The organism is Ruegeria sp. AN6, from assembly GCF_056540425.1.
Genome location: NZ_JBQFWR010000008.1, coordinates 1 through 56,681 on the forward strand (window position 1 = coordinate 1; position 56,681 = coordinate 56,681).

Below are 56,681 nucleotides of genomic sequence, written 5' to 3' on the forward strand. Positions count from 1 at the left end.
AATAGATTACTCATGTTATACCCCTGAAACTCAGGGGCTTGAATCATGCAGCCGAGATGACGGCAACCAAATTAATGGGTCCAGAACCTAGCGAACTTGAGTTCACTCACCCAGATGCACTTGCATTAATCACAGCATTGAAAGCAGCCATTCATCCAACCCGCAGCGAATGACCGCTTCGAGCCCAAATTGGTCTTTCGATTTTCACAGCCGCGTAGTTGCCGCAGTTCGTGGCAACTCAGATTTTAGATGCCGTGGCACCGCGGAGAAAACCTGCGCCGCGAACTCATGGAACGTTGGGCGATAGGGACGCGATAGTTTTTCGGCAGCGCGATCAGCTTCGGTCAGCGGGGATAGGTGATCGGGCAAATGCTTGAGCAGGGCGGTATCAAAAGGGGCATTCATCGTCTTTCTCCTTGTTCCTGTTGCCACTGTGACAGGGGTAAAAGATCTTCGCTTGAAGGCAGCCCTTAGAAATCCCTGTGAATTCATTTGGATTTGTCTAGAATTTCAAAGATCAGCTTGGATCAAAGGTTTGTCTCATTGTTTTACCGTTTTGGAGATTGCGAACTCGACACTGCCAGCCGCCGACTGAAATGCGCCGGTCTGGAAGTTGCCATCGAACCGCAAGTTTTCGATTTGCTGCGGCTTCTGGCGGAGAACCCTTCAAGATTAGTGACCAAAGATGAGATCATTGACGCCGTCTGGGGCGGACGCGTCGTTTCCGAAAGTGCCGTCAGCGCCCGGATCGCTGCAGCACGCCGTGCGATTGGAGACAACGGAAAGCAGCAGAAGGTAATTCGGACACATCACGGGCGAGGTCTGGAAATGGTTGCTGTTGTTACAGGCGGCGACGCCACCGACCGCCCAAATTTGGAAAAACCAATGGCTCCCAAGGTGCGATACACGATCTCAAAGCGCGGGCACTCTTTGGCCTATCTTGTTTCCGGTTCCGGACCACCGCTGTTTCAACTTGATGGTCCGCCGCTTAGCAAGGAGAAGGCGTGGCACATACCGATCTTGCGAGATGGCTATGATGCCTATCGAGAGGGTCGTACGCTCATTCAAATGGACTGGGCCGGAACGGGTCTGTCGGAGGCGTTGGATGAAGCGCTTAGCATCGAAGAGAATGTCGAGGATATGGTCGCCGTTGCCGATGCCGCCGGGTTAGACCGATTTGCTCTCATGAGCGAATCTGGTGCGTGTTTGCCAGCCGTCCTATTCGCTGCAACGCATCCTGAGAGGCTCACACACCTTGTCATGGTTGGCGGGTATGCAGAGGGCCGCGGGATTCGTGAGGCGCAAGGCCAGCCCGAGGTCTTGAAGGCTATGATGGAGGCAGGTTGGGACCAGCATGAAGGCGGGATCGCCACTGCCTTTCTCACGGCCTATTTTCCCGAGGGTCCGGCCGAAGGCGTGCGGCAAATGGTGGGACTAATGCAGGAAAGCGCCTCTCAGAAATTCATGCTCGATCACCGCGACCGGTCCAACAATGCATCAATCATCGATGTATTGAAGAATGTCGAATGCCCGACTCTGATCATTCAAGGTCGTAACGATTCAATACATCCCTTGGTGCAGGCGAAGAAACTTGCTGCAGGCATTCCCGGCTCGGAGCTGTTGGTGTTGGAAAGCGCGAACCACCTGCCTGTCCCTGGCCACCCAACATTCGATGTGTTTATCCAGGCGCTCCGGGGTTTTCTCGATGCCTGACAGATAAGGCGCGCGGCTGGAGGCAATGGCTCCTTCGTCCGCACAGCAGTCGTTCATTCCAGGCAAAACGAAAGTCCGCTTTCTTTCTTCAGCCAGAATGTGAAGTCGGTGAACTTGAGTTCACTTCACCTGGTTGAGCTGAACTAGTTTTGCGGCAAGTCGTTCGCTAGGCGAGCTCTGCACTCGTCTTCGTGGACAGAATGCGATAGACTGAGGCTCGCCCAATCCCAAGTCTTTTGGATATCTCCGTGGCTCCTGTGCCCGCTCCGTGCAGTTCCAAAACTTCCTTAGACCGAGCCATGGCAGTTGGCTTCCGTCCTTTGTATTTCCCGGCGGCCTTCGCCTTGGCGATGCCCTCTCGTTGCCGCTCCAACATAATCTCACGTTCGAACTCGGCGATACCGCCCAAGACTGTCAGCATCAGCTTACCAGTAGGTGTGCTCGTATCGATGCCCATACCCAGGATACGGAGTGTTGCACCCTTGGTTGTCAGCTTATCCAGTATCTCCAAGAGGTGCGGCACTGATCGCGCTAGCCGGTCCAGCCGCGTAACGATCAGCGTGTCGCCTTCGCGCACGTAATCTAACGCTTCAGCGAGCCTTTCGCGCGCTCTTACATCGACAGATGATACCTGCTCCTCAAACAACTTTTCGCAACCAGCCGTCTCAAGTTCGTCACGTTGCGCCTCCAGACCGGCTTTTTGTTCTAGTGTCGAAGTTCGGGCATAGCCGATAAGCATTTTGGCGCTCCTGTCTCACACGGTTCTTAAACAATATGAGGCATTGTGTCTCAAAAATCAACACCTAGTCTAATGAGACATCCATTCCACAGATCGTCCCTGTCTCACTATGGCAGGCCCTATTGGAAAATCTACTGATCGAAAACAAAGCAGACGTTCGAGCAAAACGCAGCGAATGACTTCTTCGAGCCCATTGTGTGAATTTGGTTTCCTTGCTGCGCGCGCTCGCAGCACGGAAATGGCCGCAGTTGCTGCGCCTTCGATGCTGCACGGCAGCTAGGATAGCCGCCATTCGTTCGTGGCGCAGCGAAGTTTTGCACTGCGATTTACGGGTCGTGAGACAAAGCGGAAATCCGGGACATGCAACCAAAGCTTCGCACTATACGAGTCGTGAGGGCGGCGAAACGCACAAATGCGGTATCCGGGAACTTTTTGGGGCAGCTCACTCAATTCTGGCGACGCCGATAGTGGACCGCCGCTACGTGCGTGAAAAAGGTAGCGTTCGCTTTCTCTGAGCGACAGCCCAAACAATCGGGAGTCCTTTCATGAGGGGTCAATGTCGTTGCCACTTTCGCGGTACTGTCTTTCGAGTAGAGTGATAGCGATATTTAGATCAGAGGGGCTCCATGGATCACCAAGAACAGGAACTGACCGCAGCCAAGAAGACAGTCTTGTCGCACCAGCGGCACATAGACACTGCACCGAACCTCGCACTAGCTGACGCGCTTTCGATTGAAACCAGTGCGAATTGCAAGTTTCAGTTCACGGCTCCGTTTCGTGAATGCGTCGGTGCCGAGGAGGCCGGCAAGAATTTTTGGGGACCATTGCGAAATTCGTTTTCGCCACTTCAACGCAGACCGGATATCTTCTTTGCAGGCTACAACCGCTTGAACGATGAACCTGGCGTTTGGGTCGCTTCTATGGGGCACTTTCTGGGTCTGTTCGATCGACCGTTTCTCGGAATGCGTCCGACCCGACAGTCAACAATGCTCAGATACGCCGAATTCAATCTGGTCGTGGACGGCAAGATAACGGAAACGACGTTGTTCCTGGATGCATTGAACCTGATGGCGCAGGTGCGGGCCGAGGCGTTGCCGCCGTCGACCGCCGCTACGATGGTCACGCCAGGACCGCGAACCCATGACGGATTGCTTTTTGACAACCAACCCGTGCACGAAGGCGAAAAGACCTTGAAGTTGTTTCTCAGGATGATCGACCGCTTGCTGGCGGAAGACGTTCACACAACGAACACGGATCTGTCGTTGGATTGGAATGAAGACATGATCTGGTGGGGGCCAGGCGGCATCGGTGCGCCCTACACCCAGGAACGCTATCTTGAGCAGCATTGCGTTCCCTTCGAAGAAGGCCTGAAATGGGGTGATTTCTTCGGGCACCGAACCGAGTTTGCCGAAGGTCACTATGGCGGGTTCTTCGGCTGGCCGACGTTCGATGTCACTTCACTTGGCGGATACATCGGGCTTGCCCCCAAGTCCGAAAAGAAAGTATCCATGCGGGTTGTTGATCTATACCGTCGGGAAGGTAAAAAACTCGCGGAAAATTGGAACTTCATCGACCATCTGCACTTTCTTGAACAACTCGGTGTTGATCTGGTGGCGCGGCAGCGGGTGTTGACCGGCCTGGATTGAGACTTTGAGATTTCCAAAGAATCAAGTATATTGCGCTCGCATACGTATGCGGTTTTGGCATCGTCGTCGCACAAAACTGCGCAAAAGCTGACCCGAAGAGGTCGATAACAGGGAGGAAAACATGTCCATCTTCACACGTCTCGCCGTCGCCTCGACTGCGCTTGGTTTTACCGCTGGAGCTGCTTTTGCCGAATGCCCGGTCACCAGCGGCAGCGTCAGAATTCTCGCCAATGACTTCCCGGCATTGCACGCTGTTGTTGACAACGCAGAAGCCTGCGTCGGTGAAGGGGCAGAGTTCGCAAAAAACCACTCAACCAAGCACAATGAAATTCAGGTTGCGGCGCTGACGGCCAATCCCGCAGAATACACGACAAAGATTGTCGCGAATTCCTCGATCGTTCCGTTGCTGAACGAAGGTCTGATCCGTCCTTTGGATGATCTGGTTGCCAAACACGGTCAAAACCTCCAGCCCAACCAGCTCATCCGCATTGACGGCAAGATCATGGCCGTTGCCTTCATGGCCAACGCCCAGCATTTGGTCGTGCGTCAGGATATTCTGGATCAAGTCGGCAAAGAGACCCCAACGAGTTATGAGGAAGTTCTCGATGTTGCCGAAGCGATCCGCGCTGCGGGCATCATGGAATACCCTTTCGCAATGCTGACCAAGTCGGACTGGAATCTCGGTGAAGAGGTCGTGAACATGTACCTTGGCCACGGTGGCGAATTCTTCAAGCCAGGTACGGCTGAGGTCTCCATCAACAACGAAGCAGGCGTCGCGACGCTGAACATGCTTAAGGCTCTGATGGAATATTCCAATCCTGACTTCCTGACCTACAACACCGGCGCAGTCGTGCCGCTTTGGGAATCGGGCGAGTTGGCAATGGCTGTCGTCTGGGGATCGTCAGTGGGTGGATTGCTCGACGACGAGGGTTCAACACCTGAAATCGTTGCGGCAACCAAACCCGCAGGCGCAATGACCGTTGCGGGCGGTTCGACGCCAGCATCCTCGCTCTGGTGGGACGGCTTCACCATCGCCGCAAACATTAGCGATGAGGATGCCGAAGCAACGTTCATCGCTATGGTCAATGGCATCTCCGATGACATGGTCATGGCGAACAACGACAAGGCCGTTTGGTTGATGGATAGCTACAAGCCAGGCGTCGCTGCAGAGGGCGTCGCGGCAGTCGCGGGTGCCGGTGCCGAGCCATACCCGATGCTGCCCTACATGGGGCTTCTGCATTCTGCGTTCTTCCAGGAAGTTCCTGATTTCCTGCAGGGCAATGAATCGGCCGAGCAGACGCTTGCGGATATCGAAGCCGCCTATACAGACGCGGCCAAAGAAGAAGGCTTCCTGCAGTAACTGACCAGGGTTGGTGCGGCGCCATATCGGTGCCGCACCCCATATTGCTCAAAGGTCAACTATGCCCCACGGAACATTTGCGCGCTTCATCTGGCCATCTTTTCTGGCCATGATCCTGTTCATCGCATTACCGATCTTTTCGGTCGCGATTCAGTCGTTCTTTGTAGAACACGAACAGGTCATGCGCGAAGTCGAGAACTGCGGGCCGTTCAAGTGCACGACAGTTCTGCAGGTTGATCTGGAAGCGACCAATGCGCTCAAAGCGGAGGCACCACTGGGTCGCTTCAATGGTTTGGGCACCTATTCCAACCGGGGACACCTGGCCTTTGCCGAGGTTGGTGAAATCTGGGACACCACCGAGAGCTTTGGGGACTTTATCGTCGGGGTTTACAATTTACCCTTTTATAAAGCTATCTTTTTCACGTTGGCCTACACTTTCGTGGTCACACCATTTGTCATCATCTTTGGGCTGTTGATTGCGCTCGGCGTGAACCGGCTCCCCAAAATCACCAGAGGGCCGACAATCTTTGCGTCACTGCTGCCGATGATTGTCACGCCGCTGATCGGCGGGTTGATCCTGTTCTGGATGGTCGATGCAGACGGCATCCTCGGGGCCACACTGCAGATCATCTTTGATGACCCCAACCTCAGCCTCAAGGCTTCGGCGCCTCTGACATGGATCATGCTGATGGTCTACGGCATATGGCACTCGACACCGTTCGCCTTTGTCGTCTTCTATGCAGGCCTGCAAACTGTCCCGACAGATACCATCGAGGCAGCAAAGATCGACGGCGCAAGTCGCTTTCAACAGGTTCGCTACGTGATCGTTCCCTACATGATGCCGCTGCTGGTGTTCATTACTCTTATGCAGTTGATGGATAACTTCCGGGTGCTTGAGCCCATCGTGTCGTTTTCGGCCGAAGCAAAGGCCCGGTCGCTCAGCTGGATCATCTACAACGATCTTTCGGGTCAGGATAAGCTGTTTGGCTCGGCTGCGGCGACGTCCATGCTGACCATTCTGGGCATCGCAATTCTGCTGATACCGGTGCTGATCAAGACCTGGCGCGACTTTAACCGGAGGGCCGTCTGATGGCATCAGCCGCCAACAGATCACCGCGCCTGCTGACTTGGTTTGCGACCTCGATGATCATCTTCTGGCTGATGATCGCGATTGGCCCGTTCATCTGGACGGTCTGGGGTTCTTTCAAGGTACAGGGTGACTTCTTTTCCAAAGCCGATTGGCGCAACGCGATCTACGGCGTCTACACCCAAGCCGAGACAGGCGGCACATTTACCGGCAACGGCTATTACGGGGCATGGATCCAAGAGGAATTCTGGCGGAACGTTCTGAATACAACCATTGTTGTGGTTTGTACCGTCATCATTTCGCTGACGCTTGGGACGTTGGGCGGATATGCGCTGGCGCGTTCAGGCTATCGCTATGCCTTCTGGCTGTTGATAGCGGCTCTCGTATTTCGTGCCATGCCCCATATCACGCTGGTTTCGGGGTATTTGCTGCCGTTCTTCGAATGGAACCTTTGGGGGCGGCTGTCGACAACCATCGTGGTGCTGGTGGCGATCAACCAGCCGTTCACTTTGTGGATGCTGCATTCATTCTTCCTGAACATCCCCAAGGATCTGGACGAAAGCGCCATGGTCGATGGCTGCACCCGTTTTCAGGCATTCCGCCACGTGATCATTCCAGTCATGTGGCCAGGAGTGATCACAACCGGGCTGTTTTCCTTCCTCTTGGCCTACAACGACTTTGCGATCACCTCGATGTTGCTGAGCTCTGAAAACCAGACCATGGTGCCCAAGATTGCCAGCTTCCTGACCCAGATCCGCGAACAGGGCAATGTGATGTTTGCCGTTTCTGCCGTTGTCAGTGCAATGGTGCCTTTGTTCTTCCTTGTGCTGTTCTTCCAGCGCCAGATCGTCAGCGGGCTGACTGCGGGCGCGGTGAAAGGGTGACGCGATGGACCGTCTGACACTCGCCTCCGCACCTCTGATTTTCACATGGTATCTGGGAGATCGTCTTCAAACCTAGGGTGTGTCGCGTCGTTAATGCAACCCCGCAACCCAACCATCACCTCTAGATTAAGGAAGATCCATGTCAGCAGACCTGCAATCCGCCAAGTCGCTTGTTCAAGCGTACACGACCGCCCGTGATAAATCCGCCTCCGGGGCCGAAACCACTGCTGTTTGCGCACAGTACCTGTCCCCCGATCACACCTATCGCGGCATGCGCCCGTTTTACGAGATCGAAGGGCCCGAACCGCTGGCTGAAACCATCTGGACACCGCTTAAAAATGCCATGTCCACCATCCAGCGGCGTACCGATATCTTCTTTGCCAGCCACGCCGACCTTGACGCGGATGCTGGCACCTGGGTCGTCGAAATGGGCAATTTCCTGTGCGACTTTACCAAGGATTGGCTTGGCATTCCCGCGATTGGAAAAACCGTCTATCTGCCCTTCGCCACCATGTCCCGGGTCAGGGACGGAGCCGTTGTCGAAACGGTCGAGTTTCTCGATATCCTCGCTGTCCTGACCCAAACGGGGCGGAACCCGTTTGCGCAGCATCAAACCGGTGGCATGATGATGTCGCCGGGGCCGATGACCCACGATGGACTGCTGAACGACCCTCAACCCAGTGACCTGACCCAAGAAACCTATGATCTGACCCACGCCATGCTGACCGATCTGGCACTGAGCTATACGTCGCCTGGCGATCATCTGGTCCGGTTCTGGAACGCGGACATGACCTGGTTTGGTCCGACCGGCATCGGGGCCAGCCTTTCAATCCCTGGCTACCAGCGTGGACACACCCTGCCATTCGAAGCAAAGCAAGACGTGGTGAAAATCCACGATTGGGAACTGGCGCTGGCCGAAGGCAACTTTGCCGCCTTCATGTGGTGGCCCTGCCTGACCCTTCGCAACACCGGCGACTACCTCGGCGCGCCCGCCAATGATGTTGCCGCCGAGATGCGCGTCGTGGACCTCTACCGCCGCGACGGCGACAAGCTTGCCGAGAACTGGATATTCATCGACATCCTGCATTTCCTTGCCGAACAGGGCGTCGATCTTCTGGCCAATACTGGAGAGACCGTATGACCCAATTCATGCCTGATCGCTCGAAATCGCATCATCCGGCCGCCGCCCTGTCGCGGGGTCACATGCCCACGTCGTTCGACATATCTCTAAAGAACTACACCAAGGGCGGGGCGCACCGCATCCCGCCCTATCTCGGGCCGTCGCAATCGCTTGCCGGGTTCGATCCCGAGTACCGCAACATCGTCGACTATATCGTCCGCATCACCTATCGCATCTGGGAAACCGAGGCCCGTGAAGTCGAATACATCGAAGCGTGTTACTCCGACGATAGCCTTGTCTATGACGACTATGGTCTGCAGCACGGCAACGCCAAGATCGTCGGCGACACGCACCACACGACCGGCGCATTCCCCGACATAGTCCTTAACGCGGAAGAGGTGATCTGGGCTGGCGACGATAGCGTCGGGTTTCACACCTCGCATCTGACGCGCATCAAGGGCAAGAACACCGGGACGAGCAAATACGGCGACCCGACCGAAGCTGAGGTCGACGTCATGGTCATTGCCAACTGTGTGGCACTTGGCAACGACATTTTCCTGGAGCACGTGCTTTACAACACATCCGCCATGCTCAAGCAGTTGGGCCTTGATCTTTGGGAAGAGGCGGACAGGCTTGCCGCAGACCCATTCCCCGGCTGGCCGAGGAGCGCCGAAACATGGGCCGACCTGCGCGCAGGCGTGCGCCCCGAGCGTCCCTTGAGCCTTGGCGAACCTGTTGAGGGCTTTGATCCAGATGCGTTCTCGCGGGCGATCCACAACAATATCTGGAACGGCGACGGCTCGGTCTTGGACGAAAGCTATGCCGCCGATCTGCCCTTCGAGGGCGCCACGGATCGAAAGTTCTCGGGGCGAGATGCCTATCGTGACCATGTCGGCGAACTGCGCGCCGCCTTTCCCGACATGAAGCACCAGGTCGACGAAGTCTACTGGATGGGCAACGATGCCGACGGCTTTCTGATCTCCACCCGCTGGAGCGCCGACGCCGCGCACACGGGCGGCGGGCTTTACCGCGACGCCTCCGGGCAGAGGTGCCAGATATGGGGGATTACGCAGCAGCGCGTCAAAGACGGGATCGTCGAGCAGGAATGGCAGCTTTTCAATGAGTTGGACCTGATGATCCAAATCGCAAAGGCGCGCCGGGATGGCTGACTATCAGGACGCCAAGGCGCTAGTCCGTACCGCGAACACCGCCATCGACGCCGCAGATGGCGACGCGGTCGCCTCGGCGATGGAGCCTTACTACGCGTCCGACGTTCTGTGGCGCGGGATGCATCCGTTTCACGAACAGGCCGGCATTGCGGCGGTCGCTGACACCTATTGGCGGCCGCTCAAGGACGCCATGGGCCCTTTGCAGCGCCGCCCGGACATCTTCTTGGCCGGGTCGAACGAAATAGATGGCTTCTCGTCCACTTGGGTGGTCGAGATGGGGCACCTCATGGGCACCTGGGACCGCCCCTGGATCAGCCTTGCCCCGTCGCGCAAGCTGGCGTTTCTGCGGTACTGCGAATTTCACCGCGTCGATGATGGCCTGATCACCGAAACTGCCTGCTATGTCGATATCCTGAACCTCTTGGCGCAATCGGGACGTCATCCAAGCGCGGGCACAACCGGATCGGTCCTGTTGACGCCTGGACCTGCGACGCATGATGGCCTTTTGTACGATGCGCATTCGGAAACCGAAGGCCGGGCGAGTGTCGGTCTGATCTCCGACATGGTCACTGACTTGCGCGCGAACAAAGTTGGCTCGCCCGATGACCACATGACCCGTTTTTGGACGCCCAATATGTGCTGGTTTGGCCCCGGCGGCATCGGCGCCAGCGCATGCTTCGATGGCTATCGGCGCGGCCACTCAGGACCGTTCGAGGACCACTTGGAATACGCCCGCCACACAGAACATGTCGCGCGCCTGGGCGAGGGCAACTACGGCGGGTTCTTCGGCTATCCCAGCCTATCCCTACGGTCGAAGGGTGGGTTTCTTGGTCTACCGCCTGGCGAAGTCGAAGCCGACATGCGGATCGTGGATCTCTACCGCCGCGATGGCGAAAAACTGGCTGAGAACTGGATTTTCATCGACATCCCACATTTCATGGCCATGCAAGGAGTGGACATTCTGGCAGAGCTTGGGCGCGAAAGCTGATCAGGTTCTATTTGCCACGGTAGCGCGCTCGACCAGTTCTGGCACGATGCTCACGTTACCGGCTGAGTCGTTTCCGGCTATCGCAGCTAGCATCAGCGAGACGGACTGGTCGATCATCCGGTTGATCGGCTGACGCAATGTCGTCAGATCATACTCAGGCAATGCCGCCATTGGAATGTCGTCAAAGCCGACAATCGAAACGTCTTGCGGCACCCTGAGTTTCAACTCGCTGCGAATTACGCCGAGTGCTTCGATCGCCATGTAGTCGTTGGCGACGAATATCGCATCTGGCCGCTTTGACGCTGGTCTGTCCAATAGTTTGAGAGTAGCAGAGCGCGTCGCAGCCAGATCAAAATGCCCGGCAGCATGATCAAACAGGCTGTGTCCCTGATCCGACAGTTCTCGCTCAAATCCCAATTGGCGGTCGCGCCCGGTCGAAGATTCCGCCCAACCGGACAGCAACGCAATCTTCTGGTGTCCAGTTTCAATGAGATAGCGCGCTGCCAAGCGTCCGCCCAGGACATTGTCTGACGACACGCAAGACACACCTTCCTCGGCCTTTATCCGGTTGAACATAACGACAGAGATACCTTGATCCTGGCAAAGCTTGCAAAGCGACGAAGACAGTTCGACCGATGCGGTGATAATCCCGTCAACCTTGTATTCCAGCAATTCGGAAACCGTCTCTTCGACCCCGACTGCGGTTTCCGGCATCATGAAAACCATCGCGTGGTAGCCGTTTTTCTGCAATTCGATACAGAGCTTTTCCAATGCCAGCGCATAGAATTGATTATCCAGATAGCTGAACAACAAGGCGATAATCTTTGAGTTTCCCGTAATCATCGATCGGGCAAGCGCATTGGGCCGGTAACCCAACTCCTTGGCCGCTGCGAAAATTCTCTCCTTCGCTTCCGCCGATACGCCGGACTGAGTGGGTACGCGAGAGAAGGCGCGGCTCACGGCGGATTGCGACACGCCCGCCCGTTTGGCGACGTCGACCGAAGTTACTGAATTCTTCCTGGCCATGTTCCAGATGCCCGCGATTATTGTTCCCTTGCACCCGTGATCAACGGAGAATCCGAGGAGATGTTTTGCGTGGGCCAGAAAACTTTCCGCGATCATATATTTACCGAAAGACCCAGGTCAATTGAAGGACGGGTACCGTGTTTTGAAGCCTTGAGCTGTCTCCACGTCCGCTCATTTCGAGGCGTTCTGAGCGGTAGAGGTTTCATCCTTCGTCTTGACACCGCACAATCTCGAACCAAAGGTGTCCTGCAGGCATGACATTATGCGGCCCCTGCAAATGACCGTATCCACGGCACACGCTGCTGCACTGCCTGCCAAAGCCCTGCCGGCAAGCACCGTTCCTCAACATCCACAATGTCGGCCTACTGCGTTTCGAAGCCGTCGGCGCAGTGCGCCTTTGGACCTCCGAGCCGCCGAACGCGCGCGTAGACGATTCCCTTTTGCTGGCTTCCCAAAACAGGCGTTCAGTCTTGCCTGTACACTCGCCCCGTCAGCGCGGTGCTGATGATTGGGTGTGGAGGGAGGATCGGAGGGCAAATCATGCCAAGAGTCCAACTTCCCGCAGTTACCCCCAAGCGCAAAGCCTGGAACAAAGCGCGCATCATCGGACAGAAACGTCCACTGCTGCCAAAACAGGTATGGGCGATCCGTGCACGGCTCGAACTTGCGGGCAATCTGCGCGACCTGGCTTTGTTCAACGTCGCAATCGACAGCAAACTTCGAGGCTGCGATCTGGTCAAGCTAACCGTGACTGACCTTGTCAAAGACGAACGCGTCCGGGAACGTGTTTCGGTGATCCAGAGCAAAACCAAGCGGCCTGTTCAATTTGAACTGGCGGAAAACACGCGAGAAACCGTTCTGAACTGGGTCAGATCTCCGGAGATGCTTGCCTGCCTTTTCATGTTCCCAAGCCGGTTTCACGACCGACCACACATCTCAACGCGCCAGTACGCACGGCTTGTCCGCGACTGGGTGAAGGCGATTGTTTTGGAGCCGAGTGGATACGGTACACACTCGCTGCGCCGAACAAAGGCGGCCGAGATCTATCGTAAGACCGGCAACCTTCGCGCGGTGCAACTGCTCCTTGGTCACACCACAGTCGACAGCACGGTGCGTTATCTTGGTGTCGAACTGGAAGATGCCCTGAGCATAGCCGAGCGCATCGACATTTAATGAACCCTAGCGAACGGTTCTGCCGTTCGCCATTTCAAAACGGTTGTCCGTCCGTCATGCCGCGTTGGAGCATTCTGACCCCGGAGTGTCTGGTTCTGTGATGTGCACCTACGTCGAGTGTGCTGAGTTTTGCTGCCACTCAGTTATGTGTCGGAGATCCGACAACGAGGCCCGAACTGTCATTTGTTTCCGAATCTGAGATGGGTGCCGCCAAGTGACTATTCAGTCGCGAAGCCATTGTACTTTCAGGCTATCGTCGGGTGGTGCGTCTGCCAGGAACTGCGAGATTTCCTGTAACGGCGCTCTGTGGGAGACGACCTTGTCTGCGCGTGCGCCAAGCCCAGCAATGACCTCCAGCGATCGCGGAATATTGTGGTTGAGCGAGTGTGAACCTGCGAGCGTCAACTGTCTTCGAAAGACCTCGAACGGGGAGATATCGATGTTGGCGGTGGACGGGCAAACGCCGAAGAACAGCCCCTTGCCACCGTTCGTAATGTAGTTGGTCAGTTCGGCGGCGACGGCGGGAACGCCTGTGGCCTCGACGGCCAGGTCGGCCCGATGATGCCAGCCCTTCAAGCTGTCCGATCCACTGGCGACGGCGTCAAAGCCAAAGCTTGCGGCCAGTTCAAGCCGGCTTTCCGAAATGTCGCAGAAGGTCACGTTGGGCATCCCTTCCGCCTGAAGGGCCAGACCCATCAAAAGGCCCATCGGGCCAGCGCCAAAGATCAGCGCCTGTTCCATCCAGGGTGCGTGCACTGCATCGACACCGTTCAGAACGCAGCCCATTGGCTCGGCCAGGGCGGCACGGGAAAAGCTCATGTCGCCGATGGGATGAACGTTCGCCGCTCGGACAAGACTGTGTTCGGCAAATCCGCCATGGGTTGTGACACCATAAGCGCTCAGGTTTTCGCAAAGATGCGCCCAGCCCCGCTGGCACGCGCGGCAGGTGCCACATTCAAAATTGGGATCAACGGCGACACGGTCGCCGACCGACACATGGGCGACATCCGATCCGGTTTTCACAACCACGCCGGCGTATTCGTGGCCGGGGACGACCGGGAAGGCCCCGGTGCCATAGTTGTCTTTGAGCACTTCGTAGTCGGTGTGGCAGATGCCGCTGGCCCTGACCTCGACCACCACATCGCCGGGACCGGGTTCGGGGTCGGGAAGGTCCGTGAATGAGACTTTTTTCTTTCCTGTGAAAACGACTGCTCTCATGACGTTACCCTTTCACATAGGATCGGAGCGCTGCTTCCAGGCCCTCCGAGTAGATCTGTGTCAGCCAGTGGTGGAACCGGCTTTGAAATGTGGAGTTGTCGGCAAGGTCGCCGTAGAGGTCTCTTTGGTTCAGCCAGGCTTGCGGATCTGTTTTGGCGGCCGTCGCCGCGCCTATCAACCTGTCCCAGATCGGGTCGTTCGGTGCAATCTCACTGCCATCCTCGCGGGTGCCTGCACACATCCGGGCCCAGATGGCCTGTGACAATGCAAGACCGTCCATTTTTCCCCTGCGGGGCAACGCATCGCGAAGCGTCGGCAGGATGAACCCGGTCTGGCGGGACGACCCGTCAAAAGCGACCCGCCGCACGGTGTCGACGATCTGCGGATTTGAGAACCGGCGGTCAATCAGGTCAAAATAAGCGTCGGGCGTCATTCCGGGCACCGGGCCAACCTGCGGCGCGATCTCATCAAGCGCCACCTTGCGGAAGTAAGCGCCGATCAGCGGGTGCGCCATGCAGTCCGAGATCGTCTTGACGGACAGCACCTCGCCAGCATTCGCGATCACCTGGTGGCCGCCGTTCAAAATGCGGATCTTCATCGCTTCGTAAGCGTGAACATCATCTGTAAAGGTCACGCCGACCTTGTCCCAATCCGGGCGACCGGCACAAAAATCATCCTCGATCACCCATTGGCGAAAGTTCTCGTGAGTGACGGGCGCGTGGTCTTCGATGCCGAAGCTGCGGGCGAGTTCCAACTCGCCCGGTCCGGTGGCCGGGACGATGCAATCCACCATCGAGTTCGGGAAGCAGCAGTGGGTGTCGATCCAACCCGCAAGATCGGGGTCGGAGAGCCGCGCCAAAGACACGACGGTTTGGCGCAGGATGTCTCCGTTGCCTTGAAGGTTGTCGCAGCTTTGACAGGTGAAAGGGCCAGTGCCGTTTGCGCGCCGGTGCCGAAGTGCTGCAACCATCGCACCGAAGGCGGTTCGTGGTTGGTCGGGGTTTGCGGCGTCGTGCCGAATATCGTCGTGTGCGCCGTCGAACGTCTTGGTGACCGGGTCGAAGTAATACCCGCCTTCTGTCACCGTCAGCGAGACGATGCGGATGGCGGGGTCGGCCATCTGCGCAATCAGGGCAGCGTTGTTTTCTTCGATGGGCACGAAGCCGATCATCGATCCGACAACTTCGGCCGACCGGCCATCGGGGTCCAACTCGATGAGTGTGGTCAGGTAGTCCTGGGCGGCCAATTTCTCGCGCTGCTCGGCATCGCCCGGACGCACACCTGCGCCGATGATCCCCCAATCCAGCGCATCACCGTTTTGCATCAGGCGGTGCAGATACCAGGCCTGATGGGCGCGGTGGAAATTGCCCAGCCCGATATGCACGATCCCCGGTGTCAATCGCGTCCGGTCGTATTCTGGCCGCATGACGTTTTCGGGCAGCCTGGATAGAGTTGCATTGGACAGCTTCACGTCAGCTCATCCACTGGCCGCCATCGACGTTGTAGGTCTGTGACACGACATAGTCCGATGCGGAGGAGGCAAGAAAGACCGCCATCGGCGCCAGATCCTCGGGAACCGCGAAACGGCCCGCTGGAACGCCCGCTTCCACTTCGGCCTTCTTCTGGCCCGGTGCCTTGCCCTCAAGTGTCGCAAACATCTGGTCCACATGGACCCAGTGTTCGCCGTCCACGACACCGGGCGCGATCGCGTTCACGTTGATGCCGTGTTTGATCAGGTTCAGGCCTGCCGATTGGGTCATGGAGATGACCGCGGCCTTGGTCGAGCAATAAACCAGCACCAATTCCTCACCACGCCGACCGGCCTGGCTTGCCATGTTGATGATCTTGCCGCCGTGGCCTTGTCTGATCATCTGGCGGGCGGCGGCCTGCATGGTGAACAAGGTGCCCGCAACATTCACTGCATAAAGCCGGTCATAGCTTTCGCGCGTGATATCGACGGTTTCCGCCGCATCGAACAGGGCCGCGTTATTGACAAGGATGTCCAGTTTCCCGGCCTCTGCCACAACTCCGGCGATGGCGGAGTCGATACTGTCCTGATCTGCAACATCCACCTGCAACGGATAGGCCGCATCGCCGATCTGGCTGGCGGTTTCACGGGCCGCCTCAAAATTGATGTCGGCAATCGCGACGCGAGCGCCCTCGGCGACGTAGGCCTCGGCAAAGCCGCGGCCAATTCCGCGCGCCGCCCCGGTGATCAGCGCGGATTTTCCTTCCAGGCATTTCATGAAATGTGCAGGCCTTTCTTGTCGAACTTGTGAATCATCGCCTCGTTTGGCGTCAGGAAAACCGTGTCGCCATGCCTGACCGCCACGTCGCCATCGGCGCGCACGGTCATCGGGTCACAGCCCGGGATGCCGTGGATGTGGATGAAGGTGTCCGAACCCAGATGCTCGGCCACGCCGACGGTACCCTGCCATTGGCCGTCGCTCATTGAAACGTCGATATGTTCAGGCCTGATCCCGATGGTTTCGGCCCCGTGCTTGGCGGCTTCCTCCCCATGGAGGAAGTTCATCTTCGGGCTGCCAATGAACCCGGCCACAAAAATGTTGCGCGGGTTGTGGTACAGCTCCAATGGGCTGCCGACCTGTTCGATCACGCCGGCCTGCAGAACGACGATCTTGTCGGCCATTGTCATGGCTTCGACCTGATCGTGGGTCACGTAGATCATCGTGGTGTCGAGCTTTTTGTGCAGTTCCGAGATTTCCATCCGCATTCCCACGCGCAAGGCTGCGTCCAGATTGGAAAGCGGTTCGTCGAACAGAAAGGCGGCCGGTTCGCGCACGATGGCCCGTCCGATGGCAACGCGCTGACGCTGGCCGCCGGAAAGCTGACCGGGTTTGCGGTCGAGATAGTCCGTCAGGTTCAGCGCCTTTGCTGCCGAAGCAATGCGCCTGTCCTGCTCGTCATGGCTCATCTTGGCCATGCGCATGGGAAAGGCGATGTTCTTCCTGACCGACATATGCGGATAAAGCGCGTAGGATTGGAACACCATTGCCAATCCCCGTTTCGCGGGCGGCGTCGATGTTGCATCGGTGCCGTCGATCTCGATTGTGCCTGAAGTTGTGTCTTCCAACCCGGCAATCAGGCGCAAGAGCGTCGACTTCCCGCACCCTGACGGGCCGACAAAGACGACGAAATCGCCATCTTCGATTTCCAGATCCAGCGGCGGGATGACTTCCACATCGCCGAATTTTTTCTGAACCTGTTTAAGCTGTATCCGCCCCATTTTTGTGTTTTCCCTATTTCACAGCGCCGAAGGTCAGGCCGCGGACGAGTTGTTTCTGGCTGAACCAGCCCATGATCAGGATCGGCGCAATTGCCATGATCGAGGCGGCGCTCAGCTTGGCATAGAAAAGCCCCTCGGGGCTGGAATAGCTGGCAATGAAAGCCGTCAGGGGGGCTGCGTTCGCGGCCGTAAGGTTGATCGTCCAGAAAGCTTCGTTCCATGCCAGGATGATGTTCAACAGAACGGTCGAGGCCATGCCCGGGATCGCCATGGGCGTCAGCACGTAAAGAACTTCCTCGCGCAGCCCCGCGCCATCCATCCGGGCGGCTTCCAGAATTTCGCCGGGGATTTCCTTGAAATACGTGTAGAGCATCCAGATGATGATCGGCAGGTTGATCAGCATCAGGACGATGGTCAGGCCGAACCGGCTGTCCAGGAGGCCCGTGTCGCGGAAAAGCAGATAGATCGGCACCAGCACACCGACCGGCGGCAGCATCTTTGTCGACAGCATCCACATCAGCACGTTCTTCGTATGCTTGGACGGGACAAACGCCATCGACCAGGCCGCTGGAACCGCGATCAAAAGGCCGAGGAACGTCGAGCCGACGGAAATGATGACCGAATTGGAGAAGTGCTTGAAATAGTCGGAGCGGGCCTGAACCGTGCCGAAGCTCTCCATCGTCCAGCCAGATCCGAACAGGATCTCCAGCGGCGCCCGGATCGCATCCTCTTCGGTCTTGAAGGCCAGGATGAGGATCCAGAGGATCGGGAAGAACATCAGGAAGCCGAGGGTTCCCGCGACGGCGGTGTTTCCAAGCTTGGTTCTGGTCGAAACTGCGCGTGCCATGCTCCCCTCCCTCAGGCGTCCAGGTTCTTGCCGATCATCCGCATCAGGAAGATCGCAACGATATTGGCGAGGATGATGGCGATGACGCCCCCGGCGCTGCCCATGCCCACGTCAAACTGCAACAGCGACGAGACATAGATCAGGTAGGTCAGGTTCGTAGTTGCCGTGCCGGGGCCGCCGTTCGTCGTGACAAGGATCTCGGCGAAGATGGACAGCAGAAAGATCGTCTGGATCAGGATCACCACGGTGATCGCCCGCGCCAGATGCGGCAGCATGATGAACAGGAAGCGGTTCCACCAGTTCGCGCCGTCCATTTCGGCGGCTTCCAACTGTTCCTGATCCAGCGATTGAAGCGCGGTCAGAAGGATCAGCGTCGCAAAGGGCAGCCACATCCAGGACACGATGAAGATGATTGATGCCAGCGGGTATTGGCCGAAAAAGTCAATCGGTTGAAGTCCAAGGCTGGTGGCAAGGTTCCCGAATATCCCGTTCACCGGGTTCATGAACATGTTCTTCCAGACCAGCGCGGACACCGTCGGCATCACGAAGAAGGGCGCGATGACCATGATGCGGATCAGGCCCGTCGCGAACATCGGCTTGTCCAACAAAAGCGCAAAGCAAATGCCGCCGATGGTCGTGATGCACAGAATGCCGCCGACCATCGCAAGCGTGTTCCAGATCGCCGCCTTGAAGCTGGGGTCCGTGACGAACCAGTAGTAGTTCTCCCACCCCGCAAAGGGTGTGGCGCCCGGTTGCAAGAGGTTGTAGCGCAGGAACGAGAAATAGACCGTCATGCAAAGCGGCACGAGCATCCAGCCGAGCAGTAACAGAACGGCGGGCGAGATCATCAATCTGGCGGCGGATCTGGAGGCCTTTGTTGCCATGCTGTGCTCTCCTGAGGGATTTCTGTTTCAGCCCTTTGGGAAAAGCCGTCTCGGCCCTTGCCAAAGCACTGATACGATATGACGACGAAACGGGCCGAGGTCCAAGACCCCGGCCCATTCAGGGAGGATGGTTACTTGATGTAACCGGCTTTGGTCATTTCACGCACCGCGAACTGCTGGCTGTTGGCCAGAGCCTGCTCGACCGTTTGTTGCCCTGCCAGGGCCGCCGCAACCTGCTGACCGACATAGTTGCCGATGCCCTGGAATTCGGGGATCGCGACGAACTGAACACCGGTATATGGTACCGGGTCGCGTGTCGGGTCTGCCGGGTCGACCGAGAAAATTGCGTTCTTGATGGTCTCGGCAAAGGGTGCGGCTTCCAGAAGACGCGGATCGTCGTGGATCGAGGCACGCGTGCCGCTCGGGACGGCGACCCAACCCTTGGTCTCGCCAACCATCTGGAAGTATTCCTTCGAGGTCGCCCACTTCAGGAAGTCCTTGGCGGTGTCCGCCTTGGTCGAACTTGCCGGGATGGCCAGCGCCCAGGACCAGAACCAACCTGTGCCCTTGTCGGTCGCCTGCATCGGCGCCTGGAAGAAGTCGGTCTTGTCGGCAACCGAAGATGTCGCCGGGTTGCGCACGTCATTGGCGGCGGATGTCGCATCGACCCAGGTCGCGCATTTGCCATCCTTGAACAGCGCGCGGTTTTCGTTGTGGCCGTTGGCCGAGGCACCCGGAGGTCCGTACTTGGTCATCAGGTCGACGTAGTAGGTGATCGCCGCGTTCCATTCGGGCGAATCGAGCTGCGGGTTCCAGTCCATGTCGAACCAGCGCGCTCCAAAGGCGTTGGCCAAAGTGCCGACAAACGCCATGTTCTCGCCCCAACCGGCCTTGCCGCGCTGGCATGTGCCATAGATGCCGTTGTCGGGATCGTGTGCGGCGGCGGCCATCTCCATAAACTCGTCATAGGTCGGCTGCCCTTCCGGCACCGCGATGCCCTTGTCGGCAAAAACGTCCGTCCGATAGAAGGTAAAGGACGTCTCGGAATAAAGCGGAACCGCATAGAGGTTGCCGCCTGCCGAAAGGCCGTTGCGCACAAGCTGGAAGATATCTTCCAGATCATAGTCCGCGTCATCGCCGAAATCGTTCAGCGAGGTCAGCCAGCCATTCGCGCCCCAGATCGGCGCTTCATAGGCACCGATGAACATGATGTCGAAAGACCCACCGTTCGTGGCAATGTCCTGGGTCGTGCGCTGGCGCAGAACGTTTTCTTCCAGAACAACCCAGTTGATCGAATTGCCCGTCGCTTCTTCCCACTGTGGGGCAAGCTCCTGCATGACGATCATGTCAGCGTTGTTGACGGTGGCGATTGTGATTTCTTCTGCAAGGGCCGTGGACGCGAAAGCTGCCGCAAACCCAAAGCCGACTGCCGTGTTGAGCAGTGTGCGCTTCAAAGACATGAAGTCCCCCCTTTTTTACACATGTAAATAATTGCGCGAGCGTGGCAGCGAGTCAAGAATTCTTTTACACATGTAAAACAATGCCGATCCGTCAATGCTGGCGCGAGATTCAGGCCGACTCGCGAATCTTGAGCGTGGCCTCCCTGAAGATCGAAACCGGCTTGTCGGTACGCTCGCCCCGGATGCGCTCTGCCAGCACGCGCACGGCATCTTCACCAATTCCGGTGATGTCCTGCGCGGCCGTTGTGATGGCAGGGTACATGTATTGGCTGAGAGGATGATCATCGTGCCCAGCAATTCGAAGGCCCCCTGGGGCGTTTGGGTGGTTGGCAAACAGACCGTGCTTGTTTGCCGCGCGGATCGCCCCGATCGCAATGCGGTCATTGGCGCAAAGGATGGTATCCGACAGATGCTTCTGGCGGCTGAAGGCCTGATCCATCACGCCAAGGCCATAGGCCTCGAATTCCCACGAATCGGGCGCGCCTTCCGTATTCAAAAGCCTTGGCTCAAAGCCAAGTGCGCGCATCGTTTCGGAATAGGCGTTTTCGCGTTCCATCGCGTTGGAGTTGAGTTTTGGCATTCCCAGGAACAATGGAGGAGTCCCTGTGCGGGACAGGTATTCCACAATAGATGCAATGCTTTGTGTGTTATCTGTTCCCACGAAATCGGCGCCTTCAATCCGTTCGGCGGGACGCGAGTCGGTAAAGACGATCGGGAAATCTGCTTGCGCAATCCGCAGCACCTCGGTCGAACTTTCCAAACCCAATGGCGCGATGATCGCCCCATCAGCATTCATCGACCGTAGCCGCGCAAGCGCCTGGATTTCTCCCTCGGCCTCGCCATCCGAGCTTTGCGTGATCACTGTGAAGCCGACAGAGCGGGCGGCGCTTTCTATTGCCTTCAGAAGGCTCGTGAAAAACAGGTCGTTGTAATAAGGAATGATAACGCCCACCAGGCCCGACCGCTTTCTGTTCTGACGAGTGGCAATGAAATTATAGACATAGTCGACCTCGTCCAGCCGCTCCCTGATCTTCTGTGACGTGCTGGCGCGGACAGACGAGGGATCCTGAAAATAACGGGACAATGTCGGGCGCGAAATGCCGATGGCTTCCGACAACTCTTTCATTGTGCCGATCTTTCTCTTACTCTTAGCCATCTGCCGAACGCCTTTCTGTGCCAGCCTGCATCGAGACTCATAATCGAGCAGTGCCTTCAGATCAACTTTGACACATGTAAAGAATAAGTCTACACACTTTCTCCAAACAGGAGAGAACCCGTGTCGGACAACCGGACAATTGCGGCCATAGGCGAGATCCTCGTCGAGTTTGTATCGCATCGGAAGAATTGTGCTCTGGAGCAGATTGCCGACTATTCCGGCCCCTATCCCAGTGGTGCGCCGGCGATCTTTCTGGATCAAGCCGCCCGTATGGGGGCCAGAACCAAAATGATCGGTGGCGTCGGCGATGACGGGTTCGGGCGCAGCGTGCTGCAACGGCTCGAAGCCGACGGCGTCGGAGTCGATGGCATACGTATCTCGCAAGACCACAGTACCGGCGTCGCCTTCGTCTCTTACTATGACAGTGGAGATCGTGATTTCATCTTCCATCTGTCTGGAACCGCGGCCGATACCTTCGAGGTTCCTGCGTTTACCGATCCCGCGGGAACCGTCCTCCATGTTTCGGCCTCCTCGCTCGGCGTTGCCTCGATGCGCGACAAGATACTGAGCGCCGTGCGCATCGTGTTGGACGCAGGCGGCTGGATCACATGCGATCCGAACTCACGCCCGGAACTGATGCGCGATCCCTCGGCCATGGATGCGGTCCGCGAGGTCATGGACCGCAGCTATTGCCTTCTTCCCAGCACAAGTGATCTTCAATTCCTGTACCCCGATCTGGACGAAGACGCCGCCGTCCAGCGACTTCTCGACGCGAAGGCCGAAGTGATTGCAATCAAACGCGGTGCCAAAGGGGCGACGATCGTTGGCCGGGGCGAACGGCACGACTTTCCGGGATATTCCGTGGATGAAATCGATCCGACTGGCGCGGGCGACGGATTCTGCGGAACCTTTGTCGCCCTTCTGGCGCAAGGTGCGTCGCTTTTCGAGGCAGGCCAGCACGCCAATGCCGCCGGTGCCATTGCTGTCACCCGCCGCGGTCCGATGGAAGGCAATTCCACTCCTGCCGAGATTGCCGATTTTCTTGACAGCGCAACACCAACGGAGCGGCGCGCATGAGCCTTGTCCACGACCTGATCGCCAGAAACCGGGGCGGCGAGCCTATTGGCCTTCCCTGTTTTTGCACCGCGAATGAACATGTGCTGCGCGCTGTTCTTTCATATGCTGCCAGAACAGGGGTGCCCACGGTGATCGAGGCGACCTGCAATCAGGTCAATCAGGAGGGCGGCTATGCCGGCATGACGCCGCAGGATTTCATAGCCTGGCTCAGGGGAATGGCGCGTGAGGCCGGCGTGCCCATGGATCAGCTTGTTCTCGGCGGTGATCACCTTGGTCCCAATCCGTGGCGGGCTGAGCCGCTTGATCTAGCCATGGAAAAGGCCCGCGAGTTGGTCAAACTCTATGTCGAAGCTGGTTTCACAAAAATTCACCTGGATGCCAGCATGGCTTGCGGTGGGGAGCCGAACCCCAGCTTCGAACAAATCGCCGAGCGGGCCGCCGACCTATGCGCGGTGGCCGAGGCATACGCACCCGACCCGTGCAAACTGATCTATGTTATCGGAACCGAAGTCCCCGTTCCCGGCGGCGAAAGCGAGGAGCCTGACGTGCTCGACGTCACCTCAGTTGCGCGTTTCGAGAACACCATCCAGACGCACCGCGATGCCTGGACCGCCCGAGGATTGGACGCCGCCTGGTCGCGCATCGTCTCTGTCGTGACGCAACCCGGCGTGGATTTCGGACACACGTCGATCTATCCCTTTCAGCCAGAGAAGGCCAAACCTCTGGCGGATGCCATCCTGTCCCAGGACGGACTGACATTCGAGGCGCATTCGACAGATTACCAATCGACCCAAGCCCTGTCTGATCTGGTCAGAAACCACTTCTTTTTCCTGAAAGTCGGCCCCGAAATGACGTTCCGGTTCCGCGAGGCGGTCTGGGCTCTTGCAGCAATCGAAGACCAGATCGAACCGGATCGCCGTTTGAGCATCCGTGAAGTCTTGCTTGAACGGATGAATGCACAACCGGAGTTCTGGCAGGACTATTACAGCGGCACCAGTCAGGCGTTGGAGACGCTGAAAATCTTCAGCTACAGTGATCGTATTCGCTACTACTGGACCGACAACACTGTCGCTACGGCGCTGACATCCCTGTTGAGCTCATTCGAAAGGCACCCTCTGCCGGAAACGCTTGTGTCTCAGGCGTTCTTGGGGTTGGAGTTTGGTGAAATGCCAACCGATCCTGCGACCCTGATCGAACGCCACATACAACGTTGCGTCGCCCGCTACTTCGAGGCAGCCGGTCAACCATTCCTCTTTTGAAAATAGCCGCCCGGTTTTGCATGTGCTTAACGTGCCAGACAGCTTCCGTTCTGGCGGCGCAAGAGATCGGCAGGTTTGCTCCGCATCTCGCCATTCTGTCCCGGCAGCAGCGAAAGTGTGATTTGGTACAGGCCAAACCGACACACTTGAACGACTGCTTCGGTGAAATGTGCCGCGTCGCAACAACATACTGGCTGCACGCGCGAGAAAATGCTGCGTCAGCGAAGCAGCAAAATCGAATGGCGGCAAAGTCCGCACACCCGTCGTTGGTGTGCATTCGTTCGAACGTCCGCTTTTGCGACCGACCCGCGCCAAAACAAATTGATTAAACCGAACGCTGGCTCCGGCAAGCGAAGTGCAAAACATCATAGGTGGACAGATGGGTGGATAGATTTCCAATAGAAATGTATAAATCTATGATTTTAAGTGACTTTTTATTATTTAGTGGTGCCCGGGGGCGGAATCGAACCACCGACACGAGGATTTTCAATCCACTGCTCTACCCCTGAGCTACCCGGGCACGGGAATGGCGTTTGCCATTGGGTGGAGGCCTTCTATGACTTGCCACAGGCAGTGTCCAGAGGCTTTTTGACATTTTTTCAATGCGGGCGTGGCGTGGGGCTTTCGGTTGGTTCCGAAGTCGTCTCGGCGTCTTCTTCACGTTGCGATGGCACCGCATAGGAGCCGTTCAGCCACTTTGCCAAATCGATATCCGCGCAGCGTTTCGAGCAGAATGGGCGAAAGGCTTGCAGCGTGTTTTCTCCGCAGATGGGGCAGCTCATTTCAGGATCTCCGTCAATGGGATACGACCACGTTTGCGCTGAAGTTCGAAATGTCCCAGGGGTGTCCAACCGGCCAGGATTGTCTCGTCAGGATCGGACTTGAATGCCGACCGTAAGGCAGATTCGAAACCTCTCCGGTCTTTCTTGGGCATCGGTGCGAGGTCCAGCGTGATTTGACCTCCCAGCCCGCGCACGCGCAGGGCGCGCGGCAGGGTTTTGGCGCAGGCGAAGTTAGCCTTGGTCCCAGCAGCCAGAGACGTGTCGGGACCGGTGTTCACATCCACAGTGACCAAGGCGCGGGTCGGTTGGATATAGAGGTGTCCCCCACCGGGCAGCGCTTCGGAAATCCCCTGTGCGGTGTCAAGCGCGTCCAGCACGCCATGGTCTTCGAAACCACCAGATGCGGTCACGACCTCGGCCGGATCCGTCCAATCGCGCCAAGCCAGGATATGTGGGCCATCGCCCTCACTGAGCAATTCGGGTTCTGTGCCTGAGTCACTTAGCACCTGCTCGGCCAGCGCAAGCATGGCCGAGATATCCTCAGCGATCTCACCTGGATCGGCTCCTTGGCAACATGAGCGTAAGATCAGGCCGTGCGGGCTGTCGCCCATGTGTTCATGAGCGATTTCAAGCAGTTGGTCGCGTACATCTTCATCCCGGATACGGCGCGAGATGTTCAAGCCGGGAGCGTCGGGTGTCACGATTGCATAGCGGCTTTTGAACAGGATGCGGTTTGTGACGGGGATGGCTTTGCCGGGCTCGGCATACCCAGTCACCTGCACCAAAAGGAGCGCGCCGGGGACCAACCCTTTGACCTGTCTCAGAAACATCGGGCCATCGGGGGTGGTCAGAAACATGCCGCCCTGACCTTTGACCGGGCGATCCGCACGGGCACGGTAGATCGTGCCGGGTGCCGGGGCATCTGCGGCGATAAGGAAATCGTCGAGGATGCCATCTACCATCAGGGCTGCAGCTTCGTGTCCCTGAATGTGATCCAGAATGATGGTACGGCCCTTCATGATGCCTCGCGATATAGGGGATAGCCGATGCCTTGCAGCAGTGCGGCAGTTTCGGACAAAGGCAGGCCGACGATACCGGTGAACGAGCCTGAAATCCATGGGATGAAAGCACCAGCAGGGCCCTGAATTGCATAGGCTCCGGCCTTGCCCTGCCAGTCATCCGTCGCAAGATAGGCATTGATTTCGGTATTTGACAGCCGCTTCACCTTGACCTGAGAAACCACGTCGCGCTGGAGAATTTTGTCGCCGCGCCGCACCGCGACCGAGGTGATCACCCGATGGCGTCGGCCGGATAGTGCGTGCAGAAATTCGGCAGCCTGTCCTGCATCTTCGGGTTTGCCAAGAATACGGCGGCCCAGTGCGACCGTTGTGTCGGCGCATAGGGTGATATCATCACTATCTGCCTGAACAGCCTGAACTTTTTGCCTTGTGATGCGGCCGCAATAGGGGGCTGGCAGCTCGCCTTTCAGCGGCGTTTCATCGATATCCGGCGCACGGATCGCATCGGGCTGAACGCCAAGCTGCGCCAGCAGGTCCAGCCGCCTTGGGCTGCCCGATCCGAGGATAAACGCCATGTGTCGGGCGTTACTTGAAGCGGTAGTTGATCCGACCCTTGGTCAGATCATAAGGGGTCATTTCGACCTGAACTTTGTCGCCGGCCAGAACACGGATGCGGTTCTTGCGCATCTTGCCTGCCGTATGTGCGATGATCTCATGGCCGTTTTCCAGCTCGACCCGAAACGTCGCATTAGGCAGGAGTTCCTTCACGACACCGGGAAATTCGAGCGTATCTTCCTTGGCCATGTTGTCTCCATCATTACGTTGCACCTGCAGAATCTGCAGTTCGTGCGCTTAAATGAGCCTATTCCGGCCTTATTTCAAGGGCGAAGTCACCTAAAGAGGTGATATTGTGACTGAATCGACTCGGGCATCTTGCTCGGCCCAATGGGTGCGGTTCAACACACGACCGTCCGCACGGACGTTTGCGATTGCGGACCGGTCGACCTCGGCATAGGTCCAGCCGGCTGTATTCAGAGTGCCTTCGGCAAGCACACCCGTCGGCGGGAACCCGATATCGGGCGGGCCAAACACGCCGCCCATACCGGTATTCATGTCTACCGCTTCAGACCATTCATTGCCGCCAACCAATGATGACATTACCGTAACGCATTGATTCTCAAGAGCGCGGGACATGGCGCCAATCCGCACGCGCCAATAACCGGACAGGGCTTCGGTACAGGATGGAACGAGGATCAGATCGGCCTCGCTCAGCGCGCGACCCAAGAGCGGGAACTCACCGTCATAGCAGATGAGAATGCCGATTTTACCCAATGCGGTATCGAACAGTTTCAACGGACCACCTGGGGCGATGTCCCAGACCTCGCGCTCGAACCGTGTCATGATCTGCTTGTCCTGATGGTCGCGGCGACCATCAGGAGCGTAGAGGACTGCGCGGTTCACTGGACGGCCTGATCCGTCGATCACCGGGGCTGACGCACCCAGAATGTATGCATTGTACGTCATCGCCAGGCGGGAATGTATGTCTTGTACATCTTCCATCCGGTCGGAAACGGCGTGGATAGAACGTTCAAGATTACCTGCCACCTTGGGACCATCGAGTGTCGACAACTCCATCGCACCATACTCGGGGAACACGAGAAGATTGGAACCATGACTTACGGCTTCGGAAACCCACGCCTCAACTTTGTCTTCATATTGCGCCCAACTGTCGAGCCAATTCAGGTTGTAAGCAGCAGTTGCGATTTTCATTCATTTTCCCCGTTTTGCAGCGTGTCGGATCTCTGGGCCGCAAATTACGGCGGACCAATACAAGCATTATGTTGCTCGTTACGGATCATCAAACCTCGGGAGCCACGAGGCCAGACCCGGACCGAAGCATTCCCTACTAGATCGTAGAACCGGCCGCCAACATTCCGCGAGCAGGAATATCGATGCTCTGGCTATCTTCGAGTACGCCCGATCTTGGCACCAAGATGGAGTGGACAGTCAGCTTTGGTGGGCATCGAACACATCAATTGTAAAGCAGAGGCAAATTTTGAACCTAAATTCGTTCAACTTTGACCGAGTCTTCGGGATAAAACGCCAGATGGTTCTTAATTTCGGCGATGGTATCGAGTGGATTCTCATAGCTCCACGCCGCGTTTTTAGTGACTGATGATTTGTTCACGATCGAGAAATGCGTGGCCTCCCCCTTGCCTTCGCATTGGGTAACTTTGTTGGTGCGATCCAGAAAAGCCATAGCGATATCCGTGCGCGGAAAATAGATGACCGGGTCTTTATCACCCTCAAGCAATTCCAGCGCAGCTGTGGTTTCACCTAGAATTGCGCCGCCTGAACGCACGCTCCATTTACCCGGCGCTTTGCGAATTGTGATGGTGTCTGTCATTCCTGTTCCTTCCCTTGTCGGTTCGGGGCTTCTCCTCTGCCCAAACTATGTAACATCCCGGTGTCAGACCGGCGCAGTTGCGGCATCCAACCACAGTTGAGCGGCGTCGCCCAGCCTTGGTCTGACTTTTTCTACGACTTCACTGTGATAGGTGTTCAGCCAGGCGCGTTCTTCACGTGTCAGCATGTCGACCAGGATCAGACGCCGGTCGATCGGTACAAATGTCAGCGTCCGCCAGTTCAGCATGGCCCGTTCGTCATCGCCACTGGGCAGGGCGGGGGCATCCTCCACGACGACGAGGTTTTCCAGACGGATGCCAAAGGCGCCCTCGCGATAATATCCCGGCTCGTTCGACAGGATCATTCCCGGCTCAAGCGGGACGTGGCTGACCCGTGACAGGCGCTGAGGACCTTCATGCACACTGAGATAGGTGCCGACCCCATGCCCGACCCCGTGGTTGAAATCCTGCCCGGCCAGCCACAGAGGCAGCCGTGCGACGCATTCGATATCACGCCCGGCCAGACCAACAGGCCAGCGCAGCATCGACATGGCGATCATGCCTTTGAGGACGCGGGTGAAGCATGCTTTTTCCTCATCCCCGACATCGCCGATCGCAATCGTGCGGGTGATATCGGTGGTGCCGTCCAGATATTGCCCACCGCTGTCCAGCACCAGCAGGTGACCGTTTTCCAACCGACTGTCTGTTTCTTCAGTCACCCGGTAATGCATGATGGCACCGTTTGGTCCAGTGCCCGCGATGGTGTCGAACGAGATATCCTGCAGGGCGTTATCGCGGCGGCGGCTTTCTTCCAGCTTGGTGACCACTTGGGTCTCGGTCAGGCTGCCCGGGGTCTGCGCGTCCAGCCAGCAGAGCAGTTCCACCACTGCTGCAGCATCGCGCAGATGTGCCTCGGCGGTGCCAGCGATTTCGGCCGGATTCTTGCGGGCTTTGGGCAAGGCGCAGGGATCGCCGCCGTCTACCAAACGGTTCCCCAACGTATCCGCCACGATTTGCGGAACCGTATTTGGATCAACCTGCACCTTGCCTTCTAGCGCCTCGACTGCCTTCAGGAATGTGTCGGGCTCGTGCTCGGTAACCTTGTCGCCCAAATGATCCTTTATCTCGGACAGCTTGGCGGCGGCCATGAACAGGTCAACGCGACCATCGCCGTGCAGGATGGCGAACCCATGCGCCACCGGATTATACGCGATGTCCGAGCCCCGAATGTTCAGCAGCCACATGATCGAATCCGGGAGGGTGATCACAGCTGCCGCGTGCCCCTCATTCTGCAATTCGGCGGCGAGGCGTTTGATCTTGTCTTCGGCGCTTTCACCCGCAAATTCAATCGGATGCACTCTGACCGGATTCATGGGAGGGGCGGGTTGATCGGCCCAAATCCGATCCACGAGGTTATCGCAGCGCAGCAGCTCAACCCCGCTGCCCTCAAGCTCTTTCTGCGCAGATGAAATCTGGCCTGCCGCGTGAAGCCATGGGTCAAACCCGACCTTTCCGCCATCTGGTAGCTGTTCTTTCAACCACGCGCTTAGGCTGACATCGGGCCACGGGACCGGCGTGTAGTCTTCAGCGACCTGCGCCTTCACCTGCGTGCGATAGCGTCCATCAATGAAGACCCCCGCAATATCCGTGAGTGCCGCGCAAAACCCTGCAGACCCTGTGAATCCGGTGAGCCAGGACAGACGTTCATCCCGAGGGGCCACATATTCCCCTTGATGGGCGTCTGCGCGGGGGACCAGAAAACCTTGCAAACCTTCGCGCGCCAATTCTTCACGCAAAGCGGCCAGTCGTGGTGGACCTTGCTCTGGGCGTGCGGTCACTTCGAAACTCTGGAACATGGGCGGCCTCTTCGGGTGGATTTGGATGCGGTGAAACCTGAGGGCTGCGCCAAAGAATGTCCAGCGCCGGATCAGCTATCCGAGGGCGCTCCAAGAAATTCGATGAGACTTTGCATGTAGATCTCGTAGGCGGGGTTTCCGGGCAGCGGAATCTGATTGGCGGTTTCAAGGATCACGAGCGAGGCGTTTGGAATGCCTGCAGCCAGTTTTCGTGCCTCAGTCAGAGGGTGAACTTCGGTGTGGCGTCCGTGCAGGATCAGGGTTGGGCAAGTGATCTCGGATAGCAAATGCAGGGCGGATGTGCTGTTTCCGATGTCTCGATACAAAAGCTTTTGCTCACGCGAATAAAGCGCCTGCATCTCTTGCACCATGTGCCGAACATCATCGAGCGGACCGTCGGGAAAGTAACTGAGCGTTGAGCCCATTGCGTATCCGCCGCCCGGTGTTTGCCAGCCTTCTGCAATGAGTGTTCGGATGGAATCGGGTTGTTTCGTATTGGCCCGGTGGTCGCGCCCTTCGGCCCAGCCGCCAGCGATCACCAGCTTATCAACTCGATCCGAATGCCGCGCTGCGAAATGCAGGGCTGGGAAGGTTCCCCCAAACTCGCCGATGATCGAGAAACGCTCGAACCCGGCGGCATTGGTCACGGCCAGAATTTCCTGGATCCTGAGGTCAAAGACGGCTTGATGGTCCGAGTTGGAGCTTACTCCGTGATCCTTGTTGTAGCGCAGCAGGCGGAATTGCTTGGCCATATCCATCAACCGGGTGCGTTCAGAAGATAAGCGCCATTCGGCTTCCAGATCATGAATGACCGAGCCGATGCGAAGAACGGGGTGACCACTGCCCGATAGCGAATAGGGGATTGGCCGGTCATCGCTGCCTTGGGCATAACGCAGTTTCTGGGTCTGGCTGTTCTCGTCCGAGTTTGAACCAGCGTCGCTTTTGACCTCGGCTGTCATCTGCAATCCGCGTCGGACGATTGTTCGAATGATCCGTCGTGACTTGCCATCATCACCAACAGCCCGACGGGCCGCTGCAATGCGTGCACTGATCGTTGAATCCGAGACAAACCGGCCGTTCCAGACCCGATCGATGATCTCTTCTCGGACAACCAGTTTACCGGGGCTTTCAGCCAGCAATTCCAGCAGATCAAAGACCTGCGGTTCGACCCGCACGGTCTCGCCGCCCCGCAGCAATACGTGGCGGTCCACATCAAGAACACAGTCTGCAAACTCATATCGCATGGGCTGAATACACTCTGTTTCGGCGCAGGCCTCAAGTTTCAATGATTATCCCAAGGAATTCTCGGGGGTTTCTCAGGATCGCCTTCAAGCGGGCGCGCGGCATAGTGACCACATTGGAAGCAACAGACAGGAGATCAAGATGATGCTTCCCTTTGACACCGCGTTATTGCACCACCCGGCTGCCCGTCATCGGCCAAGCCTATCCCGCCCGCGCGCTGAACCCTCGGGCAGGGCGATAACCATGCCCAATTGGCTGGTCATTCTGGTGCTTCGTTTGACGGCGCAGGGCGGGCGGGCTTAGCTGGCCCGCTTCATCCCCATGACCCGCGCCCGTGCGCGGGGATCGCTGTCGAAGAGCGCTGCCAATTGCTCGGTCATGGCTCCGGCCAGTTGTTCCACATCGGTGATGGTCACGGCGCGGTCATAATACCGCGTCACGTCATGACCGATGCCGATGGCCAGCAATTCGACCATCTTGCGTTTTTCGACCATGGCGATCACGTCGCGCAGGTGCTTTTCAAGATAGTTCGCCGGGTTCACGCTAAGCGTGGAATCATCGACTGGCGCGCCATCGGAAATCACCATCAGGATCTTGCGGGCCTCGCGCCGGGCCAACATCCGGCGATGCGCCCATTCCAGAGCTTCACCGTCGATGTTTTCCTTCAGCAGGCCTTCTTTCATCATCAGCCCCAGATTGGGCCGCGCACGCCGCCATGGGGCATCGGCGCCCTTGTAGATGATATGGCGCAGGTCGTTCAGACGCCCCGGTTGCTGCGGGCGGCCATCGTTCAGCCACGCCTCACGCGCCTGACCGCCTTTCCACGCGCGGGTGGTAAAGCCCAGAATCTCGACCTTGACGTTGCAGCGTTCCAGCGTTCGGGCCAGAACATCCGCGCAGATCGCGGCGATCGAAATCGGACGTCCGCGCATCGAGCCCGAGTTGTCCAAAAGCAGCGTCACTACGGTATCGCGAAACTCGGTGTCTTTCTCGACCTTGAAACTCAACGGTGTGGTCGGGTTCGCCACCACGCGCGCCAGACGGCCTGCGTCCAGAATGCCTTCCTCGCGGTCGAACTCCCAGCTGCGATTCTGCTGCGCTTGCAGGCGGCGTTGCAGTTTGTTGGCGAGACGGCTGACCGCGCCCTTCAATGGCTCCAATTGCTGGTCCAGATAGGCGCGCAGGCGTTCCAGCTCGGCCGGTTCGGCAAGATCTTCGGCTGCTATCTCTTCGTCGTGGGTGTTCAGATAGATCTTGTAGTCCGGATCCGCCTCGGACGCAGGTGGCGGGGCAGGCGGCTCCAGAGGAGCCTCGCCCTCGGGCATTTCAGCCTCATCGCCCATCTCGTCTTCGGCCATCTCGTCCATCGAGACCTGGGCCTGAGACTGGTCTTGCTGCTCTTCCTGAGTTTGCTCAGGCGTCGCGTCGGCGTCCTGTTCGTCCTGATCATCCTGGCCGGTGCTATCGGGATCGGGCTGTTCTTCGGCATCTTCTTCGGCCTGATCTTCCTGCTCATCGTCCAGCTCATCAGGGTCCTCGCCCAGCTGGTCGCCATAGCCCAGATCCTTGATCATCTGGCGGGCAAACTTGGCAAATTCGGCCTGATCCGAAAGCACCTCATCAAGGTTTTCAAGCACGCCGCCGGCCTGTTCCTCGATAAATCCGCGCCACAGGTTCATGACATTCTCAGCCGCAGGCGGCATATCGCGCCCGGTGGCCAGATGCCGGATCAGATAGCCCGCCGCCACAGCCAATGGCGCATCCGCAGGCTGTTTGCACTGATCATAGCCACGCCGGATCGCCTCATGCCCGATCTTGACGTCGATATTCGACGCGGTGCCGGGCATGTCCCGCGCACCCATCGCCTCACACCGAGCGGTCTCCATCGCCTCATAAAGATCCCGTGCCATATCACCCGGAGGGGCATATCGCGCATGGGTCGCATCGTCGTGGTACTTACGCTGCAACGCCAGAGCATCCGCCGTGCCGCGCGCCAGCAGAACCTCTTCCCGCGTCATCCGGCGTGAGACTTGTGGCAGCCGCATGGACTCGCCGGACAGGCCCGAGGGGTCGACCGTGTAACTTACCGACAGTTCGGGGTCATCGGCCATGACCTTAGTGGCTTCGGCCAGCGCCTTTTTAAAAGGATCAGCAGGGTTGTCGTTTGGTTTACTCATCTGTCCGCCCCTGCTTCTTCAAGCGTCATTTCATCACTTGCCAGACGCGCCAGCATATCCACATGCACATCCAGCGCATCAATAACCTTATAGCCAGGCTCTTGCCCATCAAAGGCAAGGTTCAGATCTGTCCCGGCCAAAACGATGGCATCAGCATTCAAATCATCCACCATACGGCGACCTGCGTCCAGAAACAGCGCGCGATCCTGATCGGAGCAAACCCCGGCGACCGCCATGTCCTGATAGGTTTGTCCCAACACTTCGATCTCATCTTCCAACGCAACCGCCCGGGTCTGCCCAAGCTGACCATAAAGTTTGGTCTGCATCACAACACGCGTTCCCAGCAACCCAACAGTGCCAAACCCCTGTGAGGCGAAATACGCATCCAGAGGCTTTACAGCCGAAACAAGGGGCAACGAAGACAATGGCACGGCCTCATCATAGCAGAAATGCCCACCCAGCGACGTGATTGCGGCACAATCCGCACCTGCTGCCTTCAGGCGATCAATGAGCCCTGCGTAGACCTGCGCCTGTGAATCCCGTTCGTCCGCCAGATTGTTGCGGATCAATTCCCGCACATCCGCATGCACGATGGTCAGTTCCATCGGCTTTCCACGCGCCGCCATCGCCGCACTCAGGCGCTGATAATAAACCACCGTTGCAGCAACACCGATCCCGCCAATCAATCCGATATGCATGGCGGCCCCCCTGTCACCCCAGGCTGGCGCTCGCCGCGCTTTCTGGCAGTTCCTCATCAAAACAACGCTGATAGAACTCAGCTACGGTCTGGCGTTCCAGTTCGTCGCATTTGTTCAGGAAAGACAGGCGGAAGGCATAGCCGATGTTGCGGAAAATCTCGGCGTTTTGGGCCCAGTTGATCACGGTCCGCGGGCTCATGACGGTGGACAGATCGCCGTTCATGAAGGCAGTCCGGGTCAGGTCGGCGACGGTGACCATCTGGCTGACGGTCTTGCGGCCTTCGGCAGTGTTGTAACGCGGCGCTTTCGACAGCACGATCATCGTTTCCGCGTCGTGGCTGAGGTAGTTCAGCGTCGAGACCAGCGACCAGCGGTCCATCTGCGCCTGGTTGATCTGCTGTGTACCGTGATAGAGGCCGGTGGTGTCGCCCAAGCCCACGGTGTTTGCGGTCGCAAACAGGCGGAAATTCGGGTTCGGCGTGATGATTTCGTTCTGGTCCAGCAGAGTCAGCTTGCCGTCATGCTCCAGCACGCGCTGGATCACGAACATCACATCCGCACGGCCTGCATCGTATTCGTCGAACACGATGGCAACCGGGTTGCGCAGGGCCCAGGGCAGGATGCCTTCGTGGAACTCGGTGACCTGCTTGCCGTCGCGCAGCTTGATCGCATCCTTACCGATCAGGTCGATCCGGCTGATATGGCTGTCGAGGTTTACACGAACGGCGGGCCAGTTCAGACGCGCGGCGACCTGTTCGATATGGGTCGACTTACCGGTGCCGTGATAGCCCTGAATCATCACCCGGCGGTTATGGGTAAAGCCGGCAAGAATCGCCAATGTGGTTTCGGGGTCGAACTTGTAGGTCGGGTCGATGACCGGCACGCGGTCGCTGCGCTCGGCAAAGCCTTTGACTGCCATATCGCTGTCAATGCCAAACACCTCGCGAACCGAAATGTCCTCGGTGGGTTTTGCGTTGATGTCGATCGATCCGTCAGCCATGCGCCTTGTCCTTATCCTTTGGCCCGTTCACCGGGTTTGAACCCGTGTGTGGTGCAACATATTACGGGCAAGGGCAAGGGAAAGAGGCGGTCGGATCACGTTAGCCGGATGTTTCTTTGAAACTGGCCTTATGGCGGTGCGGGTTCTAGTGAAAATCCCGGCTTGGAAACAGCCGTTTGGCCTGTTCACGCGGATGGCGGGCGCTTGGGCCGTTCTGCCGGGGGCGCGGGGTGTCATCAGCTTGCGGTTGGGTGATGCCGATGGCCTCGTCTAGAGGATGCCCAAGCTCGGACAGTTTGTGCGACATATCGGTGATCTCTTGCGCGATCAGATGCACGACGATCCCCTCGCGCTGCAGATACCCGCGGACCTGCAACAGGCGCCCTCCCATCACGATGCGGCGAAACCGTTCATAGACCTTGGGCCAGACAACCACATTGCTGACGCCGGTTTCATCCTCAAGCGTCAGAAAGATCACGCCCGAGGCGGTTCCCGGCCGTTGGCGTGTGATCACCAGCCCGCACACGCTGTAGCGGCCCAGCGGGATGTCCTGCAGCGTGGCATGGGGCACAAGGCCGGGGATGGACGGGCGCAACAGCTCCATCGGGTGTGAACGTAGGGTCAGGCGAGTCGAGACATAGTCTTCGACCACTTCCTCGCCCAGATGCATGACCGGCAGGTTCACCTGTGGCTCGTTGATGCTTTCGCCATCGATGGGGTCATTGAACAGCGGCAGAGCGGTTCGGCTGCGGATGGCTTTGACATGCCACAGGGCGTCGCGCCGGGTCAGGTCCATGCCGGAAAACGCATCCGCCTCGGCCAGACGCGTCAGAACATCGGGGCGCAGCCCGGCCCGCAGCCACAACGTTTCGGGGTCCGGATAGCCATTACCGCGCGCGGCCACGATCCAATCCGCGTCTTCCTGCTTGAACCCCTTGATCTGGCGAAAACCCAGCCGCAGGGCCAGCGCCCCGTCAGCACGGCGTTCCAGCAGATTGTCCCATTCCGAGGCATTGACGCAGACCGGGCGGATCTCGACCCCATGCTCGCGCGCGTCGCGCACGATCTGGGCGGGGGCATAAAACCCCATGGGCTGCGAGTTCAGCAACGCACAGGCAAAGATCGCCGGGTGGTGGCATTTCATCCAGGCCGAGACATAGGCCAGCATGGCAAAAGCCGCCGCGTGGCTTTCGGGAAAGCCGTAATCGGCAAAGCCTTCGATCTGGCCAAAGCAGCGGTCGGCGACCTCGGGCGTATAGCCATTGTTCAGCATCCCCGCGATGAACTTGTCACGATATGTGCCAATCGTCCCCATGCGCCGGAACGAAGCCAAGGAGCGGCGCAGGTGGTCAGCCTCTTCCGCCGAAAAACCTGCGCCTACCACGGCGATTTGCAGGGCCTGTTCCTGAAACAGCGGTACGCCCAGCGTGCGCCGCGTCACCTCTTCCAAAGCGGGGCCGAAGGGTTCGGATTTTTCCAGCCCATTACGCCGCCGGATATAGGGCTGCACCATGTCGCCCTGAATAGGGCCGGGGCGGACGATGGCAACCTCGATCACCAGATCATAGAACTCGCGCGGCCTCATCCGGGGCAGGAAATTCATCTGTGCCCGGCTTTCGACCTGAAACACGCCCACCGCATCAGCGGCGCACAGCATGTCATAAGTCGCCGTATCCTCTTGCGGGACGGTGGCGATGCTGAGGGTTTCGCTGTTGTGTTGCTGCATCAGGTCAAACGCCTTGCGGATGCAGCTGAGCATCCCCAGCCCCAATATATCCACCTTCAGAATGCCAAGCGCATCGATGTCGTCCTTGTCCCACTCGATCACGGTGCGATCTTCCATCGCGGCGTTTTCAATCGGGCACAGCTCATCCAGCCGCCCTTTGGTGATGACGAACCCGCCCACATGTTGCGACAGGTGGCGCGGAAAGCCGATGATCTCGCCAATCAGGCGAACCGTCTGCATCAGGCGTCGGTCCTTGAGGTCGAGGCCCAGTTCCTGCAGCCTCTCGGCATCAACGCCGCCATTGCTCATCCCCCAGATCTGGCCGGACAGGCCTGCGGTGACGTCCTGAGACAGGCCCATCACCTTGCCCACCTCGCGGATTGCCGCGCGGGATCGGAAATGGATGACCGTGGCACAGAGGCCCGCGCGGTGGCGGCCATATTTCTCGTAAATCCACTGGATTACCTCTTCGCGCCGCTCGTGTTCGAAATCCACGTCGATATCCGGCGGCTCGCCCCGGTATTTCGAGACAAAACGCTCGAACACCATGGCGATCATGTCGGGACTGACATCGGTGATGCCCAGCAGATAACACAGGATCGAATTGGCGGCCGAGCCGCGCCCCTGACACAGAATGCCCTGCGAGCGGGCGAATTGCACAATGTCATGCACGGTCAGGAAATAGGCCGGGAAATCCAGATCGGCGACTAGGGCCAGTTCCTTTTTCATCAGGCTGATGGCCCTCTCAGACGGCCCATCGGGATAGCGTCGTTTCAGCCCCTGGCGGGCCAAACGTTCCAATCGCGCCAGCGGGGTTTCGGTACTGGCGATCTCGTCGGGGTATTCATAAGACAACTCAGTTAAGTCAAAGCTGCAGCGGTCGGCGATTTCCAGCGTGCGGCGCAGCGCGCCGGGGTGGTCCTGAAACAGCCGGGCCATATCCGCATAGCCTTTCAGCCGCCGTTCGGCATTGGGCAGGGCGCGGGTGCCGATCTGGTCAATCGTGATGTGTTCGCGCATGCAGGTCAGCACATCGGCCAGTTGGCGGCGGCTGCCACGGTGCATCAGCACATCGCCTACCGCCACCATGGGGGCCGAGGCCCGCAGCGCCGCCTGCGCACAGGCCGCCAGATAGGCCCGATCACTGCCGTCATAACGCGGCACCGCCCCCAGAAAGACCGCATTGGGGAATTGCCGCCGGACGGTCTGAATGTCGGGGATGGCCTGTTTCAACCCTGCCTGAGGCAGCGCGATCAGGATCATCCCCTGACAGGCCGCCAGCATGTCTTTCAGGTCCAGATGGCATTCCCCTTTCTCGGCCCGTCGCTTGCCCAGCGTCAGCAACCGGGTCAGCCGCTGATAGGCGGCGCGGTCGCGGGGCAGGGCCAGCCAGTGTACCGCGCTGTCGCGCAGAACCAGACGGCAGCCAACGATCAGCTTAGGCAAGGCGGGCACATCCGGTTTATCGATCGGCTGCACATGCCCGATCTCTTGCCGGGACGAGGAATCGAGGCGGTGTTGCGAGCGGATCTGAACCGCGCCTTCCGCCTCGCGCCGCAGCTCTTTCAATGCGCTCCAGCCCCGGACCACCCCGGCCAGAGAGTTCCGGTCGGTGATCGCGATGGCCTTCAGGCCCAGCTCTGCCGCGCGGGTCACCAGCTCTTCTGGGTGTGAGGCTCCGGTCAGGAAGGTGAAATTGGTGGTCACGCCCAGCTCGGCATAGCCGGGGTCCTGCGCGTGTGAGCTGGGCGGGTTCGGTTTGCTCATGCGAATTCCCCATGCACGAACCATCCCGGATTTTGCGGCGTATAATACAGCCACAATCGCCGCCCCTGCCAGGTTTCGACCTGCCAGTAATCGCGCAGGCCCGTGCGCCAGTTCTCATCCTCGAGCCACCATTCGGGGCAGATGCGTTCGGGGCCGGTTGAGCGGCCCGTGGTCAGCGACATCCGCCGCCAGCGAAAGCGGCGCGGCGGGTGCGGGCCCGATCCGGCGATGGGTTCCGGCGGAAACAGCTGCAGGGGGCGCGGACGCAGGGCGACCCACCCGCCTGCAGGGTCGGAATAGGCGGCGGGCGAGATGATAAAGCTGCGTTCGGGGATATGGCTTTGCGCGGGCAGCAGGCGGTGGATTTGTTCCAGCCCGATGCGGGTGCCGATGCGGGTGATCAGGTCGTCCAACTGATCTTTGTCCCGGCTTGCGGCGCGGCTGATCTGGCGCACAGGCAGGGGTTCCACCAGCGTGGCCTCGAGCCGCAGCTGATCGACGCCAAAGCCTGCATCCACCTCGGCCAATCCACGTTCGAACAGGGGGAGGATGCGGTACGGGTCACGCAGAGGGCGGGCTAGGCGCAGCTCGACCTGCTGGTGATCCTGATCCACCCGGCGCAAGGTCATGCACAGCTTGCGCGCGCCCATTTCCTGTGCTTTCAGCTTGTCGCAGAGCCGTTCCAGCAGCCGTTCCGCCCCGGCCATCATGTCGGACAGCAGCCCAATGGGCTCGGGCAGAGTCATGCGCACGCCGTAATGGGGCGGATTGGCCAGCGGTGTGATCTGTTCGGGTTGGTCCCCCAGTGCCTGATCCAGACGCATCAGCACCTCGGGGCCAAACCGGCGCGTCAATGGCGCGCGCGGGGTTTGCGCCAGCTCACCAATCCGACGCAGTCCCAGCCGTTGCAGCGCGACCGAGGTATCCTCATCCAGCCGCAGCGCTGCCACCGGCAAGGTGCGGATCGCTTTCAGCGTATCCTGGGTCGCGACCCCTTCGCCGTAATGCGCCAGGGCCCAGGCCGCGCCGCGTGTTGGGGCCAGACCGATCTGAACCGCCAGCCCGGCGCGGGCCAGACGCCTGCGCATGTCGGTCAGCATCATCTCTTCCCCGCCCGCAAGATGCGCCGATCCTGTGATGTCCAGAACCAACCCATCCTCACCCTCGAGCCCGACCCAGGGGCAATAGCGCGTGGCCCAGCGGCGCAGGGCGTGCAGAAACCGCTGATCCCCCTGCGGGTCGGCAGGATGGCTTTGCAGATCGGGGCAAAAGGCGCGGGCATCGGAATAGGGCATGCCGCTGTGCAGGCCTTGCCGCTGTGCCTGCACATTCAGGCAATACACCCGGTTTGCATTATTCTGTTTCAGCGTCAGAACAAACGGGCCATCCACCGGGCGCAGCCGCAAAGCCCGGTCGCTTGCCAGCCGGGGAAACCAGAGTGAAACGATGCGGCGCTGCATCCCGCCGAACATATAAACCCCCAAATGTTCTACATTTGTTCTTATATGTTCTTGACCCTCAAAGAGTCGAGTCCTTGAGGGCCAGATCGTCAGGGATTCAGAGCCCGGGCGCTTACTTCAACGCCCGCGCCAAAAAGGCCTGCGTGGTCTGGTGCGAGGGGTGGTCGAACACCGCTTCGGGCGGGCCTTCTTCGATGATCCGACCGCTGTCGAGGAAACAGATCTTATCGGCGGCCTCGCGGGCAAAGCCCATTTCATGCGTGGCCATCACCATCGTCATGCCCTGTTTCTTCAGCATCAGCAGAACATCCAGCACCTCGCCCACCAGTTGCGGGTCGAGGGCCGATGTGATCTCATCAAACAGCATGACCTCGGGCTGCATGGCCAAGGCGCGCACGATGGCGACGCGCTGCTGCTGACCGCCCGACAACTGGTCGGGATAATTATGCATCCGGTCGGCCAGTCCGAACCGGGCGAAGAGCGCCTCGACCTCGGGCTGCAATTCGGCGCGCGTCAGCCCGCGCACCCGGCGCGGGGCAAGCATGACATTTTCCAGCGCGGTCATATGCGGAAACAGGTTGAAGCTTTGGAACACAATCCCGATCCGGGCGCGCACCGATTGCGGGTTCAGACCGGGGATCGAGATATCCTCGCCATCCAGAAAGATCGCGCCGTCTTCGATGGGTTCCAGCAGGTTGATGCAGCGCAACAGGGTGGACTTGCCCGACCCGGATGCGCCGATCAGGCAGACCATTTGGCCCTCATCAACGGTCAGGTTGATCCCGTCACAGACCGTGCGGTCGCCAAAGCGTTTCACTACGCCCTGAAGTTCCAGTTTTGGCATCAGCGCCTCTCTCGCATTTGGCGGGCCATCAGGTGATCGGCGTAGCGGGTGGCCGGAATGGTGACGATCAGGAAGATAATCGCGGCCCCCACATAAGGGGTGAAATTCGCCAGCAGTGATTTGAACACCCCGGCCTGACGGAAGATTTCGACCGGACCGATGAAGCTGAGCAGCGAGACGTCCTTTTGCAGAGCAATCAGCATGTTCATCTGTGATGGCACCACGTTGCGGATGGCCTGCGGTAACACCACGTCGCGCATCACTTGCCGCTCTGTCAGGCCTAGCGACAAAGCTGCGGCGCGCTGGCTGTGATGAACGCTGTCGATGCCGGAACGGAAGATTTCGGCCACATAGGCCGAATAGGTCAGGATCAGCGCCAGCGAGCCCCAGATGTAAGGCGAATTCCATGGACGCGGCAGGCCTAGCCCCGGAATACCGAAGCCGATCAGATAGACCGTCAGGATCACTGGCACGCCGCGGAAAATGTCGGTGAACGCCGCGCCAAAGATGCGCAGAGGAAACAGGGCGGGGGATTTGGCATCCCGCGCCAATGCGATCAGCAGCCCAAGCACCGCGATGGCCGGTGCGGACCACAAAAAGATCATCACGTTGATCCGAAACGCCTCAAGCAGTTTCGGGAAGGTTTTGACCAATGTCTCGCCGTTGAAAAAGCTCTGCTGAACCTTCGACCAGCCCGGCGCCAACGGCACCAGAAAGTAAATCGCGGCCACAACTGTGACCGTACTTATCGTGGCGATCACCAACGACCTGCGCCGTTGGTGCGCCTCGTACCGTTCGCGGCGGGTCATCCCCGCCGCCTTGTGATCTGCCATGTTACTTGATCAGAGGGACACCGGTGGTGTCCTGCAGCCATACGGCTTCGATCTCGGCCAATTTGCCGTTTGCTGCGAGTGCTGCCAGCGCCTCGTCCACGCAGGCTTTTAGCGGGTTGCCTTCTTCCATCAGCATGCCGAAATGATCGGGGTTGTCATTTTCATCCGCCGGGAACTGACCGATGACTTTCGAGCCTTCGATCATAACCGCGCTGAGGAACAGGGCGGTGGGCAGGTCGAACAGCGCCGCATCGATCTGGTTGGCCGTCATCGCGGCGTTCACATCCGCATTGTCGCCATAAAGCAGCGGATCGCTGTCGGGCTGGATGATGCTGGCCAGTTTCGGAACCGCCGTGGTGGACCCAACAGCCCCCCATTGCAGACCTTTCAACGCTTCGAGCGTTGGGGCAGTTTCGGTTGAATTGGGGCTGACTAGAACCGCCATCGGGGCGGTGTAGTAAGGGGCAGAGAAATCAACCACCTGATCCCGTTCGGGCGTGATCGAATATTGCTGCATGTTGACGTCGAATTCCTTGGCGCCAGGTTGGATCGCCTCGTCGAAGGACGAGCGGACCCAGACCACATCATCAGCTGCGAACCCCATTTCTTCAGCCACGGCATAAGCAACGGCTGCCTCGAACCCCTCGCCACTTTCGGGCGCGTCATCAAGTACCCAAGGGTAATAGGCAGGGTTGCCTGTTGCGATGGTGAATTTGCCGTCTGTCAGTGTCTTGCCAGCGGCGCATTGGTCCTGCGCATATGCTGCCGTCGAGAGAAACAGAACCGTACTTGCCGCGATCGTGAGTGTCTTGGACATCCGAGTGAATCCTCCTGTTGGATCATTTTGCCGCTACGGTAGTTCTGCCGGTCGGGCCTGTCCAGCAGATGCGTAGCTATTGGGCTTCGACTGGATTCGATTTCTATCTTATTTCAGATGATCGAAAGCCCGCTTACACAGCAGCAACAAATTTCGGGAATGAGTTCCAAAGTGGCTGGTGCTGTGTCGAGGCCGAATGTCCGTTTTGGCAAAACCGGTATCGAAGATATCAGATGTTGATTGCCTCGCGGAGGTAGTTATGGACGAATGATTTTGCCCTCTTACATGCTAAAAGAAGATCGTTCCCCTGGATCAGGCCGCAGGCGATCGCCGTGGCCATCGCGCAGCCTGTGCCGCGCATCGTTGCTACTTCGAGCCTCGGTGCCGTCAGGATATTCTGCTCTGCAAGTGTGTACAGATGATCGACGGAGGTCTCACCCGATGCATGGCCTCCCTTGATCAACACGGCCTGTGCTCCATCGGACAAAAGCCAATCTGCCTGTGCCGCGATCTGGTCGTCGGTCTCCGCCACGGGATATCCTGAGAGCGCTGCCGCTTCGAGTAGGTTCGGGGTGACAAGCTGGGCCTGCGACAGCAGCGTTCTGGGAAACTGACCCAACATGAGCTGACGCCCCGAGCTGGATTTTAGCACCGGGTCCAGGACAATGGGGCACGATTGCCTTTGGATGGCGTTGCCAACCGCATCAGCAATTTCTTCATTGCCAAGCATGCCGATCTTGATGGCAGCAGGAGCGGTTGTGGCCAATGCGGCTTTGATCTGGCTGGCGATCATTTCCGTCGATATGAGCTGGGTATTGAACACCATATCATCTGATTGAGCGGTCACCGCCGTGACAATGGGAAGGACCTGACATCCAAGTTTTTGGGCCACCCAGGCATCTCGGATCAGGCCTGCGCCCCCGCTACTGTCGGTTCCGCCGATTATCATGATCGGCTTCATTTACAGGCCCTCGCAGCCAACAAAGCGAGGTTGGTTTCACCCTGCGCCTGCAAGCCCTTTGCCGCCCGCCAAGCTCGTAATCCGCTTTGGCAGCACAAGACTACCCTTTGCCTTGAAAACGGAAACTGATCGCGCAACTCGGCTTCGGAAATGCGCTCAGCTTCTGGGCGGATTTTCTTAGGTGCTTCGTGATGGCTCCTCAGTTCAATGATCAGGTCAGAACATTGCAACATCGGTTCTGCGATGAAAGGGATTGCAGTTTCGGGTTCTGGGTTACCCAGAAAGCTGAACCCACCAAAATGCATTCCAGAAAGATCTGCTGTTATCATCTGCCCTAATGCTGGCTGTGTACCCAAAAGGACTTTGATCGCGATCTGTGCCTGCAATGCGCCGATGACGCCTACCACGGGCCCCAGCACACCTGCAGTTGCGCAGGTCGCTCCGGTTGCGGGCAATTCAGGGAACACGGCACGTAGAGACGGTGCGCCCCCGCAAAACCCGCCGACATATCCGGTTTGCCCCAGAACGCTTGCTGAGACGAGCGGCGTATCTTCAACCAGACAGGCATCTGACAAGATATATGAGGCCGCGAAACTGTCCGCCGCGTCGATCACTAGATCCGCCTTGGCTGCGATCTCTGGTGCTCTAGTTGGGCCGATCGACTCTACATTTGCTGAAACTTCCACCTGTGGATTGAGCGCGCGCAGAGCATCGCGCGCGGCAAGTGCTTTAGGCTTGCCGATATCCGGCATGCCATAAAGTGGTTGGCGGTGCAGGTTGCTTTCTTCGACCTCATCCGGATCAAAGATCGAGATCTTCCCAATGCCTGCGCCCACCAGGTATTGCAGGACAGGGCAGCCTAACCCGCCAGCCCCGACGACCGCGACATGTGCTTTGCCCAATCTGGTCTGACCGGCCTCGCCGATTTCGGGCAACTGCATCTGGCGGGCATACCTGCTCATGTGTTGCACACCCGCAACCATTCGCGCGTGCGGGCTTCGGGGTCGGCGGACCTTTGAATGTCTGTCACCACGGCGGCACTATCCGCACCGGCGGCAAAAACACCGGACGCACGCTCTGGGGTCAGCCCGCCAATTGCGACTAACGGGACGGTTCCGGCCCTTGTTTTCCATCGGGTCACACGGTCCAATCCCTGCGGCTTCCATTTCATTTTTTTCAGTAGAGTCGAATAGACCGGGCCAAGCGCCACATAGGCTGGATCGGAGGATAAGGCACGGTCAAGTTCGGCTTCGTCATGAGTGGAGAGTCCAATACGCACGCCCGCACGACGAAGGGCCGCAAAATCGGCAGTGTCCATATCCTCCTGCCCTAGGTGGACAAAGTTACAATTGAGATCCAAGGCCACCTGCCAGTAGTCATTCACCACAAGTTGGGCTTGATGGACGGCACAGATGTCGCGGGCTCGGGCGATCTGACGACGAACTTCGGGCTCTGGCGTATCCTTGATGCGCAATTGCACAAGCTTCACGCCCTGAGGCACCAACAGTTCCAACCGCCCCACATGGCCCGTGATCAGATAGAACCGTTCCATCACATCAACTCCGCGAGGCCGAGTACGGGAGTGGAAGGCACGGCCACATCTCTCCGATCAATTGGATCAGAGATAAAACCCGCACGCCCGGCCTCGACCGCCAGGGCCATGGCTCGTGCCATGCCGACGGGATCGCCCGCCTTGGCCACCGCGGTATTGAGCAGGATCGCATCCATACCCAATTCCATGGCCTGTACCGCATCAGAGGGTCGTCCGATTCCGGCATCGACGATCAGAGGAACATCCGGAAAATGCGCACGCATCGTCCGCAGAGCATCAGGCGTGCGCAACCCTTGGCCTGAACCGATGGGCGCTCCCCAAGGCATTAGGACTTCGCATCCCGCTTCCAGCAGCTTCTCACCCACAATCAGGTCATCCGTCATGTATGGGAAAACTTTGAAACCATCGGTCGTCAGAATACGTGCGGCTTCGACCAAGGCGAAGACATCCGGCTGAAGATTATCCGCGTGGCCAATCACCTCCAGCTTGATCCAATCGGTTGCAAAAAGTTCACGAGCCATTTGTCCGGTTGTCACGGCCTCTTGCACCGAATGGCACCCGGCAGTGTTGGGCAGGATGTGGGCACCCGTTGCACGTAGCATGTCCCAGAACCCTGCGCCTGTCCCATCCGCTGTTTCGCGACGCAGGCTGACAGTGACCACCTCGCAACCACTGGCGCGGATCGCTTGGTGCAGAATTGCGGGAGATGGGTATTGCGCAGTGCCTAGAAACATAGGCACCGTAATATCGACATCGTAGATTTTCATGTCAGCCCCCTTGCATCGGGGCCAAAACTTCCAGCCGGTCGCCTATGTTCAACACGGTTACGCTGCGCGCAGACGCCGGTACAAACTGGCCATTTAGCGCCGTCGCGATGGCGGGGCTGATAAAGCCAAGCTCGACAAGCGCAGCGTCCAGCGTTTCGGCAGATACTTCATGCGCTTTGGCATTCACAGTGATGTGCATGTTTCGTCTCCGGAATGAGATGTTGGACCACCCTGGCCGCCATTGCCGGGGCCAGAAGGAAGCCGTGACGATAAAGACCGTTCAGATGCAGAGTGTCGCCAAACTGAACAACGCGAGGAAGGTTGTCAGGAAAGGCCGGGCGTAACCCGCTACCGGTCTCTATGACGCTGGCTTCTGCGAAACCAGGGTGGATGGCAAAGGCCGCAGCAAGTAGTTCGGAAAGCGAACGCAGGGTTACCGGACGCTCGGACGAGCTTTCGATCATTGTGCCGCCGATCATAAAGTGGTTGTCCCCACGCGGGACGAGGTAGAGCGGAATGCGCGGATGCAATAGGCGGATGGTTCGGCTGATCGTGACCTCCGGGCAATGCAGTATCGCCATCTCACCGCGCACTGGGCGCAGATCGGACAGAGCGGCTTGAATACCTGTGCAATCCAGATCGACATGCCCCGGTGCTTTGGTTCCAAGAAGGATCTCAACACCCAGAGCCTGCGCTGCCTCGGCCAGATCCCGCAGGGCGCGTCGCGGATCCAGGTGGGCCTCGGATTCATAAAACAACCCGTGCGAAAACCGGCCTGCTAAAGACGGTTCCAAGGCGCTGATGTCAGCGACGTCCATCTCACGATACCCGAAGGTGCGCCGGGCAAAGCGCGTCAACTCTGCCCTGTCGCGGGCCGGGGCGACCACCAACGTACCATGACGGGTGACGGGTGTGATGTCCGCCCACCAATCAGCCGCCCCCGCACCAAGAGTGATAACTTCTTCCTCGGCATTTTCACGTTCGCACCACGGAGCCAACATGCCACCGGCGAACCGGGAAACGCTCCCATCTCCGATCTCGGTGCGGGCTTCGTACACGCGTACCCGGACCCCCGCCCGCGCAAGCTCCAAGGCTGAGGTGAGGCCGGCGAGACCGGCCCCCGCGATCGTAATCATTCGCTCGGTTCCTCGACGGGCATATAAAGATCGCCCCCCTCGCGGTATTTTGCAGCCATGGCCTCCATCCCCTCTCTTTGCGCTTCGGCACGGATGTCATGGGAAATCCGCATCGAGCAGAACTTAGGCCCGCACATGGAGCAGAAATGCGCTACTTTATGGGCCTGTTTGGGCAAGGTCTGGTCATGAAAATCGCGTGCAGTGTCAGGATCAAGCGACAGGTTGAACTGGTCCTCCCAGCGGAATTCGAACCGCGCCCGGCTTAGCGCATCATCGCGTCGCTGTGCGCCAGGCAGCCCTTTGGCCAGATCGGCAGCATGCGCGGCGATTTTGTATGTGATCACTCCAGTTTTGACGTCATCGCGGTCTGGTAGGCCCAGATGCTCTTTGGGCGTGACGTAGCATAGCATGGCGCAACCGAACCAACCGATCATCGCAGCGCCAATACCGCTCGTGATGTGATCATAACCCGGCGCGATATCGGTGGTAAGCGGCCCAAGCGTATAGAAAGGCGCTTCGTGGCAGCATTCCAACTGCTTATCCATGTTCTCCTTGATCGTGTGCATGGCCACATGGCCCGGCCCTTCGATCATCACCTGGCAGTCTTTGGCCCAGGCAATTTTCGTCAGCTCACCCAAGGTCTCTAGCTCAGCAAATTGCGCCTCATCATTGGCGTCGGCGATCGAGCCAGGGCGCAACCCGTCACCCAAGCTGAAGGCCACATCATACCGACGGCAGATGTCGCAAATCTCTTCGAAGTGTTCATAAAGAAACGACTCCTTGTGGTGATGCAGGCACCACTTGGCCATGATCGAGCCGCCGCGCGAGACAATGCCAGTCACACGGTTGACCGTCATGGGGACCATATGCAGGCGTACACCCGCGTGGATGGTGAAATAGTCCACGCCCTGTTCGGCCTGCTCGATCAGAGTATCGCGAAAGACTTCCCAGGTCAGATCCTCGGCAATACCGTTCACCTTTTCCAGCGCCTGATACATCGGGACAGTCCCGATCGGCACTGGGGAATTGCGAATGATCCATTCGCGGGTGTTATGGATGTTGCGCCCGGTTGAGAGATCCATAACCGTATCGGCACCCCAGCGGATGGCCCAGACCATCTTGTCGACCTCTTCCTCCATGCTGGAGGTCACGGCGGACGTTCCCATATTGGCATTCACCTTTACCAAAAAGTTTCGACCGATGATCATCGGTTCGGTTTCTGGGTGGTTGATATTGGCCGGGATGATCGCACGCCCTGCGGCAATTTCAGAGCGGACAAATTCAGGCGTCACATAGTCGGGGATATTGGCCCCAAAGTCGTTCCCGTCCCGATGGCAAGGTGACGTTTCGCGCAGCTGGTTTTCGCGGATCGCCGCAAACTCCATTTCTGGGGTGACGATCCCGGCCCGTGCATAGGCCAATTGAGTCGGAGCCAACCCATCCTTACCACGCAGCGGTCGTGTCTTGACTGGAAATTCAGGTGTCAGCTTGTCCATGTGAACAAAGCCGTTATCGGCATCAGTGATCTCGCGCCCTTCATATTTTTCGACATCACCGCGCGCCTTGATCCATTCGGCGCGCACTGGTGCCAGACCCTGCCTAATGTCCGTCAGCACTCTCGGATCGGTGTAAGGGCCTGAACTGTCATAGACAGGCAGCGGAGCTTCACCGGCTGTCGGATGAGTCGAAATTTCGCGCATCGGTACGCGGATGTCGGAATGCAACTCGCCAGCGACGTAGATTTTGCGCGATGCGGGCATTTCATCGGTGGTAATTTTTGGGTTTGGTACGTTCACTTTGGCGCTCCTCAAGCTCAGGTCTCAAAAAGACACCAGAAGAGTTTGGGAGGAGGCAAAGGCAAAACGTGCCTTGTGTTCCGGTTGCGCAAGCCAGAATGGGCTGTGCGACCTTAGCTTCCTACGCCAGTGTCAACTGGGTCAGGTTCAAAGGGTCGCATCACCGGGTTCTCACCCAATCAGCCTCTCAGTCCCTTGGGCGGGACTCCCCTGCGTAGGTTTGCGATAGGATGGAACAGCCGGTTTGTAAAGTCTAAGAAACAACCTTTCGCGCAATCGCAGTGAAAGCACACCTTGTCCGGATAGCGGGCAATCAGGCGGGTCGGTCTGACGACAGTTTCAGTTGGGATTGAAGCGCTCAATCAACACTGCCGGAAAACGTATTGGCTAAATCGAGAATAGTGTCGATGCTCTACACCGACCCGAGCGGCCTTTACCCACGGAGATGTCCGAAAAAGAAACCCGCCAAAATTTGGCGGGTTTCGGTGCTCTAGTGGGTAGCTTGTATTGTAGGATCAGCCGAAGACACGCCCCAACGCGCCGTCTACGGCGTCTGTGATCTGGTCGATATCGTCCGCTGTTGCGATCAGCGCTGGCGAGAAGCATAGCGTGTTGTTGCGGCTGGGGATCGAACGGTTGGTAACACCGATGATAACACCCTGCGCCATACAGTCAGCCACGACGGCCTGTGCCTGCTTTTCGTCCACCGGCTCTTTGGAACCGCGATCCGCAACCAGTTCGGCACCCAGGAACAGGCCTTTGCCACGCACGTCGCCGATAACCTTGTGCTTTTCCATCAGTGCCTGCAGGTTGCCCATCATACGATCACCCATGTCGATGCAGTTCTGCAGCAGGTTTTCGTCTTGAATGATGCGCATGTTCTCAACCGCCGCAGCCGGACCGGCGGTGCAGCCGCCAAAGGTCGAGATATCGCGGAAATAGCTCATCGGGTCTGACGCGTCGTCCTTGAACATGTCAAAGACTTCCTCGGTGGTTACCATGCAGGCAATCGCGGCATAACCCGAGGCAACGCCCTTGGCCATGGTCACGAAGTCAGGTTTGATGCCGTATTGCTGGTATCCGAACCAAGTGCCGGTCCGGCCAACGCCGCAGACAACCTCGTCAATGTGCAGCAGCACGTCGTATTTCTTGCAGATTTCCTGCACGCGGGGCCAATAGCCTTCGGGCGCTTCGATGACGCCACCGCCTGCGGTCACCGGCTCAAGGCACAGGGCGCCAACGGTGTCGGGGCCTTCGCGCAGGATGACCTCTTCGATCTGGTTGGCAGCCCATTCACCAAAGTTCTCTCCCGGTGCGCCGTCCAGCTCGTGCTTGCGGTATTCCATGCAATGCGGAACGCGCACAAAATCGGGTGCAAAGGGGCCGTATTGCGCGGTGCGCTCGTCCTGACCGCCTGCTGACATCGTCGCCAAGGTCGAGCCGTGGTAGTCGCGGTCTCGATACAGGATTTTGGTCTTCTTGCCGCCGTACTTCTTGTGCGCGATCTGGCGGATCATTTTGAACGCCTTCTCGTTCGCCTCGGAGCCCGAGTTCGTGTAGTACACGCGGCTCATGCCCGGCATCTTGTCGATCAGCATTTCCGCGAAATTCGAACCGGGGATCGAGCCTGCGGTATTGGCGAAATAGCACAGCTTCATCAGCTGGTCATAAACCGCCTTACAGATGGATTCGCGACCATAGCCGACGTTGACAGTCCAGACCCCGCCAGAGACAGCATCCAGATGCTCCTTGCCCTTCTGGTCCCAAACGCGCATCCCCTTGCCTTCGACAATGATACGGGGGTCATTGGTCTCAAAAGGCTTATGCTGGATCAGGTGATGCCAGATGTGGGCGCGGTCAGCTTCGACAACGCGGGAAAGATCGTTTTCGTTGAACGTGCCGTCCATGACATGTCCTTTCAAAATAGGGCGCACGGGAATCAGAGCATCCCTGTGGGCGCAAAGTGACGTGATACTGCAGATCAACGCGAATGGTGCGCGTGAAGTAGGGCCAGATTAGCCCATAGGATATCTCCAGTGTACCAGAATCGCGTATTAATACGGGTTTGTTCTGGCGTAAACTTTGTGCTCAATACGCCAATCTGTCGAGTTTGGGAGGATCGCCGGATGACAGCCACACCAATTTACCAGCAACATCTGGATAAAACCCCTGCGAATTTCACGCCTCTGTCTCCGCTCAGCTATCTTGAGCGGACGGCGGCAGTGTATCCGGATTACCCATCCGTGGTGTATGGTGAGCGCCGGTATAGCTGGGCTGATACCTATGAGCGCAGCCGACGACTGGCCGGCGCGCTGACTGCGCGTGGCGTGGGCGTGGGAGATTCGGTGTCGATCATCGCGGCCAATATTCCCGAGCTTTATGAGGCGCATTTTGGCGTGCCCATGGCGGGCGCAGTGCTGAACGCGATTAACACGCGGCTCGATGCGCCGATCATCGCCTTTATTCTGAACCATGCCGAAGCCAAGGTTCTGCTGGTTGATCCCGAGTTTTCAGGCGTTGTGAAGCAGGCGTTAGGGCAGGTGGATCATGACATTCTGATGATCGATATCGAAGATGCCAGCTTTGACGGTGGCGAACGGTTGGGCGATTTGACCTATGAGGGGCTGCTGGCCGAGGGCGATCCGGAGTTCGATTGGTCTTTGCCCGCAGATGAATGGGACGCGATCGCGCTGAACTATACCTCGGGCACAACAGGCAACCCCAAGGGTGTGGTCTATCACCACCGCGGCGCGGCGCTGAACGCGACGTCGAACATTTTGACATGGGGGATGCCGCAGCATTCGGTCTATTTGTGGACGCTGCCGATGTTCCACTGCAATGGCTGGTGCTTCCCGTGGACCATGGCGGCAAATGCGGGCACCTCCGTCTGTCTGCGCGCCGTGCGCGAAGAACCCATCTATCGCGCGTTCCGTGAAGAGGGCGTAACCCATTTCTGCGGCGCGCCGATTGTGCTGAACATGCTGGCCAACGCGCCGGATCACCTCAGGGATTTCACGCAGCAGATCAGGGCGATGACCGCTGGTGCTCCGCCGCCTGCAAAGGTGATCGAAGCGATGGAAGGGATGGGGGTCGAGGTTACCCATGTCTATGGTCTGACCGAGACCTATGGCCCGTCTGTCGTCTGCGCCTGGAAGGACGAATGGAACGAGAAGGGCGCAGAAGACCGCGCTGCGCTGAAGGTGCGTCAGGGGGTGAAATATGTCGCCCTGTCCGGCCTGATGGTGGCTGACCCCGAGACGATGGAGCCCGTGCCTTCGGATGGCGAAACCATGGGCGAGATTTTCATGCAGGGTAACATCGTGATGAAGGGCTATCTCAAGAACGCCGAGGCGACGGACAAGGCCTTCAAAGGCGGTTGGTTTGCTTCAGGCGATCTGGGCGTGATGCACCCGGACGGATATATCGCGCTGAAGGATCGGTCCAAGGATATCATCATCTCGGGCGGCGAGAATATCTCATCCGTTGAGGTCGAAGACACGCTTTATAAACACCCGGCTGTGATGGAGGCAGCGGTGGTGGCCCGCCCGGATGAGAAATGGGGTGAAACGCCGTGCGCATTTGTTGAATTGAAACCGCAGGCAGAGGCGAATGAGGCGGATATCATCACTTTCTGCCGGGATCATATGGCCCACTTCAAAGCGCCCAAGACGGTTGTTTTCGGTGCGTTGCCGAAAACGTCGACGGGGAAAATTCAGAAGTTCATCTTGCGCGACCGGGCGCGGGAGCTGGGTTAATCGAAGATCGACAGATCAAGATCCAGCATCTCGCCCATCCAAATGGCGCGATCCCGGTGATCGGCCAAGTGATCGCCGGTTTCTGGATGCGTAAAGATGGTCAGCCCTTGCCGGTTCAGGATCAGCCAGGGAAAGACCTGATCAAAGGCTTCGGCGGGAAAGCCCAGCTGGCAACTCCAACGCGGATGAGGGCCAACGTTGTGCGCATGCATGCGGCCCATCTGCACGCTGGGGAACAGCCGCGCGGCCTCCTCGCAGACCTGCTGCGCCGTTTCATGTGTGTCGGCGTCGAAATAGACATGGGCGTGGTAGCCGGTGATCTCGGGCATGGGGGTCTCCGTCTGACGTTGTACAGAAACATAAGGGCGGCGCGAGGATTTGTGCACCCACACTGCCAAACAGACCCTGTGCACCGGTTCAGAGCGGAGTGTGCAGATCGGGATGGGCTGCGGCAAAGGCGGAATGCTCGGCGCAGACGGTCTCGACTGCTGTCAGGCGTGGCATGTCGGATAGATCAACTTCCCACCGGCGCGCATTATAAAGCTGTGGGATCAGGCAGATATCGGCCAGACCGGGGGTGTCTCCGGTGCAGAACGGGGATTGATCAAAGCCGCTCAGCAGCGATTCAAACGCCAGCAGACCCGGCCGGATGAAGTGGCGCATCCAGTCGCCGGGCATGTCGCCTGTGCCATTGCTAAGCGCGGTGGCATGTTTGGCAACCGACAGGTTGCAGACCGGATGGATATCCACCGCGATGCTGTGCGCCAATGCCCGCGCCGCGGCTCGCTTGGTCGGATCGGTTGGCAGCAGGCCCAGATCGCGGGTTTCATCCAGATAATCGATGATCGCCAGCGATTGGGTTAATCGAACCCCATCGATATCCAGCACCGGGACCAAACCCTGCGGGTTGCGTTCCAAATGATCCGAGGCGCGATGCGCCCCGTTCACCAGATCAACGATGACCGGGCGATAGGTGATCCCGGCTAAATTGAGCGCAATCCGCACCCGGTAACTGGCGGACGAGCGCCAGTAGTCAAACAGAACCACTTCGGACATATGATGGTCAGCCTTTGCTTAGTTCCTTGGCATGCAGCCAGTCGGCATGCTGAGGGGCTCGTTTGGTGCGCGACCATTCTTCGAGCATATCCCATTTCACCGAATCCAGCCGGGCCAGCATGGCCTCTTCCTCGGGGTCGGGGCAAGCCAGTTCAACGCGGTGGCCGTTTGGGTCGAAGAAATAGATCGAGTGAAAGATCGAATGATCCGTGACACCCAGAACTTCGACCCCGTTGGCTTCGAGGTGGTCCTTGAACGCGATCAACTCATCGCGGTCCTTCACCTTGAAGGCGATGTGCTGCACCCAAATCGGCGTGTTGGGATCGCGCCCCATCTCCGGCTTGGTTGGCAGTTCAAAAAACGCCAGCACGTTTCCGTTTCCAGCATCCAGGAACAGGTGCATGTAAGGGTCGGGCTCGTGGGTCGAGGGCACATGGTCTTCGGCAATCGCCAGAATGAAGTCCATGTTCAGCATCTTGCCGTACCATTCCACCGTCTCTTTCGCATCCTTGCAGCGATAGGCGACGTGGTGAATTTGATCGATTTTCATGAGGCTTACTCCTGTTTCAGCGTTGCGGCCTCAAGCGCCTGCTTCAAGATTGCATTGTCGCCAATGTGGTTCGCCAGTACCAGCACGAGGCGTGCGTTGAACGCATCGCTTTCGGATTTCTCAAGCCCTTCATGGGCCGCCACCAAATCGGCATAGAAATCGTCGGCCTGGGTCAGGTTGGGTGAGAGGATCAGATCGGCCATGTCGCTTACTCCTTGCCTGTGGCGCGGCGCACCGCGTGCCGGAATGCGTTTTCTTCGTAAGTGTCGCGGCGGGCGGCCACGTGCTGATCGGGACGGATCAGGTAGACTGCTCCGGTCGCATCGCCCAGATAGCGGCGCTTCAGCGTCAGGGTCGGGTCGTCTTTGACCGAGAGTGCCAGGCGTTTGACGGTGATCCCATCGACCTCGATCTCATCCGGCGCATCGGCGTCGATGGTCAACAGCGTGAACTGTCCAGCCAGTTTAGGCAGCAGAAAGTCATCACCCAAAGGCGCATCGGGACAGGACGCTCCGGGGCGCGTCTGCAATGGTCCGTTCAACGCGTCCGCCGAATTCAGTGGCGAGCCGTCATAGACGCAAGGCACGCTGAGCCGACCTGAATTCACCATCGGTCGGGCAAAATCATAATGTTCACTCAGGTCCAATACCGCATCGCGCAGGATGCGGGACATCTGCGATTTCGGGGTGATGAAATCGGTCGAGCGGGTCGAGTTCAGGATATTCTCGTCCGCGCCGTGAATGCGTTCCTGATCGTAGCTGCCCAGCAGCGACTCTGGCGCTTTGCCGTCAATCACCAGTTTCAGCTTCCAGCACAGGTTGTCGGTGTCCTGAACGCCAGAGTTTGCACCCCGTGCACCAAACGGGCTGACCTGATGCGCGCTGTCGCCTGCAAAGATCACTCGGCCGTGGCGGAATTGCTCCATCCGGCGGCACTGGAAGGTGTAGATGCTGACCCATTCCAGTTCGAAATTGACGTCCTCACCCAGCATGGCCTTGAGGCGCGGGATTACGTTTTCCGGGCGCTTTTCGCGCTCTTTGTCGATATCCCAACCCAGTTGCAGATCAATGCGCCAGACGCCATCGGGTTGCTTGTGCAGCAGCGCCGATTGGCCTTTGTTGAAGGGCGGATCGAACCAGAACCAGCGTTCCGAGGGGAAATCGGCCTCCATGATCACATCGGCGATCAGGAAGTTGTCCTCGAACACGCGGCCCACGAAATCCTTGCCCATCATGGCGCGCATAGGTGAGCCCGCGCCGTCGCAGGCGATCACCCAATCCGCCTCGATGGTGTACGAACCCTCGGGCGTTTCGACCTCAAGCTTGACGTGATCAGGGTGGGTTCCGACTGCTTCAACCTTGTTGCGGCCGCGGATTTTGATCGGAGCGCCCTGAGCCTGCAATTCGCGCACGCGGTCGACCAGAAACTGCTCGAAATAGTATTGCTGCAGGTTGATGAAGGCCGGGCGCTGATCGCCGCTGTCGGGCTGCAGGTCGAACTCATAGACCTGACGTTCGTCGAAGAACACTTTGCCCTTATTCCAAAGAACACCCTTGTCCACCATCGGCTGTCCGCAGCCCAGACGGTCGAGGATTTCCAGCGGGCGTTTGGCAAAGCAAATGGCGCGGCTGCCGAAGCTGACTTTGTCATTGTCGTCCAGCACCAGCACCTCGACGCCTTGCTGGGCCAGATCAATGGCGGCGGCCAGACCCACCGGACCGGCCCCGACAACGATGACCTTGTGGCGCACGGGCGCGGGCGCGGATTGGTCCGGGCTGGCCTCGTAAGCATAAAGTGGAACTTCAAAGATCTTGTTCACTCTCTCTCTCCCATTTCTGGCGCATCGGGCGCACCGCATCTGTTCTCCGGCACAGTTGCGCCGGAGGTCTCGCGTTAGAGTTTCACCGTCAAATCCGGGCCGCCACGATCTGGATCAAATTCGGCCCGGAAATCTTAGCCCTGCAGGGCCTCCCACATCTCCAGATCGCGCTGGGCGGTCCAGATACGGGGTGTGTCGATGCCGCGCGCCTCATCATAGGCGCGGGCCACGTTGAACGGCAGGCAATGTTCGTAGATTGCGTAATCGGCGAATTTGGGGTCGCATTCGGCGCGAACCGCGTCCCATGCTTCTTTCAGGCTGCCACCGCGCGCTGCGACCTTGGCCGCCGGGCGATAGGTGCTTTCTACGAAATCGCGAGTGTTCTCGATTGCCGCATTGACCATGTCCTTACCGACCAATGCGTCGCCGCGTCCCGGAGCGATAGCGTCCACGTCAAACCACTTGATCTCATCCAGCGTATCGCCCCAGTCGCTGAAATGCCCGTCGCCGCAATAGCATGCCGAGTGGTATTCGACGATATCACCGGTGAACATGACATTCTGATCGGGCACATGGATGACGATATCGCCTGCCGTATGGGCGCGGCCCA

The 56,681-nt window shown here is 58.4% G+C and carries 54 protein-coding genes, 1 tRNA gene and 1 riboswitch (1 of these 56 running past the window's edge); of the genes, 13 read left to right on the forward strand and 42 right to left on the reverse strand.

Annotation, left to right across the window (positions count from 1 at the left end; genetic code table 11):
* Window positions 1-204 precede the first annotated feature (204 nt).
* Window positions 205-405, reverse strand: coding sequence for a hypothetical protein (locus ACR0MQ_RS13355; protein WP_480608709.1), 201 nt, complete (start codon window positions 403-405; stop codon window positions 205-207).
* Between the two features lie 138 nt (window positions 406-543).
* Here ACR0MQ_RS13355 and ACR0MQ_RS13360 point away from each other — a divergent pair, with 138 nt between their 5' ends.
* Window positions 544-1,713 carry an alpha/beta hydrolase gene (locus tag ACR0MQ_RS13360; RefSeq protein ID WP_480608711.1) on the forward strand — a complete coding sequence of 390 codons (1,170 nt, stop codon included), beginning with the start codon at window positions 544-546 and terminating at the stop codon, window positions 1,711-1,713.
* A 166-nt stretch (window positions 1,714-1,879) separates the two neighbouring features.
* Here the strand turns inward: ACR0MQ_RS13360 and ACR0MQ_RS13365 are convergent, their stop codons facing one another.
* Window positions 1,880-2,452 (reverse strand): recombinase family protein, encoded by a 573-nt coding sequence (locus tag ACR0MQ_RS13365; RefSeq protein WP_170550621.1) that lies wholly within the window; start codon window positions 2,450-2,452, stop codon window positions 1,880-1,882.
* A 626-nt stretch (window positions 2,453-3,078) separates the two neighbouring features.
* Between ACR0MQ_RS13365 and ACR0MQ_RS13370 the strand changes: the two genes are divergently transcribed.
* The 7 genes from ACR0MQ_RS13370 to ACR0MQ_RS13400 all read left to right on the forward strand — a co-directional run bounded on the left by ACR0MQ_RS13370 (window position 3,079) and on the right by ACR0MQ_RS13400 (window position 10,706).
* Window positions 3,079-4,098, forward strand: a complete 1,020-nt coding sequence (locus ACR0MQ_RS13370) for a nuclear transport factor 2 family protein (RefSeq protein WP_480608714.1) — start codon at window positions 3,079-3,081, stop codon at window positions 4,096-4,098.
* A gap of 121 nt (window positions 4,099-4,219) precedes the next feature.
* The gene (locus ACR0MQ_RS13375; RefSeq protein ID WP_480608716.1) at window positions 4,220-5,458 is read left to right on the forward strand and encodes an ABC transporter substrate-binding protein; all 1,239 of its coding nucleotides are present in this window, start codon (window positions 4,220-4,222) and stop codon (window positions 5,456-5,458) included.
* A gap of 61 nt (window positions 5,459-5,519) precedes the next feature.
* Entirely contained in the window at window positions 5,520-6,548 is a 1,029-nt protein-coding gene (locus tag ACR0MQ_RS13380; RefSeq protein ID WP_480608718.1) for a carbohydrate ABC transporter permease, read from the forward strand.
* Window positions 6,548-7,429: a carbohydrate ABC transporter permease gene (locus ACR0MQ_RS13385; RefSeq protein WP_480608720.1), complete on the forward strand. Its 882-nt coding sequence runs from the start codon at window positions 6,548-6,550 to the stop codon at window positions 7,427-7,429. Before ACR0MQ_RS13380 ends, ACR0MQ_RS13385 begins: the two co-directional genes overlap by 1 nt.
* A gap of 139 nt (window positions 7,430-7,568) precedes the next feature.
* Window positions 7,569-8,570, forward strand: coding sequence for a nuclear transport factor 2 family protein (locus ACR0MQ_RS13390; protein ID WP_480608722.1), 1,002 nt, complete (start codon window positions 7,569-7,571; stop codon window positions 8,568-8,570).
* Complete coding sequence (locus tag ACR0MQ_RS13395) at window positions 8,567-9,718, forward strand: nuclear transport factor 2 family protein (RefSeq protein WP_480608724.1); 1,152 nt, start codon at window positions 8,567-8,569, stop codon at window positions 9,716-9,718. Before ACR0MQ_RS13390 ends, ACR0MQ_RS13395 begins: the two co-directional genes overlap by 4 nt.
* The gene (locus ACR0MQ_RS13400; RefSeq protein ID WP_480608726.1) at window positions 9,711-10,706 is read left to right on the forward strand and encodes a nuclear transport factor 2 family protein; all 996 of its coding nucleotides are present in this window, start codon (window positions 9,711-9,713) and stop codon (window positions 10,704-10,706) included. The genes ACR0MQ_RS13395 and ACR0MQ_RS13400 overlap by 8 nt, the downstream gene beginning before the upstream one ends.
* On the opposite strand, the gene ACR0MQ_RS13405 is transcribed toward ACR0MQ_RS13400, so the two are convergent.
* Window positions 10,707-11,732, reverse strand: coding sequence for a LacI family DNA-binding transcriptional regulator (locus ACR0MQ_RS13405; protein WP_480608728.1), 1,026 nt, complete (start codon window positions 11,730-11,732; stop codon window positions 10,707-10,709).
* 540 nt (window positions 11,733-12,272) lie between these two features.
* Here ACR0MQ_RS13405 and ACR0MQ_RS13410 point away from each other — a divergent pair.
* Window positions 12,273-12,905, forward strand: coding sequence for a tyrosine-type recombinase/integrase (locus ACR0MQ_RS13410; RefSeq protein WP_480608730.1), 633 nt, complete (start codon window positions 12,273-12,275; stop codon window positions 12,903-12,905).
* Window positions 12,906-13,127: 222 nt separating this feature from the next.
* Here the strand turns inward: ACR0MQ_RS13410 and ACR0MQ_RS13415 are convergent, their stop codons facing one another.
* The 8 genes from ACR0MQ_RS13415 to ACR0MQ_RS13450 form a co-directional block, all read right to left on the reverse strand.
* A complete protein-coding gene (locus ACR0MQ_RS13415) occupies window positions 13,128-14,123 on the reverse strand; it encodes a zinc-dependent alcohol dehydrogenase family protein (protein ID WP_480608732.1) in 996 nt (331 codons plus the stop codon).
* 4 nt (window positions 14,124-14,127) lie between these two features.
* On the reverse strand, window positions 14,128-15,549 hold the full coding sequence (locus tag ACR0MQ_RS13420; protein ID WP_480608927.1) for a mannitol dehydrogenase family protein: 1,422 nt from the start codon (window positions 15,547-15,549) through the stop codon (window positions 14,128-14,130).
* 46 nt (window positions 15,550-15,595) lie between these two features.
* A complete protein-coding gene (locus tag ACR0MQ_RS13425; protein ID WP_480608734.1) occupies window positions 15,596-16,369 on the reverse strand; it encodes an L-iditol 2-dehydrogenase in 774 nt (257 codons plus the stop codon).
* Window positions 16,366-17,370 (reverse strand): ABC transporter ATP-binding protein, encoded by a 1,005-nt coding sequence (locus ACR0MQ_RS13430; protein WP_480608736.1) that lies wholly within the window; start codon window positions 17,368-17,370, stop codon window positions 16,366-16,368. The genes ACR0MQ_RS13425 and ACR0MQ_RS13430 overlap by 4 nt, the downstream gene beginning before the upstream one ends.
* Before the next feature lie 13 nt (window positions 17,371-17,383).
* A complete protein-coding gene (locus ACR0MQ_RS13435) occupies window positions 17,384-18,217 on the reverse strand; it encodes a carbohydrate ABC transporter permease (RefSeq protein WP_480608738.1) in 834 nt (277 codons plus the stop codon).
* 11 nt (window positions 18,218-18,228) lie between these two features.
* Window positions 18,229-19,101, reverse strand: a complete 873-nt coding sequence (locus ACR0MQ_RS13440) for a carbohydrate ABC transporter permease (protein WP_480608740.1) — start codon at window positions 19,099-19,101, stop codon at window positions 18,229-18,231.
* A 131-nt stretch (window positions 19,102-19,232) separates the two neighbouring features.
* On the reverse strand, window positions 19,233-20,561 hold the full coding sequence (locus tag ACR0MQ_RS13445; RefSeq protein WP_480608742.1) for an ABC transporter substrate-binding protein: 1,329 nt from the start codon (window positions 20,559-20,561) through the stop codon (window positions 19,233-19,235).
* A 109-nt stretch (window positions 20,562-20,670) separates the two neighbouring features.
* Entirely contained in the window at window positions 20,671-21,717 is a 1,047-nt protein-coding gene (locus tag ACR0MQ_RS13450; RefSeq protein ID WP_480608744.1) for a LacI family DNA-binding transcriptional regulator, read from the reverse strand.
* 120 nt (window positions 21,718-21,837) lie between these two features.
* Here ACR0MQ_RS13450 and ACR0MQ_RS13455 point away from each other — a divergent pair, with 120 nt between their 5' ends.
* The gene (locus ACR0MQ_RS13455; protein WP_480608746.1) at window positions 21,838-22,794 is read left to right on the forward strand and encodes a carbohydrate kinase family protein; all 957 of its coding nucleotides are present in this window, start codon (window positions 21,838-21,840) and stop codon (window positions 22,792-22,794) included.
* Complete coding sequence (locus ACR0MQ_RS13460; protein ID WP_480608748.1) at window positions 22,791-24,053, forward strand: class II D-tagatose-bisphosphate aldolase non-catalytic subunit; 1,263 nt, start codon at window positions 22,791-22,793, stop codon at window positions 24,051-24,053. Before ACR0MQ_RS13455 ends, ACR0MQ_RS13460 begins: the two co-directional genes overlap by 4 nt.
* Before the next feature lie 445 nt (window positions 24,054-24,498).
* Here the strand turns inward: ACR0MQ_RS13460 and ACR0MQ_RS13465 are convergent.
* From ACR0MQ_RS13465 to ACR0MQ_RS13505, 9 genes are all read right to left on the reverse strand, one after another.
* Window positions 24,499-24,573, reverse strand: a tRNA-Phe gene (locus ACR0MQ_RS13465).
* 79 nt (window positions 24,574-24,652) lie between these two features.
* On the reverse strand, window positions 24,653-24,835 hold the full coding sequence (locus ACR0MQ_RS13470) for a DNA gyrase inhibitor YacG (protein ID WP_170475659.1): 183 nt from the start codon (window positions 24,833-24,835) through the stop codon (window positions 24,653-24,655).
* Window positions 24,832-25,854: a ribonuclease E/G gene (locus ACR0MQ_RS13475; RefSeq protein ID WP_480608750.1), complete on the reverse strand. Its 1,023-nt coding sequence runs from the start codon at window positions 25,852-25,854 to the stop codon at window positions 24,832-24,834. The genes ACR0MQ_RS13470 and ACR0MQ_RS13475 overlap by 4 nt, the downstream gene beginning before the upstream one ends.
* Window positions 25,851-26,429, reverse strand: coding sequence for a Maf family protein (locus tag ACR0MQ_RS13480; RefSeq protein ID WP_480608752.1), 579 nt, complete (start codon window positions 26,427-26,429; stop codon window positions 25,851-25,853). The genes ACR0MQ_RS13475 and ACR0MQ_RS13480 overlap by 4 nt, the downstream gene beginning before the upstream one ends.
* A gap of 10 nt (window positions 26,430-26,439) precedes the next feature.
* Window positions 26,440-26,658 carry a translation initiation factor IF-1 gene (gene infA / locus ACR0MQ_RS13485; RefSeq protein WP_005978431.1) on the reverse strand — a complete coding sequence of 73 codons (219 nt, stop codon included), beginning with the start codon at window positions 26,656-26,658 and terminating at the stop codon, window positions 26,440-26,442.
* 90 nt (window positions 26,659-26,748) lie between these two features.
* Window positions 26,749-27,624 (reverse strand): carbon-nitrogen hydrolase family protein, encoded by an 876-nt coding sequence (locus tag ACR0MQ_RS13490; RefSeq protein WP_480608754.1) that lies wholly within the window; start codon window positions 27,622-27,624, stop codon window positions 26,749-26,751.
* A 292-nt stretch (window positions 27,625-27,916) separates the two neighbouring features.
* The gene (locus tag ACR0MQ_RS13495) at window positions 27,917-28,261 is read right to left on the reverse strand and encodes a DUF427 domain-containing protein (protein WP_170475667.1); all 345 of its coding nucleotides are present in this window, start codon (window positions 28,259-28,261) and stop codon (window positions 27,917-27,919) included.
* Between the two features lie 63 nt (window positions 28,262-28,324).
* Window positions 28,325-30,115, reverse strand: a complete 1,791-nt coding sequence (locus ACR0MQ_RS13500; protein ID WP_170771171.1) for an aminopeptidase P family protein — start codon at window positions 30,113-30,115, stop codon at window positions 28,325-28,327.
* A 71-nt stretch (window positions 30,116-30,186) separates the two neighbouring features.
* Entirely contained in the window at window positions 30,187-31,401 is a 1,215-nt protein-coding gene (locus tag ACR0MQ_RS13505; RefSeq protein WP_170776855.1) for an alpha/beta hydrolase, read from the reverse strand.
* Window positions 31,402-31,498: 97 nt separating this feature from the next.
* On the opposite strand from ACR0MQ_RS13505, the gene ACR0MQ_RS13510 reads away from it, so the two are divergent.
* Window positions 31,499-31,660 carry a hypothetical protein gene (locus tag ACR0MQ_RS13510; protein WP_170771166.1) on the forward strand — a complete coding sequence of 54 codons (162 nt, stop codon included), beginning with the start codon at window positions 31,499-31,501 and terminating at the stop codon, window positions 31,658-31,660.
* Here ACR0MQ_RS13510 and cobT read toward each other — a convergent pair.
* The 16 genes from cobT to ACR0MQ_RS13590 form a co-directional block, all read right to left on the reverse strand.
* Entirely contained in the window at window positions 31,657-33,534 is a 1,878-nt protein-coding gene (cobT, locus tag ACR0MQ_RS13515) for a cobaltochelatase subunit CobT (protein ID WP_480608756.1), read from the reverse strand. The two genes, ACR0MQ_RS13510 and cobT, sit on opposite strands and share 4 nt — an antisense overlap.
* The gene (locus tag ACR0MQ_RS13520) at window positions 33,531-34,232 is read right to left on the reverse strand and encodes an aspartate/glutamate racemase family protein (RefSeq protein WP_170771163.1); all 702 of its coding nucleotides are present in this window, start codon (window positions 34,230-34,232) and stop codon (window positions 33,531-33,533) included. Before ACR0MQ_RS13520 ends, cobT begins: the two co-directional genes overlap by 4 nt.
* Window positions 34,233-34,245: 13 nt before the next feature.
* The gene (cobS, locus tag ACR0MQ_RS13525; protein ID WP_480608758.1) at window positions 34,246-35,232 is read right to left on the reverse strand and encodes a cobaltochelatase subunit CobS; all 987 of its coding nucleotides are present in this window, start codon (window positions 35,230-35,232) and stop codon (window positions 34,246-34,248) included.
* A 145-nt stretch (window positions 35,233-35,377) separates the two neighbouring features.
* Window positions 35,378-38,725 (reverse strand): error-prone DNA polymerase, encoded by a 3,348-nt coding sequence (locus tag ACR0MQ_RS13530; protein ID WP_480608760.1) that lies wholly within the window; start codon window positions 38,723-38,725, stop codon window positions 35,378-35,380.
* Window positions 38,722-40,197: a Y-family DNA polymerase gene (locus ACR0MQ_RS13535; protein WP_170771159.1), complete on the reverse strand. Its 1,476-nt coding sequence runs from the start codon at window positions 40,195-40,197 to the stop codon at window positions 38,722-38,724. The genes ACR0MQ_RS13530 and ACR0MQ_RS13535 overlap by 4 nt, the downstream gene beginning before the upstream one ends.
* A gap of 100 nt (window positions 40,198-40,297) precedes the next feature.
* Window positions 40,298-41,029, reverse strand: a complete 732-nt coding sequence (locus ACR0MQ_RS13540; RefSeq protein ID WP_010437537.1) for an amino acid ABC transporter ATP-binding protein — start codon at window positions 41,027-41,029, stop codon at window positions 40,298-40,300.
* Complete coding sequence (locus ACR0MQ_RS13545; RefSeq protein WP_170771157.1) at window positions 41,029-41,862, reverse strand: amino acid ABC transporter permease; 834 nt, start codon at window positions 41,860-41,862, stop codon at window positions 41,029-41,031. The genes ACR0MQ_RS13540 and ACR0MQ_RS13545 overlap by 1 nt, the downstream gene beginning before the upstream one ends.
* A 1-nt stretch (window position 41,863) precedes the next feature.
* A complete protein-coding gene (locus ACR0MQ_RS13550; protein ID WP_170771154.1) occupies window positions 41,864-42,679 on the reverse strand; it encodes an ABC transporter substrate-binding protein in 816 nt (271 codons plus the stop codon).
* Between the two features lie 229 nt (window positions 42,680-42,908).
* Window positions 42,909-43,640, reverse strand: a complete 732-nt coding sequence (thiD, locus tag ACR0MQ_RS13555) for a bifunctional hydroxymethylpyrimidine kinase/phosphomethylpyrimidine kinase (protein ID WP_480608763.1) — start codon at window positions 43,638-43,640, stop codon at window positions 42,909-42,911.
* Window positions 43,637-44,602: a ThiF family adenylyltransferase gene (locus tag ACR0MQ_RS13560; RefSeq protein ID WP_480608765.1), complete on the reverse strand. Its 966-nt coding sequence runs from the start codon at window positions 44,600-44,602 to the stop codon at window positions 43,637-43,639. The genes thiD and ACR0MQ_RS13560 overlap by 4 nt, the downstream gene beginning before the upstream one ends.
* Window positions 44,599-45,192 (reverse strand): thiamine phosphate synthase, encoded by a 594-nt coding sequence (locus ACR0MQ_RS13565; protein ID WP_480608767.1) that lies wholly within the window; start codon window positions 45,190-45,192, stop codon window positions 44,599-44,601. Before ACR0MQ_RS13565 ends, ACR0MQ_RS13560 begins: the two co-directional genes overlap by 4 nt.
* The gene (locus ACR0MQ_RS13570) at window positions 45,192-45,959 is read right to left on the reverse strand and encodes a thiazole synthase (RefSeq protein ID WP_480608769.1); all 768 of its coding nucleotides are present in this window, start codon (window positions 45,957-45,959) and stop codon (window positions 45,192-45,194) included. Before ACR0MQ_RS13570 ends, ACR0MQ_RS13565 begins: the two co-directional genes overlap by 1 nt.
* Window position 45,960: 1 nt before the next feature.
* Window positions 45,961-46,158: a sulfur carrier protein ThiS gene (gene thiS / locus ACR0MQ_RS13575; protein WP_010437546.1), complete on the reverse strand. Its 198-nt coding sequence runs from the start codon at window positions 46,156-46,158 to the stop codon at window positions 45,961-45,963.
* Entirely contained in the window at window positions 46,127-47,095 is a 969-nt protein-coding gene (locus tag ACR0MQ_RS13580; RefSeq protein WP_480608771.1) for an FAD-dependent oxidoreductase, read from the reverse strand. The genes thiS and ACR0MQ_RS13580 overlap by 32 nt, the downstream gene beginning before the upstream one ends.
* Window positions 47,092-48,891 carry a phosphomethylpyrimidine synthase ThiC gene (thiC, locus tag ACR0MQ_RS13585; RefSeq protein ID WP_480608773.1) on the reverse strand — a complete coding sequence of 600 codons (1,800 nt, stop codon included), beginning with the start codon at window positions 48,889-48,891 and terminating at the stop codon, window positions 47,092-47,094. Before thiC ends, ACR0MQ_RS13580 begins: the two co-directional genes overlap by 4 nt.
* A 101-nt stretch (window positions 48,892-48,992) precedes the next feature.
* Window positions 48,993-49,113, reverse strand: a riboswitch (TPP riboswitch).
* Window positions 49,114-49,406: 293 nt separating this feature from the next.
* A complete protein-coding gene (locus ACR0MQ_RS13590) occupies window positions 49,407-50,798 on the reverse strand; it encodes an aminotransferase class III-fold pyridoxal phosphate-dependent enzyme (protein WP_170771137.1) in 1,392 nt (463 codons plus the stop codon).
* Window positions 50,799-51,017: 219 nt separating this feature from the next.
* Here ACR0MQ_RS13590 and ACR0MQ_RS13595 point away from each other — a divergent pair, with 219 nt between their 5' ends.
* Window positions 51,018-52,646 (forward strand): acyl-CoA synthetase, encoded by a 1,629-nt coding sequence (locus tag ACR0MQ_RS13595; protein ID WP_480608775.1) that lies wholly within the window; start codon window positions 51,018-51,020, stop codon window positions 52,644-52,646.
* Here ACR0MQ_RS13595 and ACR0MQ_RS13600 read toward each other — a convergent pair.
* The 6 genes from ACR0MQ_RS13600 to ACR0MQ_RS13625 all read right to left on the reverse strand — a co-directional run.
* The gene (locus ACR0MQ_RS13600; RefSeq protein ID WP_170771132.1) at window positions 52,643-52,975 is read right to left on the reverse strand and encodes a DOPA 4,5-dioxygenase family protein; all 333 of its coding nucleotides are present in this window, start codon (window positions 52,973-52,975) and stop codon (window positions 52,643-52,645) included. The two genes, ACR0MQ_RS13595 and ACR0MQ_RS13600, sit on opposite strands and share 4 nt — an antisense overlap.
* A gap of 88 nt (window positions 52,976-53,063) precedes the next feature.
* Window positions 53,064-53,702: a maleylacetoacetate isomerase gene (gene maiA / locus ACR0MQ_RS13605; protein WP_170771129.1), complete on the reverse strand. Its 639-nt coding sequence runs from the start codon at window positions 53,700-53,702 to the stop codon at window positions 53,064-53,066.
* Between the two features lie 7 nt (window positions 53,703-53,709).
* Complete coding sequence (locus tag ACR0MQ_RS13610) at window positions 53,710-54,252, reverse strand: VOC family protein (protein WP_010437557.1); 543 nt, start codon at window positions 54,250-54,252, stop codon at window positions 53,710-53,712.
* A gap of 5 nt (window positions 54,253-54,257) precedes the next feature.
* A complete protein-coding gene (locus ACR0MQ_RS13615; protein WP_170475713.1) occupies window positions 54,258-54,455 on the reverse strand; it encodes a DUF2783 domain-containing protein in 198 nt (65 codons plus the stop codon).
* 5 nt (window positions 54,456-54,460) lie between these two features.
* Window positions 54,461-56,071: an FAD-dependent oxidoreductase gene (locus tag ACR0MQ_RS13620; RefSeq protein WP_480608778.1), complete on the reverse strand. Its 1,611-nt coding sequence runs from the start codon at window positions 56,069-56,071 to the stop codon at window positions 54,461-54,463.
* Between the two features lie 134 nt (window positions 56,072-56,205).
* Window positions 56,206-56,681, reverse strand: partial view of an MBL fold metallo-hydrolase gene (locus ACR0MQ_RS13625; RefSeq protein ID WP_039541551.1) — the 3' portion only. The gene runs 475 nt beyond the window's last position; the window shows 476 of its 951 coding nt (coding positions 476-951); its start codon lies beyond the right edge, outside the window; the stop codon is at window positions 56,206-56,208.

Coding starts and splice junctions, on each gene's coding strand:
- ACR0MQ_RS13355 (WP_480608709.1), bottom strand. CDS start 405: ATGAATGCCCCTTTTGATACCGCCCTGCTCAAGCATTTGCCCGATCAC.
- ACR0MQ_RS13365 (WP_170550621.1), bottom strand. CDS start 2,452: ATGCTTATCGGCTATGCCCGAACTTCGACACTAGAACAAAAAGCCGGT.
- ACR0MQ_RS13370 (WP_480608714.1), top strand. CDS start 3,079: ATGGATCACCAAGAACAGGAACTGACCGCAGCCAAGAAGACAGTCTTG.
- ACR0MQ_RS13375 (WP_480608716.1), top strand. CDS start 4,220: ATGTCCATCTTCACACGTCTCGCCGTCGCCTCGACTGCGCTTGGTTTT.
- ACR0MQ_RS13380 (WP_480608718.1), top strand. CDS start 5,520: ATGCCCCACGGAACATTTGCGCGCTTCATCTGGCCATCTTTTCTGGCC.
- ACR0MQ_RS13385 (WP_480608720.1), top strand. CDS start 6,548: ATGGCATCAGCCGCCAACAGATCACCGCGCCTGCTGACTTGGTTTGCG.
- ACR0MQ_RS13390 (WP_480608722.1), top strand. CDS start 7,569: ATGTCAGCAGACCTGCAATCCGCCAAGTCGCTTGTTCAAGCGTACACG.
- ACR0MQ_RS13395 (WP_480608724.1), top strand. CDS start 8,567: ATGACCCAATTCATGCCTGATCGCTCGAAATCGCATCATCCGGCCGCC.
- ACR0MQ_RS13400 (WP_480608726.1), top strand. CDS start 9,711: ATGGCTGACTATCAGGACGCCAAGGCGCTAGTCCGTACCGCGAACACC.
- ACR0MQ_RS13405 (WP_480608728.1), bottom strand. CDS start 11,732: ATGGCCAGGAAGAATTCAGTAACTTCGGTCGACGTCGCCAAACGGGCG.
- ACR0MQ_RS13410 (WP_480608730.1), top strand. CDS start 12,273: ATGCCAAGAGTCCAACTTCCCGCAGTTACCCCCAAGCGCAAAGCCTGG.
- ACR0MQ_RS13415 (WP_480608732.1), bottom strand. CDS start 14,123: ATGAGAGCAGTCGTTTTCACAGGAAAGAAAAAAGTCTCATTCACGGAC.
- ACR0MQ_RS13420 (WP_480608927.1), bottom strand. CDS start 15,549: ATGCGGCCAGAATACGACCGGACGCGATTGACACCGGGGATCGTGCAT.
- ACR0MQ_RS13425 (WP_480608734.1), bottom strand. CDS start 16,369: ATGAAATGCCTGGAAGGAAAATCCGCGCTGATCACCGGGGCGGCGCGC.
- ACR0MQ_RS13430 (WP_480608736.1), bottom strand. CDS start 17,370: ATGGGGCGGATACAGCTTAAACAGGTTCAGAAAAAATTCGGCGATGTG.
- ACR0MQ_RS13435 (WP_480608738.1), bottom strand. CDS start 18,217: ATGGCACGCGCAGTTTCGACCAGAACCAAGCTTGGAAACACCGCCGTC.
- ACR0MQ_RS13440 (WP_480608740.1), bottom strand. CDS start 19,101: ATGGCAACAAAGGCCTCCAGATCCGCCGCCAGATTGATGATCTCGCCC.
- ACR0MQ_RS13445 (WP_480608742.1), bottom strand. CDS start 20,561: ATGTCTTTGAAGCGCACACTGCTCAACACGGCAGTCGGCTTTGGGTTT.
- ACR0MQ_RS13450 (WP_480608744.1), bottom strand. CDS start 21,717: ATGGCTAAGAGTAAGAGAAAGATCGGCACAATGAAAGAGTTGTCGGAA.
- ACR0MQ_RS13460 (WP_480608748.1), top strand. CDS start 22,791: ATGAGCCTTGTCCACGACCTGATCGCCAGAAACCGGGGCGGCGAGCCT.
- ACR0MQ_RS13470 (WP_170475659.1), bottom strand. CDS start 24,835: ATGAGCTGCCCCATCTGCGGAGAAAACACGCTGCAAGCCTTTCGCCCA.
- ACR0MQ_RS13475 (WP_480608750.1), bottom strand. CDS start 25,854: ATGAAGGGCCGTACCATCATTCTGGATCACATTCAGGGACACGAAGCT.
- ACR0MQ_RS13480 (WP_480608752.1), bottom strand. CDS start 26,429: ATGGCGTTTATCCTCGGATCGGGCAGCCCAAGGCGGCTGGACCTGCTG.
- infA (WP_005978431.1), bottom strand. CDS start 26,658: ATGGCCAAGGAAGATACGCTCGAATTTCCCGGTGTCGTGAAGGAACTC.
- ACR0MQ_RS13490 (WP_480608754.1), bottom strand. CDS start 27,624: ATGAAAATCGCAACTGCTGCTTACAACCTGAATTGGCTCGACAGTTGG.
- ACR0MQ_RS13495 (WP_170475667.1), bottom strand. CDS start 28,261: ATGACAGACACCATCACAATTCGCAAAGCGCCGGGTAAATGGAGCGTG.
- ACR0MQ_RS13500 (WP_170771171.1), bottom strand. CDS start 30,115: ATGTTCCAGAGTTTCGAAGTGACCGCACGCCCAGAGCAAGGTCCACCA.
- ACR0MQ_RS13510 (WP_170771166.1), top strand. CDS start 31,499: ATGATGCTTCCCTTTGACACCGCGTTATTGCACCACCCGGCTGCCCGT.
- cobT (WP_480608756.1), bottom strand. CDS start 33,534: ATGAGTAAACCAAACGACAACCCTGCTGATCCTTTTAAAAAGGCGCTG.
- ACR0MQ_RS13520 (WP_170771163.1), bottom strand. CDS start 34,232: ATGCATATCGGATTGATTGGCGGGATCGGTGTTGCTGCAACGGTGGTT.
- cobS (WP_480608758.1), bottom strand. CDS start 35,232: ATGGCTGACGGATCGATCGACATCAACGCAAAACCCACCGAGGACATT.
- ACR0MQ_RS13530 (WP_480608760.1), bottom strand. CDS start 38,725: ATGAGCAAACCGAACCCGCCCAGCTCACACGCGCAGGACCCCGGCTAT.
- ACR0MQ_RS13535 (WP_170771159.1), bottom strand. CDS start 40,197: ATGTTCGGCGGGATGCAGCGCCGCATCGTTTCACTCTGGTTTCCCCGG.
- ACR0MQ_RS13540 (WP_010437537.1), bottom strand. CDS start 41,029: ATGCCAAAACTGGAACTTCAGGGCGTAGTGAAACGCTTTGGCGACCGC.
- ACR0MQ_RS13545 (WP_170771157.1), bottom strand. CDS start 41,862: ATGGCAGATCACAAGGCGGCGGGGATGACCCGCCGCGAACGGTACGAG.
- ACR0MQ_RS13550 (WP_170771154.1), bottom strand. CDS start 42,679: ATGTCCAAGACACTCACGATCGCGGCAAGTACGGTTCTGTTTCTCTCG.
- thiD (WP_480608763.1), bottom strand. CDS start 43,640: ATGAAGCCGATCATGATAATCGGCGGAACCGACAGTAGCGGGGGCGCA.
- ACR0MQ_RS13560 (WP_480608765.1), bottom strand. CDS start 44,602: ATGAGCAGGTATGCCCGCCAGATGCAGTTGCCCGAAATCGGCGAGGCC.
- ACR0MQ_RS13565 (WP_480608767.1), bottom strand. CDS start 45,192: ATGGAACGGTTCTATCTGATCACGGGCCATGTGGGGCGGTTGGAACTG.
- ACR0MQ_RS13570 (WP_480608769.1), bottom strand. CDS start 45,959: ATGAAAATCTACGATGTCGATATTACGGTGCCTATGTTTCTAGGCACT.
- thiS (WP_010437546.1), bottom strand. CDS start 46,158: ATGCACATCACTGTGAATGCCAAAGCGCATGAAGTATCTGCCGAAACG.
- ACR0MQ_RS13580 (WP_480608771.1), bottom strand. CDS start 47,095: ATGATTACGATCGCGGGGGCCGGTCTCGCCGGCCTCACCTCAGCCTTG.
- ACR0MQ_RS13590 (WP_170771137.1), bottom strand. CDS start 50,798: ATGGACGGCACGTTCAACGAAAACGATCTTTCCCGCGTTGTCGAAGCT.
- ACR0MQ_RS13595 (WP_480608775.1), top strand. CDS start 51,018: ATGACAGCCACACCAATTTACCAGCAACATCTGGATAAAACCCCTGCG.
- ACR0MQ_RS13600 (WP_170771132.1), bottom strand. CDS start 52,975: ATGCCCGAGATCACCGGCTACCACGCCCATGTCTATTTCGACGCCGAC.
- maiA (WP_170771129.1), bottom strand. CDS start 53,702: ATGTCCGAAGTGGTTCTGTTTGACTACTGGCGCTCGTCCGCCAGTTAC.
- ACR0MQ_RS13610 (WP_010437557.1), bottom strand. CDS start 54,252: ATGAAAATCGATCAAATTCACCACGTCGCCTATCGCTGCAAGGATGCG.
- ACR0MQ_RS13615 (WP_170475713.1), bottom strand. CDS start 54,455: ATGGCCGATCTGATCCTCTCACCCAACCTGACCCAGGCCGACGATTTC.